We start from the raw sequence: 57671 nt of genomic DNA, 5'->3' as shown, positions 1-57671 counted from the left end.
TCACTTCTAATTCTTAATTTAATGGAACCATACTAATACATAAATGTCAACTTGCGAATTTAACTTTAGACACATGTAAAAAAATGAGTTATAAACAACTTCTAATATATAGTATTCTATAGATTTATAAACTTCAATATAACATTTAACAAAATAAGGTATTGTACTTAAAATCAATAATGAAATTAAAATACAATACCTTATATTTAGTTGTATAATCTTACATAAAAACTCATTATAGTTCAATTAATTCATTAAATACGAAGATTTCGAACTAACTATTGCTCTTGAAATTGGTAAATGTAATTCCAGTTAAGTGTATATCATATTATAAAAAGCAAATTCTAATCGTATTTAAGCACAACCATTCCTGAATAATCTTTAATATTTGCTTTGCTTAATTCAAGTTCTCCATACTCTTTTGCTTTTAGTCCTGAGGCTGAAATGAATTTATCAACCTTACTAAATATATAACCTGCTATCCCTAGTGCCTTTGTCCTGTAGTGCATAGGAATAACAATTGTTGGATTTAACTGCTTCATCACTTGAACTGCATCAAATGCATTAATTGTAGCTAAACCACCAATAGGGAGAAGTAATATGTGAACATTTCCTATCTCCTCTATCTGATTGGCATCTAGAACATGTCCAAGGTCACCACAATGACAAATATTTATATCATCAATATTGAAGTTATATACAGTATTTTGTCCTCTCTTAGACCCAGAGGTATTATCATGAAATGTTTGGATACCTTTTATTTCTATTCCATGTTCGTAAAAATCGCCTGGCTCATTTATATGTATAAAACTATTCTTGACTACATTTATATTATTATGGTCCTTATGATTGTGACTTGTAGATACTATATCAGCTTCCATTTCAGGCAATTCATAACCAAGCATTTTCTTATATGGATCTGTTAATACTTTTATTCCACTTTCAGATGTTATCATAAAACATGATTGACCAAACCATTTAATTTTCATCTTAATCCTCCAATCCTTTTTGATATTTAAGTTTTCATTTTATTTTAATGATGAAATTATTTCTTTTGTCGTTCTAATTTTGCCAATCCTAGGAAAGATGTATTTGCAGACATAATCATGTTCTTCCTTTGTTACTGCAGTCATAGCATCTTCCACAAAAATTTGATTATAACCATGTTGATATGCTTCCCTTGCTGTAGTATCTACACCAATGTTAGTAGAAATCCCACCTAATATAATAGTGTCAATTCCTCTACGTCTTAATTGTAAATCTAGATCAGTACCATAAAAAGCTCCCCATTGCCTCTTTGTAATAATATGGGCATTCTTAGTGTTAGCTATTTCAGGTACAAGGTTATCCCAGCCTTCTGGATATTTCATTCCAACAACTTTTGAATCAGTTTTCGGTTTAACCATATCTTTACCGTCTATAGTAGAAACTCTTACTAAAACTATAAAAGTTCCTTTTTCACTAAACGCATTAACTAACTTGCTTGCATTATGGATAACCTCCTCACTTGTATAAGGTGAAGGTTGAATTTCCCTAGCCGTAATTCCGCTTTGTAAATCTATAAGTACAAGAGCACTTTTTTCTGCATTAATAAATTTATTTTCATTTAATTCTAGATTTTCCACATTAATATCTCCTTTTTATTTTATTTTTTTATAGAATTAATTATCTATTAAATAGGAATTGTTTAATACTTCTTATAAAAATTAGTCATCCAACATTAATAATATTATTCTTTTAAATTGAGTTTTTTATAAACCTTAAAGTATACCCAAATTGCATTTGCAAGTAACAATGCACTTGTGATAAAAAATACATATTGCATTCCTAAAATTCCTGCAATCTGCCCTCCTAAGACTGAACCTCCAAATACCCCCAAATATCCTGCTGACATGTTAAAACCAAATACTCTGCCAGTAAGAGAAGACGGTGTTATTTTTTTCAATATAATATTAACAGATGGATTAAGCCCTGCAGATGCTAGTCCTAATAGAAATCGAAGTCCCATTAACTGCCAAGTATTTTGTACAAAAGCTTGTGGTATAAAAATAATCACTGCACCTATAAGGCATGCTAACATTACTTTATGAGCTCCTATCTTATCTGAAAGTTTTCCAAGTCTTGGAGCCGCAATTATATTGGCAAGGCCAGAAGCTGAAAATGTAATTCCAGCTAAAAGTGCAATATGTGAACTGTTATTAGATAACTGCTTAACATATATAGTCACGATTGGTTCTACAGAATACAATGCTACAGATAATATAAAGAAAGTTAAAAACATCGTAACAGTTAAGCTTTTTTGAGGAACAGTACTCCAAACTTCTTCAATAGTAAGTACCTTTTTCTCTTCTCTAACAAATGATTCTTTTACAAATATAAGCGTTGTAATAAATGAAATTAAAAGTAAAGCCCCTGTTATGAAAAATACACTTTGTAGTCCTAATATCTCATCTATAAAACCACCAACTGTTGGGCCAAGTAAAGAACCTGCAATACTTGCTGTTGATAGTGTACCTAACGCATACCCTGCATGTTCCTTATCAGTTTGAGTTGCGATCAATGCAGTACAAGCTGTACTATAGCCAGTAATTACACCTTGAAGTAGTCTTAAACCTATGAGTATATAAACGTTTGGTGCAAAACCCATACACCCTATAGTTATTGCCATACCAAGGCTTGCTCTAAGTATCATTGGTTTTCGTCCATATTTATCAGCTGCACTTCCCCAAATTGGTGAAAAAATAGCTGAAATTATAAAAGTGATCCCAAAGGCAATTCCTGAAATTTTTGTAATTGTTGCTGCATCTTGAACACCAAGATGTTGTATGTAAAGTGGTAATACTGGGGCAATCTGACTCATTCCTATAGCAGCCACAAATATCCCAAACCAACATACTATTAAATTTTTCTTCCACATTTCCATGAATATACACCTCTCTTTTGTATAAATTAATATGTAATACAATCTTTTCATACTAATTATTCAATTAGATTTCGCCACTCTAACAAAATATTGCGTAATAGTAATATTAGTAAACAAAACAATAGCAAGTTGCGCATTTTTTCTTAATTAAATTTTTCCCTATCCCAAGATTAATTATAAACTACATTTATTAGTTTGTAAACTACAAAATATAGTTTATTATCTATAACTATAATTTGATAAATATGTTTTGCAATGTTAAACTACTATTAAACCGTAAGATTATAGGAGTGAAAATCAAATGCAAAAAAGAAATTTAACCAAAGAAAAAATAATTCAAGTTTCTTTTTCTTTGGCAGATGAAATTGGTCTTAATCAACTTACCTTCCAAAAAATTGCTGAAAAATTAAATATAAAACATCCTTCTTTATATAATCATTTTACTAATATGGATAGTCTTAAAATTGAAATGACAGTATATCTTTTAAATGAATTGAATCAAAAATTAATGCAGAGGTTAATTGGTAAGAGTGGCGATGAGGCGGTAAAAGAATATGCTAAGGTTTATAAAGAGTTTGCTTTTGAAAATACGACCGCTTATAGACTTTTTGTGAGTATTCCAAGTACTGAAAACTCAGAGTTATTTAATTTGGCAAAAGGAACTACTCGTATCATTCGTCAGATTTTAGAGTTTTACATTAAGGATGAAATCCGTTTGGTTCATAAAAGCCGAACTTTAAGAAGTCTTTTGCATGGTTTTGTCTCATTATATTCATTTGGATATTTTCATAATAATGAAGTAACTTTAGATGAGAGTTTTGAATCTATGATAGATGACTTTATTTCATCCCTTTCAAAAAAATAAATTAATCACCTAAGGTATTACTTAAAAATTAGTTTAATAAAAAATAGAGTATAGTAACTTAAAATTATTAATGAAATTAAGTCACTATACTCTATTCTTTTATAGCATAATAATCATTATTTAATAGACTATTATATCAAGCTTTCAGATTAAAATTACATTATTTATTCAATTTATCTTGGTTGTTTTACTTGTGCTTGTGCTGCTGCAAGTCTAGCAAGAGGTACTCTAAATGGTGAACATGATACATAATCAAGACCTGTATTATGACAGAACTCAATTGATGATGGATCTCCACCATGTTCTCCACAAATTCCAAGATGGATGTCTGGGCGAGTAGCTTTTCCTTTTTCTGCTGCTATTTTAATTAATGAACCAACTCCAGTTTGATCTAACTTAGCAAACGGATCTTGTTCATAAATCTTCTTTTCATAATAAGCTGCTAAGAATTTAGCTGCATCATCTCTTGAGAATCCAAATGTCATTTGAGTCAAGTCATTTGTTCCAAATGAGAAGAATTCTGCTTCTTTAGCAATTTCATCGGCTGTTAAAGCAGCTCTAGGAATTTCTATCATAGTTCCAACTTTATATTGTAAAGTTACTCCCTTTTCTTTCATAACTTCTTCAACTGTAGCTACAATTACATCCTTAACATATTTTAATTCCTTAATTTCTCCAACTAATGGAATCATTATTTCTGGAACTATATTATGGCCTTTATTCTTATTAACTTCTATTGCAGCTTCTATAATTGCCCTTGCTTGCATTTCAGCTATTTCTGGATAAGATACTGCAAGACGACAGCCTCTATGACCCATCATTGGGTTGAATTCATGCAATTCTTGAACTGTACCTTTCAATTCGTCATAAGTAATACCCATTTCTTTTGCCAAATCTTTAATATCTTGATCAGCAGTTGGTAAGAATTCATGTAATGGTGGATCTAACAATCTTATAGTAACTGGTCTACCTTCCATAGCTTCATAAATTCCTATAAAATCTGACTTTTGCATTGGTAATATCTTTGCTAATGCAATTTTTCTTTGCTCTACATCTTTTGATGTAATCATTTGTCTCACAGCCATAATTCTATCTTCAGCAAAGAACATATGCTCTGTTCTACAAAGTCCTATACCTTCTGCTCCAAATTCAACTGCTTGTTTTGCATCTCTTGGACTATCTGCATTTGCTCTAACTTTTAATTTTCTTATTTCATCAGCCCATCCCATAAATATTGCGAAATGTCCTGAAATTTCTGGTGTAACTGTCTTTATTCTTTCTCCATATACATTACCAGAAGTACCATCTATTGAAATATAATCATCTGCTGTATAAACTTTTCCATTAACTTCAATAGTTCTCTTTTCTTCGTTGACTTTAATAGTTCCACAACCTGCTACACAGCAAGTTCCCATTCCTCTTGCTACAACAGCAGCATGAGAAGTCATTCCACCTCTAACAGTAAGAATTCCTTTAGCAGCAATCATACCTTCAATATCTTCTGGTGAAGTTTCAAGTCTTACAAGTACTACATCTTCTCCAAGTGCAGCCCTATCTTTAGCTTCATCAGCAGTAAATGCAATTTTACCACATGCTGCTCCAGGAGATGCTGGTAATCCTTTGGCTATTGGTGTAGCTTTCTTTAAATCTTCTGTATAAAATGCTGGATGCAATAATGTATCTAATTGTTTTGGTTCAACCTTTAAGATTGCTTGCTCTTTGGTAAGCATTCCTTCCTCAACCAAATCAACCGCAATTTTTAAAGCAGCTTGAGCTGTTCTCTTACCATTTCTAGTTTGTAAGAAATATAATTTACCTTCTTCTATAGTAAATTCCATATCTTGCATATCTTTATAGTGGTCTTCTAGAGTATTAACAATTCCTTCAAATTCTGCATATATCTCAGGATTTTGTTCCTTTAATTTTCCAATTTCAAGTGGTGTTCTTATACCCGCAACAACGTCTTCACCTTGTGCATTCATTAAATATTCACCATATATAGCTTTGTCTCCATTAGCTGGATTTCTTGAAAATGCAACTCCAGTTCCTGAAGTTTCACCTTTATTACCAAATACCATTTGTTGTACGTTTACTGCAGTACCCCATTCACCTGGAATATCATTTAATCTTCTATATACTATAGCTCTTGGATTATCCCATGATCTAAATACAGCTGTTATTGATTCAATTAATTGATTTTTAGGATCACTTGGGAAATCTTCACCTTTTTCCTTTTTATAAAGTTCTTTAAATTGAGCAACTAACTCTTTTAAGTCTTCAGCAGTTAAATCTGTATCAAATTCAACACCTTTCTTTTCCTTAAGCTCGTCAATTTTATTTTCAAATAACCTCTTTTCAATTCCCATAACAACATCGGAGAACATTTGTATAAATCTTCTATAAGAATCATATGCAAATCTAGGATTCTTAGTCATCTCTGCCATAGCTTCAACTGCTACATCATTTAGTCCTAAGTTTAAAATAGTATCCATCATACCCGGCATTGAAACTCTTGCACCAGATCTTACTGAAACTAATAAAGGATTGGTATTGTCTCCAAATTTTTTACCTGTAGTTTCTTCAAGTTTTGCTAATTGTTCAAAAATTTGACTTATTATTTCGTCAGAAATTTTTCTTCCGTCTTCATAATATTTATTGCAAGCTTCTGTTGTAACAATAAATCCTTGCGGAACAGGTATTCCTAAAGTTGTCATTTCTGCTAAATTAGCACCTTTACCTCCAAGTAAATTTTTCATTGAAGCATTTCCTTCACTAAATAGATACACATACTTGTTTGTCATCTCAATACTCCCTCTTTTCTTGTTATTTTGAAACTATATATACTATCGATGCCTAATTGAGATATACTCAAAAAAATAATAAGTCAACATGTAATATATCTTCCGTTATATTTTGCAAACATGTTCATCCAATAGTCCACTATAAGATAAACATACATCCTTTTCTAGTTAGAAATATACATTGCATCCTGGACTTATTATATTCTTTCATATGTCTAAAGACTTCGTAGTTACCCAAATAATTAATTCTCAATCTCTCCAAGCTTAACAAATAATTTTGTTATGTTAGTCTTAGAGACTTTACCTATTATTTTCATCTGATCTTTTCCATCAGATTTTTTTAATATTTCAACAACTGGAATACTATCAATTTCATGCTCAATAATTTTCTTTGCTAGATCATATGCATTATCATCCTCACTTGCGCAGATTATATTAGGCATTCTTGTCATGATTACTCCAACTGGAACCTTATGTATATCAGTTCCCCCTATTGAAATTTTAAGAAAATCTTTTCTTGAAACTGCCCCCGTCATTATTCCATTATTCTCAATAAATAATGTGCCTACATCATTTAGAAATAAGAATACGATTGCATCATATACCATTGTATCCTCACTTACTGTTACAGGCTTTGACATTATTTCAGATACTTTAATTTTGCTTATTTGTTGATAAACTAAACCATTTGATGTTTTGCCATTATACACATATCCAACCTTTGGTCTAGCATCTAAAGCTCCTATCATTGTAAGAACAGCCAAGTCTGCTCTAAGAGCAGCTCTTGTAACTCCAATTTTCTCCGCTAGTGCTTCACTTGTAATTGGTGCATTTTCTTTTACTATACATACTATTTCTTCTTGTCTAGGTGATAATTTCAACCTTATCCCTCTTTCTGTAATTTAAAGAAATACCCGGTGAAAATTGATTATTTTATGTTACATACTTATTATATCATGTAATTATTGTTTGACTAGACTTAATTTTCTGAAAAATCAAATAAATTCACCAAATATTTCTTATCTATTAATTTTATTTTGCTTTTATGTCTGTTTTTCTCTGCATTACTCCCAATATCATTTAATTTTCTGAATTTTCTTTCTCTTTATCAAAGTTTACTGTATAGCTATATACTGCTTCTGATTCATTTTCTGATTTTTGTTTTGAATTACCATCTTTTTTGTTGATATCATTTTTTATTTCATTAACTTTATTCATTATCTTATCAGAAAAATCACTTGCTTTATTTTTTACATTTACAGCTACTTCTGAAACATATTTATTTACTACTTCAACAGAACCATCTTCTCTAGTTATTTCAATAGTAATCTGAGTTGCAATTGCTGCTATAACCCCTGCTGCTAATATTGGTGGAATTACAATAGCAACAACCCCTGCTGCTATTCCCGCATTAACAGGAATATCTACAAGTACATTATCATCTTTTTTTATCTTTATTCTTGTTACATTTCCTTTATCTATAGTTTGCTTAAACCATGCTTTTAGTTCTTCAACGGAAACTGCTGATTTATTTACGTCATCAGAACTTTTTTCATTTCCTGAAAGGCCTTCTGTTTTCTCAATGTAAATTATTGCATCTAGAACTTCGCCTTCACTTTTTTCTAAAGCTTCCTTTGCCTTTTCATAACTTACACCTGTTCTTTCTCTAACCACATCAACTTTTTCTAAAGTTATTTTTTCCATAAATCATCACTCCTTAATAAATTTTAACATATCTAAACTTTTAGGTCTTTTTGCATAATTGTTTGAAATTAAAAAAGTAATCACTTTTTCTATTTCAGCTTTTATTTCCACATTTAAATTTAATCTATATAATTTATCTAAATTCATATTCATTAAAAACCTCAAAGCATTGTATGCACCTTTAGATATATATAAACCATGCTCCTTAGGACACTCCTCACATACTCCGCCATAATACGATAAGCTTATATAATTTGCTGATGCTATTTTTTTTCTACATATGCTGCAATTATCTAATATTAAGTTATACCCTGTATTCTTTAGTAATCTTAATTCAAATGCTCTTATTAATATTTCATAATCCAGTGCATCTGTATTTAATAAATATAAGGTTGTGACTAAATTTCTAAAAAGCTCATGATTAACCTCATTATCTTCACATGCAATATCTATTAGCTCGCACAAATATGATGAATAAGTAAGTTTAGATAAATCATTTAATAGGCCTTGAAAAGAATTAATTATTTTGCCTTCTTGAAGGGTATATAAATTTTTTCCTTTGTATAAAACATATTCACCATAACATAAAGGTAATGTTAATGCTAAAAACTTACTCTTACTTTTCTTTGCACCTCTAACAACAGCTGTAATTTTGCCTAATTTTTCGGTGTAAAACCAAACTAATTTGTCATTTTCTTTAAAATCTTGAGTTTTTATAATAACTGCTTTAGTCTCAAAAATTGACAGATTAACCACCCCAGTTCGATCAGTTATGAGTTATGAATTAGGGATTTTGGGTTGGTTTGAACCAGCTTTGGCAATTTACATATTTATTACTGTTTCTAAAATTTATCCCTATTCGTCAATCATTTATCAACTTTCACTTATAACCGACTTTATCTTTTCACTTATAACTATTTTTTTGCTTTATAGCCTAATTCTTTTAATAAGTTTTGGTTATCTCTCCATTCTTTTCTAACCTTGACCCATATCTTTACATTAACTTTGCTTCTTAAAAATCTTTCAAGTTCATACCTTGCAGTTTCTCCGATTCTTTTAAGTGTTTGGCCATTCTTACCTATTATTATACCTTTATGTGAATCTTTTTCACAGATTAGATCTACTTCAATATGATATGTACCCTTTTCATTTTGTTTCATTTGAATTATGTCTACAGCTATACCATGAGGAACTTCATCTCTAAGAGTCCTTAAAGCTTTCTCTCTAATTATTTCTGATACAACAAATTTTTCTTGAACATCTGTTATCATATCATCTGGATAATATTTAGGACCTTCTGGCATCGAATTTTTCATTAATTCTAATAATTTATCAACATTTTTCCCTTTAATTGCAGAAATAGGTATTATTTCTGCAAATTTAAATTCTTCTGCATACATTTGCAAACTTTTTGCCACTCTATCCTGTGTACTTTCATCAACTTTATTTAATACTAGGAATACTGGACATTTTTTATCTCTTAAAGTTTCTAGTATAAACTTATCACCTTTTCCTATTTCCTCGTCTGGATTAGTTAAAAACAATACTAAATCAACATCTTTTGTAGATTCCTTTGCTGAATTCACCATATATTCCCCTAATTTATGTTTAGGTTTATGAATTCCTGGGGTATCAACAAATACCATTTGATAGTCTTCTCCTGTTAATATTGTTTGAATATTATTTCTTGTTGTTTGTGGTTTATTTGAAACTATAGATAATTTTTCTCCCATTATATAATTTAATAAAGTTGATTTTCCTACATTAGGTCTTCCAACTATTGTAACGAATCCTGATTTAAACATCTTTTCCTCCTAAAAATAAGTTTCATACCTGAAACTTGACTATCGTTATGCTATTTTATAAATAGTATACTCTATTTATAAGTTAATTGACAATGTGCTAATCTTAACTGGTAAATTAAAGTCTAAATAATGTAAAAATGAATAAAGTTAATAATATTCCAAAAACTGCTCCAACTGCTACCTCAGCAATACTATGAACTTCTGAATCTACCCGGCTTTGAGCTGTGATAAATGCCAATATAAAGCTGAGTAGTATGCATATTGGTTCTTCTGTAATCAATGATATTGCTGTTGCAATAGAAAAACCTAAAGCACTATGTCCGCTAGGCATTCCTCCTTTAAGTGGTGTTCCTTCACCAAATATTGCTTTTGCAATTATTGTCACTATACATACAATTACCAAAGCAATAAATATTGTGTATGGCTGTGAGTTTTTCACTTTATTTATTAAAGAAAATGAAAATGTGGTTAACTTATCCCAAAATATAATATACCCAACTAATAATGCATTTATAGCTGTAATCAGAACTGCACCTGCTGCTGCATTCTTAGCTATTTTAGCTAATGGGTGATAATAATTTGTAGTCATGTCTATGGCTGCTTCTATTGCTGTATTTACTAACTCAGCTGCTATTACCATAGCTATTGTAACTGCTAAAATAAGAAATTCAACTTTTGTTATATCAAAGAAAAAGCTTGCAATTAGCACTACTAAAGCAACTATCAAATGTATTTTCATATTTCTTTCTGTTCTAACAGTTTCTATTATTCCATTTATTGCATTATTAAAACTCTCTAAGGTTTTTTTTACTTTCATTTTCCCCCACCCACTTTTTTCAGTTAACAGTTTATGCCCTTTAGGGTATCCTGTGGGCAATTTACAGTTATTTATTATCTTATTATATTAAGTTTGTTTAAGATTTCTTCTTCTCTGTTTCTCATTATTTTCTTATCTTCCTCTTCCATATGATCATATCCTAATAAGTGTAATACAGAATGTACTACTAAATAAGCCGCTTCTCTTTCATAAGAATGATTATATTCTTTACTTTGCTCCATTGCTTTTTCTAAGGAAAGTACTATATCCCCAAGTACAAGTTCCTCTCCATCAAAATCACTTGGTAAGAATTTATAGTCTAAGTACATCTCTTTAAAAACTTTTTTATTTTCATATTCTAACATTGGAAATGATAATACATCCGTTTCTTTATCTATTCCTCTTGTATCCTTATTAATTTCTTTTATCTCTGAATTATCCACAAAAACCAATGAAACTTCACACTGTATATTCACTTGTTCTTCTTTAAGTGCAAATTCAATTACATTTTTTAATTTATCTACAAATTCCTCCTTAACATCTAATATATCTTGTCTATTATCTACATAAATCATGATTTACTCCTTAATTTTATCTTTTTTATCTTTATTTTCAGTACTCAATTCCTTAATCTTATCCTTTGGATATTCTATTCTTTGATGATATATTCCATTAAGTGCTGTCGAAAAACATATTCTTATTTTTTCTATATCTTTTAATGTTAAATTACAATTATTTAATTGACCAGTTCTTAATTTATCATCGATAATACAATTAATCATCTCACTAATCTTTTCATTAGTAGGTTCCTTAATTGACCTTACAGCTGCTTCAACACTATCAGATAGCATTACTATACCAGCTTCCTTTGTGCTTGGTATAGGCCCCTCATACATATAATCCTCCATTTTAATTTCATCTGGATTCTCACAATTGTTTTTCATTGTATAATAAAAATACTTTACCAATGTTTTCCCATGATGTTCTGCAATTATATCTTGAATTATTTTTGGCAATTTGTATTTTTCAGCTAATTCCAATCCATCTTTTACATGAGATTTTATTATCATAGTACTTAAATTTGGAGGTATATTATCATGTGGATTTCCTAATCCCATTTGATTTTCTGAAAAAAAGTAAGGCCTCTCTATTTTTCCAACATCATGATAATATGACGCAATTCTAACAACTACTGAATTAATTCCCACTTCATCAGCTGCCATTTCTGCAAGGTTTGCAACTAACATGCTGTGATGATATGTTCCTGGCGCTTCCATTAGCATTCTTTTCATAAGTGGATTATTAGGATTTGATAATTCTAATAATTTTAAAGTTGTAACTTCATTAAATGCACCTTCCAAAAATGGTAATATTCCTAAAGCAAAAATACCTGATAATAGTCCACCACAAAAGGTAATTCCAGCTTTTATTAACACATCACCAAAATTGCTTGATACAATAACACCTGTAGACAATGTGAATATAGCGCTAATAATTGCAATATACAACGTTGAAAACAATAAATCATTTCTCTGCTGCATCTTCTTTAGTAAAGTTGCTCCTAATATAGAACTAACTACACCTAATATTATAATTTGGACATCGAATCCATTTACCGCACTTATAATAATTATATTTAATGCACTAATTACAAATGATATTTTATAATTTAGCAGTAATGTAAGCATCATAGGTGCACAAGCAAAAGGAATTAAAAAAGGAGAAATACTTCCTATGCTTCTAGCGAATATTAGTGAAATTAAATTGATAACACTAATTAGAAGCATTTTTTTTGTATTCTCAAATATATTTTCATAGTTAAGTTTAAGATAGTTATATTGAAGAAATAATATAGTAAAAAGGAATACAGCAAGAGCTAAATAAACGTATAAATATGCTGTTCCATTCTCATCGTTTAACATTCCTAAATCTGATAAAATAGCTAATTGATTTTCAGTTACCGGCTCCCCTTCTTTTACAATTGTTTGATTTTGCTTTATTATCACCTTTGAAACACTTTTCTGAGCCTCTTGTACCTTTTCATCTGTCTTTTCTTGGTCAAAAAAAACATTTGGTTTTATTTGATTTTGAACAATTTGCTTAAATGCAGCTATTACTCCAGCATCTAAATCTAAAGCATCTATTTTAGCAGCTGCAGTTTTTTTCACTTCCTTTAAATCAGTGTCATCATTTTCCTCTAAATTTTTTTGATATGCACCATCAATTATACTAATCATTTTTATCTCTAAATCTGGCAAACTATCTTTATTAATTCCTAATAATGACTTATATTGTTCGTCTGTCAACTGAAAGGCTGTTAGTTTTTTCAATTCATTTTCTTTATCCATAACTGCAGTATTTACCATGCTACTTAAGGCAATAAGCTTATCAAACATGCCAGTAACATTATCTTCAGCTTGTTTCTTAATTTCAGGTTTTAATGTGTATTGCTTTCCAACCTTTGCAATTGCCTGCTCCTCTTTATCTTTTGTTGCTTTTTGATCAACTATATCTCTTGGAGCCTTTATATCTACTCTGGCAATCTCACCTTCTTTAAAGTTATAATGTTTTGGTGCTATTGCACTAACAATTAATAAATAACTTATACTAAACACAGATAAAAATAACATAACTCTTTGCATATTACTATTCATTTTCCTGTCATTTTCTTTCATCTTCATGCTCTTCACCTTTTCATCTAAAATCAAAGCAATTAACCAATCAAAATATTGTAATCTTTTATTGTACGTTTTTTGCAATGTCTTGTTCTACGGTAAAAATAACTTTAATTAATATCTTTCCATCAGAAATATCTTCCACTGTAATTTTTCTATCAATAATTTTAGAATCATTACTAAGCGTTTTTCTTAATGAACCTTCTAATTTTTCAGCTGATTCCTTAACTGTAGCATCTTTATCCAAACTTATATTTCTACCTTTTTTCTGAAAATATATTATTTGGTTAAAAAATCCGTTCTTTTCTTCTATTTTATCATAATTATCAAATCTATTTATAGCTTTTTTCAAGTAAATTTTTTTGCCCCAAAAGCTTAAATAAATATCACTATTCTTTTTGCCTGTTCGTTGAAGTTTTTCCCCACTCACTTGAACTTCCATAAATTTTTCATAAAAAGTATTTGCTATAACTGTTCCACTTGGCTTGACTTCTCTCTCAAACCCTTCTCTCCCTTGAATTGGTAATATCAATTCATCACCTTTTTTAACTATATCTCCAGGAGCAACTATTGCATTTCCAGAACTTGAGTATACTCTTTTGACCTCACCATCCATTTTAGCTATAACTTGATTATATAATGTTTTTTCTGTTAATGGAGGATTTACTTTTTCTTTTATAATTATTTTCAGCGTAGATCCTTCTACCCTCGTTCTAATCCATAATATTTGATCATTTATATTTTCCATCTTTTTTTCTATATCATATACATTTATCTGTGATTTACTTAGTCCTGGTTTTATTCCAATTGAAAATAATTGCTGTCTAATTTCAAAAGGACTTAAATTTCTTTGAGTCTCTATGTCTATAGCCCATATATAATTTGACAATATATATATAACGCCGAAGAACATTACCGCCCCAATGACTAGTGAAAATTTCTTCTTCAACTTCATAAATATAATTATCATATCGCTAACTTTAACTATTCGTACTTTTCCATTATTCTTTTTAATTAAAGATTCTGCTTCTTTATACTCATTAAAATTAATGTTAAATCTAATTGTTAATAAATCTATTTTAACTATATTACTAGTATAAATACTATTATTCCAAAGTACATTTAATATTCTTTCTGGTTTTAAAGCACTAACTTCTATGGTTATTTGTTTGGATTTCAAATTATTCCTTCTCATATGAAATCCCCTTAAACAAGCCACTTATAGTAATACTTGTTTCTGCAATAAATAATATCTCAAAATTTTCACCGCTTATTATTATTGCTCCTACTCTTGAATTTATTTTAACCATGTTAGTTTCAAAAAAAATAATGCCTTTATGATTTTCAATTGTGATTTCTCTATTACCTATTACAATTATCTTCGGTAAGTCTAGTGAGATATCACTTGGTAAATCTAATTTATTAAGTATTTTTTCTTTTCCTCTTTGAAATTTTTCTTCCATACTTGCCTCCTACATAAACTTCTTCATTGTAATTTATGATAGGATTTATAATTTAATTCTTTAATTAAACAATAATGTTATCATGTTTAATTAATATTTGAAAATGAAATGGGACATAGGATATTTATATAAATCCTATGTCCCATAAATAATAGCTAAAACTATTAATTTCACGCTATTTATTATTTAAATATTCTTTAACTATTTTACTTACAAGGCTACCATCAGCTTTTCCTAATACTTTAGGTCTTACAGCCGACATAACTTTTCCCATATCTTTAATGCTATTTGCACCCACTTCTTCAGCTGACTCTTTTACTATTTGTTTTATCTCTTCTTCACCTAATTGCTGAGGAAGGTATTCTAACAAAATTTCTATCTCAGCTTTACACTGATCTACTAAATCTTGCCTTTTTCCTTTTTCGAACTCAACCATAGACTCTCGTCTTTGCTTGACTTCTTTAGCTAATATACTAATAACTTCATCATCTTCAAGCTTTCTATTATCAGTTTTTTCAACTAATAATACAGCAGATTTAGCAGTACTAATTACGTTAGCTTTGAATTTATCTTTTGCCTTTAAAGCAGCTTTCCAATCATCTTGTAATCTATCTTTAATTGTTGGCATTTCATTACCTTCTTTCAGAAGAAACCTTTACTACTTAAACTTTCTCTTTCTAGCAGCTTCTGATTTTTTCTTTTTCTTAACGCTTGGCTTTTCATAATGTTCTCTCTTCCTAACTTCAGAAAGAACCCCAGCTCTAGCACATTTTCTCTTAAATCTTCTTAACGCACTTTCAAGTGTTTCGTTTTCTCCAACTTTAATTTCTGACATTTAATATCCCTCCCTCCGCTAGCTTAAATTAACTCAGCTATGGGCTTAATAACACATGCTATATTATACAATATTTAAATAAACAATGTCAAGAAATTAAGAAAAAATCTCAATTCATTTATCGACAAAATATTAGCCTGGTGGCCACTGTAAACTTCTTCCTCCAAGAACATGGAAGTGAAGATGCTCAACAGTCTGACCTCCGTCTTGGCCACAGTTGTTTACTATTCTATAACCGCTTTCTGCTATCTTTGTTTCCTTAGCTAGTTTATTAATAACATTAAATATATGCGCAACGATGTTAACATTATTCTCATTTAATGCATTAGCACTTTCAATATGTTCCTTTGGTATTACTAAAAAATGAATAGGTGCCTCTGGATTTATGTCATAGAATGCATATACTTTATCATCTTCATATAACTTTTTACTTGGAATTTCCCCATTAATTATCTTACAAAAAATACAATCACCCATAAATTCACCTCCTTAAGTGAGAGTCCAAATTTTACATTTGGTAACTCGAACTTACTCAGCGAACAAAGTGAGTCGAGTTTCCTTATTCTCTTTTCCTTAATTTGTATTATATCAAATTTAAATTAATTTTCCAACAACATATTCGCCATTAGCTTCCTCTATTTTACAAGTAATTATTTTTCCTATCATATTTGCGTCAACATTAGGAATCTCTACTTTTACATAATTTCTTGTATATCCTTCGAATACATCTTTTTTATTAGTAACTTCTTGCTCCAATAAGACATCTAATTCTCTTCCAATCAATGATTTACTGAAATCTCCTTCATTTTTATCATTTAATTCAATTAATGTCTTACTTCTTTTATCTTTAACTGTTCCATCTATTTGATTAGTCATATCTGCTGCCTTTGTACCTTTTCTTGGACTAAATTTAAATATATGGGTTTTAGTTAATTTTAATCTTTTTAAAAATTCATATGTTTCATTAAATTCTTCATCTGTTTCTCCAGGGAATCCTACAATAACATCTGTAGTAATTGAAGCATCTTTTAAATTTTCTCTTATTTTATTGACAGCATCTTCATATTCTTTAGCAGTATATCTTCTATTCATTCTTTTCAAAGTGGCATCACATCCACTTTGAAGTGATAAATGAAATTGAGGACATAATTTTTTCATATCCTTTATTTTTCCTATAACTTCATCTGTAAAGAAACTTGGTTCTATAGAGCCTATCCTCACTCTTTCTATACCTTCTAATTTTTCAATTTCTTCCAACAAGGTTATTAGAGTTATGTTCCCATCTAAATCAACACCATAGGATGCTGTATGTATACCAGATAATATGATTTCTTTAAAGCCATGTTGACTCAAATTTTTAATTTCGTTCAATACCTTTTCTGGATCTTTTGAACATGTTGCTCCTCTTGTATATGGTATTACGCAATAAGCACAAAATCTATTACAGCCATCTTGTATTTTTAAAAATGCTCTAGTTTTGTCTTGGTATTCTTCTATATTTAATTCTTCAAATTGCTTATTTTTAAGCACTTCTCCAACCATTAATTGTGATTTTTGCTCATCCTTAGCCTTATTTATATAATAAACTATATCACCCTTATTTCTAGTTCCAAGGACAACATCTACACCTTCAATTTTTGCAACTTCTTCTGGTGCAACTTGTGAGTAGCATCCAACTGCTGCAATTATGGCTTCTTGATTTCTTCTTCTAGCTCTGCTTATGATTTGTCTCGACTTCTTATCACTCATATTTGTAACTGAACATGTATTTATAACATAAACATCAGCAAAATTTTCAAAATCAGTGACTTCATAACCTTCTTGAATAAACTTTTCAGCCATAGCTTCAGTTTCATAATGATTTACTCTGCAGCCTAAGGTTGCAAAAGCAACAAACCTTTTTCCATCTGATGTTTTCTTTATTTCTCTATTAGCCATTTTTTTTAATTCAGTCGTTCCATTGTTTATCTTTATTTTTTTTGTTTGGTTTTCTCCCATTACAGTAACTTTCCTCCTAAATCTCCTAATTCATATTGAATTAGAGCTGTCGCTGTAAATCCAGCTGTTTCTGTACGTAAAATTCTATTTCCAAGGGTTACAATATAAGCTCCTTGCTTTTTCAACGTATCTATTTCTTCTTCTTCAAATCCACCTTCAGGACCTATTAAAATACCAACATTTTTAATATTACTTAAGTCTGCATTTTCTTTTTCTAAATTTCTTATAAGACTTTTTATGCCAAAATCTTCTGCATTCTCATAAGGTACTAAAACCAAGTCCATTTCTTTAAGTCTATCCAATGCTTCCTTAAATTCAATAACTTCTTTAACTTGTGGTACTATACTTCTTTTAGATTGTTTTGATGCTTCAAGCGCAATTCTATTTAATCTATCAAGTTTTTTAAATTCTCCCTTAAGCTTCACATCAACTCTAGCTGTAAGTGTAGGAATAAATTCAACTATACCTAACTCTGTTCCCTTTTGAACTATCAAATCCATCTTTTGTCCTTTAGGTAATCCTTGAAATAAATGTACTTTTACTTTACTTTCATTATTTATATCTAATTTTTTAATTATATTAACTATAACTTCACTTTTTGTTATAGATGCAATCTTTCCTAAATACTCTATACCTTCACAATTATTTAATACTACTTCTTCACCTTCTGATAATCTTAAAACCTTATAAATATGTTTTACATCATCTCCAAGTATTCTACCTTCTGCTTCGGTAATATTATTTGGCTCTGTGAAAAACTTATGCATAAAAACACCACCTTATTCAGTTTACAGTGTACAGTTCACAGTTATTATTTTTAGTTTGCAGGTTACAATTTTCAGTTATTTTCTATAGTTGTTAGTTAACATTTATGTTTTATTTTCTTAGAGAAAATTTTGATAATAGAATGTAGATTTGGAATCAATATATTTCTCTTAGTAGTTTGTTTAATATTTACTCTTCACTAACTACGCTCACTCATGAAATTTCGTCAAGAAATTTCTAAAATAAATAATTGAAAGAAAAATCGCAGATTTTTCCTCCTCCAACTATAGACTGTAAATTGTTAACTGTTAACTGACTTTGCTACTATGCAGTTCCATTCTCCATCTTTGTTTATTTCGATAACTTCAAAACCACATTCTTCGAATTTCTTTGTAACCATTTCTACTCTATCATGTATTATACCTGATGTAATAAATAAGCCGCCTTCATTTAATGCCTTTTTAACATCTTCTGTCAATATACAAATTATTTCAGCTATTATGTTTGCAACTACAATATCAGCTTTCCCTTCAACAACGTCTAAAAGATTTCCCTCTAATACTTCTATGTTATTCAAATCATTGAAACCTATATTTTCTTTTGATGAATCAACAGCAACTGGATCTAAATCAACACCTACTACATGCTTAGCTCCAAGTTTAGCAGCAGCTATAGCAAGTATTCCTGATCCACAACCAACATCAAATACTGTTGTATTAGGTTTAACATACTTATCCAACGCTTGAATACACATTCTAGTTGTTTCATGAGTTCCAGTTCCAAAGGCCATCCCTGGATCTAATTCTATAATTAGATCTCCTTCTTTTTCTTCATATTCTTCCCATATAGGCTTAATAACAATTTTGTCTGTTATTTTAACAGGTTTATAATATTGCTTCCAATTATTTGCCCAATCTTCTTCATGCATTTCTTTAGCTTCTACTGTACCTTCACCAATATCTATACCAAGCTCATTAATTTCTGAAAGCTTTTCCTTAACGTATGCAACAAGTTCTTCAACCTTATCATCTTGTGAGAAATAAGCTTTTACTACAGCTGCATTTCCCTTATGTTCTAAAATATTTATATCAGCAAAATCCCAAGTTAATGGTCCTTGTTCCCTTGAAAGTAAATCTTCTGGATCTTCAATTGCCACATTTGGGCACCCTAATCCATAAAATATTCCCGATATAGGCTCTAACGCCTCACTTTTTGTTATTACACTAACTTCTATCCATATTCCGTCCATATATATCTTCCTTTCCTTATCTGATTCTAATTTTTTATATAATTTTCTGCAAATTCTTAAATTCTTGGTTGCAGAAAAGTTCCGTTGTTGCAGCATAGCTGCTCTTTTTATAGGTGTAAATTCTTGTCATTGCATTTCATATCAAAGTTTTAATCAATAGTTTTCTATTCTTTTATTGCTATCAAAAATTTAGTTTTTATACCTTGCTCTGTAAACATCTTTTCATGCTCAGTTTCAACATTACCTATAAAGTCACTATTATGAAGATCATAAGTTATATATCTAATTTTAAACTTAGCTTCTTCAAAATATTCAAGAGATTCTTCAAATAATTCGTCATCATCTGTTTTGAAATAAATTTCCCCATGAGGTTTTAAGAACATTCTGTATTGTTCTAATTGCCTTGTGTGAGTTAATCTTCTTTTCTTATGCTTTTTCTTGGGCCATGGATTGCAAAAATTTATGTATATTCTATCTATTATGTCATCTTCACTTAGCATTTCATTAATTAGTCCAATTTCTTGTGCCATTAATTTTATATTTTTAGGAGACTGCTCCTTGTCTTCATATGCTTTTTCAATATTTCGTTTGGCTAATCCTAAAACCTCATCTTTTATATCTACTGCAATATAATTAATACCTGGATTTTCAGACCCATGTACTGCAATGAAAGTCCCCTTTCCGCATCCAAGTTCTAAATATATGGGTTTATTATTACCAAATAAACTTCTCCACTTACCTTTATATTCTTTAGGATTTATAACAAAGAAATCACTTGCTTCAAGTTCAGGCCTTGCCCACGGTTTCTTTCTCATTCTCATGTTAATTCACTCCATCTTTTAGCATTCATAATAATTATACCTATAAAAAATTATATTGCAATTTTTTATTTCTTAACCTCTATCATTTTACATTTCTTACAAAAAAATTACTTGAGATTTCAATTATGATCACTCAAGTAATTTTCTTAAAATAATTCTATTTTATTTCTTTCCAAATAGTTTTTTCTTAGGAGCAACAGCTTCATCAAATTCTTCACCTGATGCTTTCATGAATTCATATAAAGCTTCCTTTTGTTCCTTACTTAATGTCTTAGGAATATCAACTATAACTTTCACGTATTGATCTCCTTTTCCACTTGAATTAACTTTTTGGATTCCTTTTCCTTTTAATCTGAACATTGTTCCAGATTGAGTTCCTGCTGGAACACTGTACTTAACATTACCATCTACTGTAGCTACAGTTATTTCTGTACCTAATGCAGCTTTAGACATTGAGACATGAGCATCTATATATACATCATTTCCCTTTCTTGTAAATACCTTTGATGGAGTAACATTTATTCTTACATATAAATCACCTGGATTTCCTCCACGCTGACCATGTTCGCCTTGTCCTCTTAAAGGCATTACATTTCCTGTGTCTACACCTGCTGGTATATTAACTTTTATCTTTCTTGTTTTTCTTACATTTCCATTTCCTCTACAACTTGAACATGGTTTTTCTATTATCTTACCTGTTCCTCTACATGTATCACAAGTAGAAGTAGAAACAAAGCTTCCAAGCGGAGTTTGTCTTTGAACTCTCACTTGACCTGAGCCACCGCATGTTGGACAAGTTTTTGCACTAGTTCCAGGTTCAGCACCACTACCATGACAATGTTCACAGTTTTCACTTCTTGTAACAGAAATTTCTTTTTCAACACCAAAAACAGCTTCCTCAAAAGTTAATGTTATTGTATATTCAAGGTCATTTCCTCTTACTGGACCATTTCTTCTTCTAGAACTTGATCCACCCCCACCAAAGAAGGATTCAAAAATATCACCAAAACCACCCATATCAAATCCATCGAAGCCTCCGAAGCCTCCGCCTCCAAAGCCTCCACTTCCATCAAAAGCAGCTGATCCAAATTGATCATATTTTGCTCTCTTCTCTGGATCTGAAAGAATTTGATACGCCTCATTTATCTCTTTAAATTTGGCTTCTGCTTCCTCATTTCCTTGATTTCTATCTGGATGATATTTTACAGCTAGTTTTCTAAAGGCTCTTTTTATTTCGTCATCACTTGCGCCCTTCTCAAGTCCAAGCAACTCGTAATAGTCTTTACTTGCCATTTGTTTCATTCACCACCTAGTTTTATCAGTTTACACTTTACAGTTTACAGTTTACAGTTAGTGTACAGTTCGTAGTTTACTGTTAGTTTACTGAATACAAGTTACACTGCATAGTTAAATTTTAATTATAAATGTATAAATAATACCTTCCCACTATTATAAATATACAAATATATTATAAAAATGTGAATTTTATTTATACTTTAGAAAAGGGAAGACGAGCTTGCCTTCCCTATCCTATTATATTGATAATTAACGTTTATTACAACCTAATTATCTTATTTATCTTCATCAACCTTAAAATCTGCATCTACTACATTATCATCATGTTGTGCACCTTGAGTTCCTGCTCCACCTGCTGCTGCATTTGGATCAAAACCTGCTCCACCTTCTGCACCACCTGCTTGTTGATACATCTTAGTAGCTATTGGATAGAATGATTGGTTTACTGCTTCAATTGCTGCTTTAATAGCTTCTATATCATCACCATCTTTAATTTTCTTAAGGTCTTCAATCTTAGCTTTAACAGCATTCTTTTCATCTTCAGTTGCTTTATCTCCAACTTCACCCAATGTCTTTTCTATTTGATAGATTGTTTGATCAGCATTATTTAAAACTTCAACTTTTTCTTTTCTCTTCTTGTCTTCTTCAGCAAATTTTTCTGCTTCTTTTACAGCCTTATCTACTTCATCATCACTTAAGTTAGTTGAAGCAGTGATTGTGATATTTGCTTCTTTACCAGTACCTTTATCTAGCGCTGATACTTTAACTATACCGTTAGCATCTATATCAAATGTTACTTCGATTTGAGGAATTCCTCTTGGTGCTGGAGCTATTCCTGAAAGTGTGAATCTTCCTAATGACTTGTTATCCATGGCCATTTGTCTTTCACCTTGAACTACATTGATTTCAACTGATGTTTGATTATCTGCAGCAGTTGAGAATACTTGGCTCTTCTTTGTTGGAATAGTTGTGTTTCTTTCGATTAATGGAGTAGCAATTCCACCTGCTGTTTCAATTCCTAATGTTAATGGAGTAACATCAAGTAATACTACATCTTTAACTTCTCCTGTTAATACACCTGCTTGAATAGCTGCACCAACTGCAACACATTCATCTGGGTTAACTCCCTTAGAAGGTTCTTTTCCTGTAAAGTTCTTAACAGCTTCTACTACTGCTGGAATTCTTGTTGATCCACCAACTAAGATTATCTTATCAATATCACTTAATGAAAGCTTAGCATCCGCTAATGCTTTTTTCATTGGTTCAATACTTCTATCAACTAAGTCATGAGTAATTTCATTAAATTTAGCTCTGCTTAAAGTTAAATCAATATGCTTTGGACCTGTTGCATCTGCTGTGATAAATGGTAAGTTAATATTTGTTTGCATTGATGATGATAATTCAATTTTAGCTTTTTCAGCTGCTTCTTTTAATCTTTGAACTGCCATCTTATCTTGCATTAAATCAATTCCATTTTCAGCTTTGAATGTATCTGCAATATAGTGCATGATCTTTTCATCAAAGTCATCTCCACCAAGTTTAGTATCTCCATTAGTTGATAGTACTTCAAATACTCCATCACCTAAATCTAAGATAGATACGTCGAAAGTACCACCACCTAAGTCATATACTAATATTTTGTGAGCTGAATCCATTTTATCTAAACCATAAGCTAATGATGCTGCTGTTGGTTCATTTATTATTCTTAATACTTCAAGACCTGCAATCTTTCCTGCATCTTTAGTTGCTTGTCTTTGGCTATCATTAAAATATGCTGGTACAGTAATAACTGCTTGAGTTACTGTTTCACCTAAATAAGCTTCTGCATCAGCTTTAATTTTTTGAAGAACCATAGCTGAAATTTCTTGTGGTGAATATTGTTTATCATCTATATCAACCTTGTAACTAGTTCCCATATGCCTCTTTATTGAGATAACTGTTTTATCTGGATTAGTAATTGCTTGTCTTTTAGCTACTTGACCAACTAATCTTTCCCCATTTGCTTGGAATGATACAACTGAAGGAGTAGTTCTAGCACCTTCTGAGTTAGCTATAACTGTTGGTTCTCCACCTTCCATAACTGCTACACATGAATTTGTTGTTCCTAAATCAATTCCTATAATCTTTCCCATGATATTTTCCTCCTAAAACTCTTTTTAGTTTATTTTAATTTGAAAGTTTCATTATTTATTTTAAATTTCAATTTAATTAGCTACTTTAACCATTGTATGTCTGATTATTTTATCATCTTTTTTATATCCTTTTTGGAAAACTTCTGCAATTACATTTTTACCTAAGTTTTCATCTTCTATATGCATAACTGCATTATGAAGATTTGGATCAAATTCTCCCGAAGTATCTATTTCTTCAACTCCAAGTTTTGCAAATGAATCTACACAACCTTTTATTGTCATTTCAATTCCTTTTTTCAAATCTTCTATGCTTCCATCAGCTGCAACAGCTCTTTCTAAATTATCAAGAATAGGAATGACTTCTTTTAATACATCTACATATGCATCACTATATATTCCTTCTTTTTCTTTAACAGTTCTTTTTCTATAATTATCATATTCTGCTGTTAATCTTAAAAGCCTATCCTTAGTTGAATCTAATTCTTCTTGCAATTTCTTATTTTCCTCTTCTAATTTATTTGCTTCACTATCTTCTGAATTTTCTTCAGCAGCTTCTGTGTTTTCACTTACATTTGCTTCTTCAGTGCCTTGCACTTCATTTTCTTCCTCTTTTAGTTCTTCATTTATAATTTCTTTATTTTCTTCCATATATCTTGAAATACACCTCTTCCTATTCTAACCTAAGTCTTATATTTTTTGATTATTTAATATAGCATTAAGTTCCTTTATTACTTCGGACATAATTGCTATAACCTTTGAATAGTTAATTCTTCTTGGACCAATTAATCCTATCTTTCCAATTGGCCTATTTCCAAAAGAATATTCAGCAGATATTATACTGCAATCCTTAGCTTGAGGCTCATAATTTTCATCCCCTATACTTACAGTAATATCATCCTGCGGCCTAAATAACTCCATTAGAGACTCCTTATCATTAAGAAGTGCCAGCATTTCTTTTGCCTTATCGATATCGTTATATTCAGGATAGTTAAATATATTTGTTGTTCCTTCCATAAATACTTCTGTTGTATCAGCAAAATTTAAGGTCTCGTACAAAACAGGTAATATAGCATTAAATATTTCTTCATATTCACCTAAATCTTTTTTTAAATTATTAATAACTTCTAAATTAATTTCTTGAATAGAAAGATTTACTAATCTGTTATTAATAACTTGATTTATTCTAAGTAATGTTTGCACGTCTGGAACTGCATGATTTAACTTCATAATATGATTTTTTATAAGTCCTGTATCTGTCAAAAATACTGAAACCAAATTGTGATCATCAACCTTAATAAGCTGAATTGATTTTATAAAACTCTTTTTTACTGATGGAGTTTCAATTACACAAGTTAATTTAGTCAATTCTGATAATAGGGCACTAGTTTGCTTTACTATTTTATCTACTTCAAGCATAGCAGAATCAATTATATATTGCTTAATTTTTAAATCCTCTTCAACTGTGAGTCTTTGATTATCCATAAGTTGATCAACATATAATCGATAGCCCTTACTAGAAGGGATTCTTCCTGCGGAAGCATGAGGTTGTTCTAAGTATCCCAACTCTTCAAGGTCAGCCATCTCATTTCTTATGGTTGCAGACCCAATACCCAAATTGTAATTTTTCGCAATAGTTCTTGACCCTACAGGATCTCCTGTACGAATATAGTCATTGATAATAGCTTGAAGTATTTTTATTTTTCTGTCATCAATACTCATAACCTCACCTCTTTTGTTAGCACTCATCAACATCGAGTGCTAATGACTATGTTTTTAATATATTATTTCTATGGTTTTTTGTCAATTCCATTTATTTTTATTCTAGCTACCTATAGTTAATAATTATGAAATTTTATCAATTTATCTTGACTATTCTCTTAATTACTACGATTTTCTACAGACTTTACTTTTTAACTTTTATGTCCATCCTTTTCATTACTCTAAAATAAAATCACTCATCACATAGTTAGACACTTCAATTCCGCGTGGACTTAAATATAATTTACCCGAATCACTTATTAATAATTCTTTCTCAATATTTTTTTCAATTACTTCTCCAAAAACTTTGTAAATGTCTTTCCCAAACAGTTCCTTAAATTCATTTATCTGTATCCCTTCAACCATTCTTAACCCCATAAAAACAAACTCTTCCATATCATCTTTTATATTATTGACATGAATTTCTTCTATTATATTTTCATATTTTTTTATTCTTTCTATATACTCTTCAATATTATCTATATTTTTACTTCGCTTTTCATTTATAAATGAACTAGCCGATACTCCTAATCCCAAATACTCATTGCATTTCCAATAAACTTTATTATGGAAACACTCCTTTCCGCTCTGAGCAAAATTTGATATTTCATATTGATGATAACCATATGTACTCAATATTTTTTTAGTAGTTAGATACATAGTTCTTTCTTCTTCTTCTTCAGGCAAACTTAATTTATCTTCTTCATATAAAGTGTAAAACGGTGTTCCTTCTTCTACTATTAAGCTATATGCAGATATATGTTCTGGCTTAAGTTTTGCTATTTTTATTAATGATTCCTCCCAATCTTCAACCGTTTGGTTTGGAAGTCCAAACATCAAGTCTACATTTATATTTTGAAATCCTATTTTTCTAGCCAATAAATAATTATTTTCAAAATCTTCATAACTATGAATTCTTCCAATGCGCTTCAAAAGTGAATTTTTGGTAGATTGCACCCCCAAACTTATTCTATTAACATTATATTTCTTCATAAGCTTCAACTTATTCTCATCTAATGTTCCCGGATTGCATTCCACTGTGTATTCCAATTCTTTTTTTAAGCTTAATCCATTTAAAGTAATCAATAAACTTTCCAAATTGGAATCTTTTAAATAGGATGGAGTTCCACCTCCTATAAATATGCTACTTATAATGTAATCTTTTCCTTTCTGCATTATTTCTTCATTTAATGCTTTAACATATTCGTCCATCAACTTTTCTTTTCCAGAATAAGATGAAAAATCACAATAAAGACATTTCTGCTTACAAAAAGGTATATGTATATATAAAGATATTTCTTTCATATCACTATCTAGATACCTCTTCATTTTTGGCGAATCTAGATCCTCTTTTTCTTGCATTTCTACTGATTTTACACAGTCCATAGCAATTCCTCCACTTCTAAACTTTGTTCAACTCATTTGTGTTTATAAAAATTACACTTAGTCACTTCATTTATAAAATTATATTATAAAAATAAAAACTTCACTTTATCAATATAGTGAAGTTTTTAAACAATTTAATTAGATATTTTAATATAAGGTACAGGGGATTTTATGCTAATAACTTTTCTGCTTGTTCCCTTAACAAATTAATTTTACTTTCTGCATCAACAACAGAAAAGCCATATACATCAACGAAGTTATAGAAATAATTAGCAAATGCTATTCTTTTGCTACGTGATATATCTAATTTCCCACCAATTTCTTCTAAAACTTCAACTTCACTTTCTTGATATTCTCCATCAATAAGTGCAAGCCCAATCAATTCAAAATAAACTATGTTCTTGTTTCTTTGAGTAGAATTGTTTAAAGTTGTATATACTTCATTTAAATCCAGCTCTTTTATTTCACCTTCAGATATTCCTAATTCTTTTAGGTAATCTTCATATAGGTTTTTCTCTTCTTTTGCAAAAGTATTATCTGAATTTGCAAGATACCTAACTAATTGCATAAATGCAATTCCTTCATTTTTATTTAACTCATTTAAAAACACACAAATCCCTCCTAGCTTTCTACCAAAAAAATTATTTGTATAATACTTATATATAATGCAATTATCCCAGTTCAATACTCAATGATCAGTGAAGGCTAATTTCCTTTGAAAATCATCAAGTTTTCAACAATTCTTTTTTACAATATATACAATTAATATTATACAAATAATTCTTAAAAAATAATATACTTATTTTAATATTTAATCTACTTTTAAGACTGCCATAAATGCTTCTTGTGGAACTTCTACAGATCCAACCTGTCTCATTCTCTTCTTTCCTTCTTTTTGCTTTTCAAGTAATTTCTTCTTTCTAGAAATATCCCCACCATAACATTTAGCTAATACGTCTTTTCTCATAGCCTTTACAGTTTCTCTTGCTATAATTTTAGCTCCTACTGCTGCTTGAATTGGAATTTCAAATAATTGTCTTGGAATAATTTCCTTTAACTTTTCTGCTATTCCTCTTCCCTTATGGTATGCTCTCTCATCTGGAACTATCATAGATAAGGCATCAACTATATCACCATTTAGTAAAATGTCTAACTTAACTAGCTTAGTTCTTGTATATCCCTTGAATTCATAATCTAAAGATGCATATCCTCTAGTTCTAGACTTCAATGTGTCAAAAAAATCATATATTATCTCATTTAATGGAATATCATAGTTTACAACTGCTCTAGTTTCTTCTATGTATTGCATATCAATATAAGTTCCTCTTCTATCTTGGCATAATTCCATAACTGCTCCAACATAATCCTTTGGAGTTATTATAGACGCCTTAACTACAGGTTCCTCCATATAATCTACCTCAGTTAAAGGTGGTAAATTGGTTGGGTTTGTTATTTCTAACATTTCGCCATCAGTTTTAATTACTTTATAAATAACAGATGGTGCTGTAGTAATAATATCTAGGTTAAATTCTCTTTCAACTCTTTCTTGAATTATTTCCATATGTAATAATCCTAAGAAACCACATCTAAATCCAAAGCCTAATGCAATAGATGTTTCTGGTTCAAAGCTTAATGCTGCATCATTGATTTGTAGTTTTTCTAAAGCTTCCCTAAGTTCATCATATTTTGCTCCATCAACTGGATATATTCCTGAATAAACCATTGGTATAGCAGGTTTATAACCTGGAAGAGCTTTGCTTGTTGGTCTGTCAGCTTCTGTAATAGTATCACCTACTCTAGCATCTCTAACATTTTTAATTGATGCTGTTATATATCCAACGTCACCTGCACTCAACTCACCAATTGGAAGTACACCAGGCGTAAATACACCAACTTCAGTAACTTCATATACTTTATTACTTGCCATTAATTTGATTTTAGTTCCAATCTTTACTCTTCCATCTTTAACTCTTACTATACATACAACACCTTTATAGCTGTCATAATAAGAATCAAAAATTAATGCTTTTAATGGAGCTTCTTCATCTCCATCTGGTGATGGTATATTCTTAACAACAGATTCCAATACATCACCTATGTTAAGTCCAGTTTTTGCAGATATAGTTGGAGCACTTTCTGCCTCAATCCCTATTATATCTTCAATTTCCTTTTTAACTTCATCTGGTCTTGCTGATGGCAAATCAACCTTATTTATTACTGGTGCAATTTCTAGATCATTATCTAAAGCTAAGTAACAATTAGCTAAAGTTTGAGCTTGAATTCCTTGTGTTGCATCAACAACAAGTATTGCTCCTTCACAAGCTGCTAAGCTTCTTGAAACTTCATAGTTAAAGTCTACGTGTCCTGGAGTATCAATTAAATTAAGGATATATTCTTCTCCGTCATCTCTTCTATATATAAGTCTCGCTGCTTGAGACTTGATTGTAATTCCTCTTTCTTTTTCTATCTCCATATTATCTAGAACTTGCTCTTCCATTTCCCTTTTAGTTAAGGTTCCTGTAGTTTCAAGTAATCTATCCGCAAGGGTTGACTTACCATGATCAATATGTGCTACTATTGAAAAATTTCGGATATGTTTTTGTCTTTCACTTTTCATATGCATAACTGCCTTACAAACTAAAACAGTTCTTTCACCCCCGTTATAATTAAATCAGCTAAATTATAACATACAACTATTTGAAAAGGCTATTAAAACTTTAAATGAGCTAATAATTAACGTAAAAATGTCAACTTAAAATCTTATCTTTTCAAATATTTCTTGCATTTTATTAATAAAAATTGACTGATCACTTATTCTGAAATCATTATTTCCTAATCTTATTAATATATCATTTTGCGATCCTTTATAAATCTTTAAAAATGAATTATCTTTAATGAAATTTGAGAAATCTTCACCAAATTCTTCACTTACAATTTTATAATTTTCATTTGTATTTCCAAGTGGAGATAAGGCTTTAGTATTAATTATATTTATTTTGATTATTCCAGTTAAAATAATTGCAAATACAAAAATACTAAATAGCAACTTTCTTAAGATGTATCCTTTAAAAGTTTTCTTCAATATTAAAACACCCTTTGATAATTAAATTTGTATTTTAATTCTTGCCTTATATAATATTATTATTCATAAATTGATTATTTACTTTACTATATACTTAAAACAGTCCAAAGAATTTATCGTTCTTCAGACTGTATTTATAATATATCTTTCAAATAATTATTCATCTACTAACCTATATCCAACTCCAACCTCTGTAAAAATATACTGAGGATCAGCAGGGTTCTTTTCTATTTTTCTTCTAAGGCTCGCCATAAATACCCTAAGAGATTGTGTTTCACTTCCTGTTGATGAAGCCCAAATTTCCTTAATTATAAAATTATGGGTTAATACTTTTCCAGAGTACTTGCAAAGAAGAGCCATTATTTTATATTCTATTGGAGTTAGATGTATTTCCTCGTTATTTATAGTTACTTTTCTTTTATCAAAATCAACTACTAAGCCCTTAACATTAAATATGCCTGTACTTTCATTTTCATTATTACTTATAGCACTATGTCTTAATGAAACTCTGATTCTAGCTAATAACTCACCTATACCAAATGGTTTAGTTAAGTAATCATCTGCACCTTTATCCAAGGCTTCTATTTTTTGTCTTTCATTTTCTCTTGCTGAAACAATTATTATTGGAACTTTAGACCACTCTCTTACTTGCTTAACCACCTCAATACCGTCAATGTCTGGAAGTCCTAAATCTAAAATTATCAAATCAGGTTTATGTGACATTGAAAGAGCAATAGCTTCTATTCCCTTCTCTGTTTCTATATAATTAAATCCTTGTGCCTTTAAAGACGTAGTTATAAAATTTCTTATTGGTTTATCATCTTCAACAACAAGAATATATTGTTTGCTCTCCATTAAAGCTTCTCCTCCTCCTTTGGAATATTGAATTTAAAAACAGCTCCATTTTCATTATAAGCACAAATCTCTCCTCCATGTGCTTCAACTATAGATTTACAAATTGCAAGTCCTAATCCAACCCCTCTTCTTGAATCACTTATCTTATATCCATCAGTAAAAAATATATCAAAGATATGTGGTAATATATCTTCTGCTACTCCAGGACCATTATCTATTACCTCAAACATAATGTTATTATTCTCCTCATAAACTTTTATTTCAATTAAAGAATCCTTAGGCGTAAATTTAATAGCATTATCAAGTAAATTAAGAAGTACTTGCTCAATCAAACTTCCATCCATTGGCACCATTATTACTTCATCTGGTACCATAACCTTTATTTTGTGTTCTTTAAAATGTTTTGAAGTCCTCTGAACTGCTTCATACACCACTTCTTCTACTATTTCCATTTCTTTCTTAATTTTCAAACCTCCACCATCAAGTCTTGTCATACTGAGAAGGTTTTCTACTAGTCTTATAAGCCATTCAGTATCTTCATAAACACTTTGAAGCAATTCTCCCTTAGTTTTCTCTGATAAAAATTCCCCTGTTTCTATTATAGTGCTTACAGAACCTTTAATTCCCGCAAGAGGACTTCTTAAATCATGTGAAATTGATCGTAGTAAGTTACTTCTAAGTCTTTCACTTTCAATTTCCAAACTTGATTTCTTTTGAGTCTCAGCTAATATTTCTCTATCTAATGCAATATAAATTTGGCTAGCAACTGTTTCAAATACATATTTTTGTTCAGGTTCTAGGCTTCCATTAACACAAGAGACACCTAATACTCCTAATATTTTTCCATGACTTTTCAATGGCATATAATATGCTTTTGCACCATGAAATGTATTAGTCCCAGCTCCAGACTCCTTATCATTTAAAAATGTCCAATGTGCTACCGCTTCTTCATCCTTATTTAATAAAGTTCTATCTTTTTCGCCTCTAGTAGCTGTATAAATAAATGGAGTTGAAAGTTTATTATCCTGCACCAAATAACAAATAACAGTTTTCTCCAATAAACGTGATAAATATTTTATTCCTATTCCAACAACATCCACAGTGCCAGTTGCACTTAATAATTTTTTACTTACTCTATATAAATTTCTTGTTCTATTTTCTCTTTGGGAAGAATTAATAGCTTCTCTTTGAATCTTATTTGTAAGCGTACCAATTATAAATGTTACAATTAACATTATAGGAAAGGTTGCTAAATTACTTTTGTCATATACCTCTAAGGAATATCTTGGTTCGGTAAAAAGATAATTGAATAAAAATATACTAATAATTGAACAAATAAATCCTAAAATATATCCTCTAGTTTTAATATTTACAATAATAACCCCTAATATAAAAAGCATTATAACATTCGCATCACTAAAACCAAAATAATCAATAAATAATGAAATTATTGTAGTAATTATCATAATAAAAATAGATATTAAAATTTCTCTGCTTGATATATTAAATTTTTGTCTATTTTTTTTTATATTAAACTTTTTTTGTTTATCAGAAGAAGAATTTGGTACAACATACACATCTATATACGAATTCGATTCCATAAGTTTATCAACTATGTCTTTTGCATAAAAATGAAATAAATTATTTGGTTTTTTATGATTTTTGCCTATAATTATTTTAGTTGCATTACGAAATTTTGCATATTGAATTATTTGTTCAACAGTATTATCACCATATGCTGTTACTACTTCTCCTCCTAATTGCTCTGCTAAATTAAAATGAGAATTAAGCCTTTCTCTATCTTCCTTACTTAAATTTTGAGATTTCGTTGTTTCGACATAAAGTGCTATCCACTTTGAATGATGAGCTTCAGCCATTCTTGTTGCTGTTCTTATAACTCTCAAAGACGAAGGTGATGAAGAAATACAGGCAAGTACAACATCAGAGGTTGGGATTACAGTTACCTGGCCTTTTGCTAATCTTACACTTTCAACTTCATAATTTACTCTATCAGCAGTTCTTCTTAATGCAATTTCTCTAAGAGCAAACAAATTATTTTTAGTAAAAAAATTATCAAAAGCTTTTCTTGTCTGTTCTTTGCTGTAAACTTTTCCTTCACTAAATCGATTAAGCAGTTCCGTTGGTTCAATATCAATTAATTCTACTTTATCAGCTTCATCAAACACTTTGTCTGGAATCGTTTCTCTTACAGCAATATGTGTTATACTTTCAACTATATCATTTAAACTCTCGATGTGCTGAACATTTAAAGTTGTATAAACATCTATTCCAGCCTCTAAAAGTTCTTCTATATCCTGCCATCTTTTTCTATGCCGTTCAGTACTAGCATTGGTATGAGCTAGTTCATCAACTAATATTATCTGCGGTTTTCTAGCAATAGCTTTATCTAAATCAAATTCTTTCAAAGTTATTCCTTTGTACTCAATAACTTTAACACCTATGTCTTCAATTCCATTTACTAAAGCCATAGTTTCTGGCCTGGCATGAGGTTCTATATAACCAATCACGATATCCTTACCCATTTTTTTCATATCATGAGCTTCCATAAGCATAGTATAACTTTTCCCTACCCCTGCTGCATAACCAAAAAATATTTTTAATTTCCCTTTTTTAGAAGATTCGCCTTCTTCTTTTTTTATTTGATTTAAAAGATAATCTGGATTTGGTCTTTCATATGTATCTATTTAAATCACTCCTAACATTCCTTTAATTTTATATTCATTCTATTAAATTATATATTAATCAGCATCAGTTTGCACTATCACAATTTAGAATAAGTACACTCTTTTCCTTTTCCCAAATAATCGTAAAATTCTATATTACATCCTTTAACTTTTCCTTTCAAAGATTCAACTCTTAAATAATTTTCTTTATCCTTGTCAAAAGTTATTTCTAATTCATTATTATTTATTGTATATTTACCATAAGTATAAAACGATTCCTTATAAAAATTATTAATCATCTTACACCTTCCATTTGAGCTTAGTTCTAAAATAGTATTATTGAAAGTTTTATATTTCCCTGCATATGGATCATTATCACAACCAACTATTGAAATACCCATTATAAAAAATGTGAACAAAAAAAAGATTCTTTTCATAGTAATCGCCTCCTTTTAAGAAAGTAAATTGAGCATAGAACTCAATTTACTTTTTATTTAAAAGAGAAGCTATTTCAACGTTAATTTTTAATACATTAACCCTTGGTTCTCCGAATACCCCTAAGCTTCTGCCTACTGTGTATTTATCCACTATTTTATGAAGCTCAGCTTCACTTATTCCAGACGCTTTTGAAACTGCTGGTACTTGAATTATTGCTGCTTCAGGACTTATCTCTGGGTCAAGCCCCGAACCTGAACTTGTAAGTAAATCTGTTGGAATATCTTCCTTTTTAACACTTGGATTAGCTTCTAAAAAATCATTAATATCTTTTTCAACCCTTTCCTTAAGGGCATCATTAGAGGGCGCTAAATTTTGAGATCCCGAAGCCACTCCAGCATATGCTGCCTTTCCACTTTCATCTGGTTTTGTATCTGCATCTGTATAAGTGTTGTAATTTATGCCAGAAACTCTTCCTCTAAAAAATCTTGGATCTGTAACATTTTGTCCTATAAGCTCTGAGCCAACTTCCTTTCCATCAGCTACAATCATACTCCCATTTGCCTGTTTATTAAATAACAATTGACTTATCCCAGTCATTAAAAGAGGATATACAAGTCCACAAAGTATCATAAATGTAATACTTATTAAAATAGATTTTTTAATTAATTTCATATAAAACTCTCCTTTTCCATCGACCTACACAAACTCATAACTCTTAAATCTTTTAAGTTTCGTATTGCAGCATAGCTGCTCTTTTTATATGTGCATAACTGATTATATTCCTATATTGAGAATCCTAACTAGAGGAGTGATAATAATATCAATTATTTTGATTCCTATAAATGGAACAAGCACTCCCCCACCTCCAAAAATAAGCATATTTCTGAGAAGCATAGTTTCTGCTTTCATAGGTTTGTACTTTACACCCTTCATAGCTATTGGAATAAGTAATGGTATTATTATTGCATTGAATATAAGTGCTGATAATATAGCACTATATGGTGTCGAAAGCCCCATTACATTCATAACCTGCATTTCAGGTATAGCCACTGTAAAAATAGCTGGAATAATTGCAAAATATTTAGCCACATCATTAGCTATACTAAAAGTTGTTAAAGCTCCTCTTGTAATTAAAAGCTGCTTACCTATTTCAACTACTTCAAGAATCTTTGTTGGATCAGAATCTAAATCCACCATGTTCGCTGCTTCTTTAGCCGCTGTAGTTCCGCTATTCATAGCAAGTCCTACATCTGCCTGCGCTAGAGCTGGTGCATCATTAGTTCCATCTCCAGTCATTGCTACAAGCTTACCTTGTTCTTGCTCTTTTTTAATTGCAGCAATTTTATCTTCTGGCTTACATTCAGCTATGAATTCATCTACTCCAGCTTCTTTAGCAATTGTTGCTGCTGTCAAAGGGTTGTCTCCTGTACACATAACTGTTTTTATTCCAATTTCTCTAAGTCTTTGAAATCTTTCTACTAGACCTGGCTTAACAGTATCCTTAAGATATATAACACCATATGCTTTTTCATTAACACAAACCACAAGAGGTGTTCCACCTAATTTTGAAACTCCATTTACGGCGTCGTCTAAGTCCTTTGGAATATCTCCGCCAAGTTCTTTTATTCTATTTTTTATGGCATCAGCAGCTCCTTTTCTCACCTTTAAACCATTTGGCAGATCCAATCCACTCATTCTTGTTTGAGCTGTAAATTCAATAAAATCTAGATTTTTATATTCTTCGTCATTAACTGTTGTTCCACTCTTTTTACCAAGATCAACTATTGATTTTCCTTCTGGCGTATCATCTTTTAAAGAACATATTACTGAATAATTTATAAGTTCTACTTTATCTGAATTACCAACTGGTATAAATTCAGCTGCAAGCCTATTACCAAAGGTTATTGTTCCTGTCTTATCAAGAAGCATTGTATCAACATCTCCACAAGCTTCTACTGCTTTACCTGACATAGCAATAACATTAAATTTTGTAACTCTATCCATTCCAGCAATTCCAATAGCCGATAATAACCCTCCGATGGTTGTAGGTATTAAACAAACCAAAAGTGCAATTAAAGTTGAAGTGTAAATTGAAACGCCAGAATATTGAGCCATTGGATATAACGCAACTATTACTATGAGAAATATAATTGTTAAACTCACAAGTACTGTATTAAGTGCAATTTCATTTGGAGTTTTTTGTCTTGATGCCCCTTCTACAAGTGAAATCATTTTATCTAAGAAGGATTCACCTGGAGTTGCTGTTATTTCAATTTTTAGCCAGTCACTTACGACCTTTGTTCCTCCCGTAACTGATGCAAAATCTCCTCCACGTTCCTTCATAACAGGTGCTGATTCACCTGTTATAGCTGATTCATCTACAGATGCTATTCCATCAATAACTTCACCGTCATTTGGAATTATCTCTCCATTTTCAACTAAAACTATATCTCCTTTTTTTAATTCATTAGCATTTATAGTTTTTGTGGTTCCATCGGGATTTAAAAGTTTAGCTACAGTATCTTTACGCATTTTCTTTAAATTTTCAGCTTGAGCTTTTCCACGTCCTTCTGCCACTGCTTCAGCAAAATTTGCAAAAAGTACTGTTATAAAGAGTATTACTGCCACAATAAAATTGTATACTTGTAGGTTGTTCCCTTTATCTCCGAATAAGCTTGGTAAAAATGTAAGCAATAAGGTTATAACAAATCCTACTTCAACTACAAACATTACTGGATTCTTTATCATATATTTTGGATTAAGTTTTTTAAAAGATTCTATAATTGCTTCATTTAATATTTCTTTTGTAATAAATTTAGATTCTCTCTTTTCATTACTCATATTATTATTCTCCTTGTCTTCAATATCATAATAATCAAGGTTTTGGTATCAATGCCACAATGTTAAATGTTCCGCTACTGGTCCAAGCGCTAATGCTGGTAAAAATGTTAATGCTCCAATTATTAAAACAATAGCAATCAATGTTACTGCAAACATTGTATTATCTGTCCTAAAAGTTCCTGTTGTTTGTGGTATAGTTCTTTTAGCTGCTAGTGATCCCGCTACTGAAAGAAGAATTATAATTGATAAATATCTTCCCAAAAACATAACTATTCCAGTTGTAGTATTCCAAAATAGTGTATTATCAGCCATTCCTTCAAATCCAGAACCATTATTGGCGGCTGATGATGTAAATTGATAAACTATTTGGCTTAAACCATGAAATCCTGGATTCGATATACCTGCTAATCCTTGAGGAGTAATTAAAGCCAAGGCTGAAAACATTAATATTAAAAACGGATGAATGATTATAGCTAGAGCTATTAATTTAATTTCTTTACCTTCAAGCTTCTTCGATAAAAATTCTGGCGTTCTTCCAACCATAAGTCCACATAGAAAAACTGTAAGAATTGCATACATTATCATGTTCATAAAACCTACGCCTTTTCCACCAAATATAACATTAAGCATCATGTTCATTAATGCTACTGCCCCACCAAGTGGTGTTAATGAATCATGCATATTATTAACAGTTCCTGTTGTAAAAGCTGTAGTAACCGTAGTAAATAATGATGACTGTGCTATTCCAAATCTTACTTCTTTACCTTCCATATTTCCCATAGCTTGGCTTAATCCGACATGGGCTAAAACTGGGTTACCTGCTTTTTCTGCAAAATAACATATTGGTAATGCAATAATAAATATTCCTGCCATTGCAGCAAATATTGTCCATCCTTGCTTCTTATTTTTAAGCATTAACCCAAAAGTATAAACTAATGCACCTGGAAGCATCATCATAGAAAGTAATTCAATTAAATTTGATAAAGGTGTAGGATTTTCAAAAGGATGCGCTGAATTAGCACCAAAGAAACCACCACCATTAGTTCCTATGTGCTTTATTGCTTCAAGTGCTGCTACAGGTCCCATTGCTATATCCTGCATTTTTCCTTCTATTGTAGTAACTGTTTTAGTTCCTGATAAGGTTTGTGGTACTCCTTGACTTACTAAAATAATTCCTATTATTATTGAAAATGGTAATAAAACTCTTGTTATAATTCTTGTTACATCTACAAAAAAGTTTCCCATTCCTTTTTTCCCAATTATTCCTCTCATAAAAGCAAGTGCTGCTGCAAAACCTGTTGCTGCTGATGTAAACATCATAAAAATAATAACTATCATTTGGCTTAAATGAGAAAGTCCAGATTCTCCACTGTAATCTTGAAGATTTGTGTTTGTCATAAAACTTATAATTGTGTTAAAGGATAAGCTTTGCTCCATTCCATCTATTTTATTTGGATTTAAAAATAGAAATCCCTGAGTTCTAAGGATTATATATCCTATAAATACCATAACAGCATTAACGGTTATAATAGAAAACACATACTCCTTCCAATTCATTTCTTCAGTTTTGTTTATTCTGCATATTTTATAAATAAAGTTATCTATTGGATCAAAAAACTTGTCCACAAATATTTTCTCACCAGTACTAACAAAATATAAATATTTTCCAAGTGGCACTACTATTAGTACAAAAAGTAATAAAGTTATTATTATTTGTATCCATTCCATAAATTATTCCTCCTGCTTTACTTTTAATAATTAAAATTTTTCTGGATTAAATAGTGCATAACTTAAATATCCAAAAAGTAAAACTATAATTCCAATTAACATCCACATATACATTCCCCCAATTATTTCTTTTATTTATTTACTTGTTTCTCACACCAATTAGCAAAAAATTTTACAGAGCAAAATCCTATAATTAATAATGCGAAAAATATGACATCCAACATTATCCTTCCTCCTTTAATATTCAATTTCCATATCTGAATAATACTCCTTATAACATAAAGATTGGATTAAACTTTGCTAATTTGTATAAAGATTGTATAAAGATTATTAATTCAAATTACCTATCTAAATAAAGTAAAAAATCAAACATTATACATGCATTTTATTTGGAAGGATAAGCTAAAAAACAGTAGATAGTTTTATTTTTACAAAAAAACTATCTACTGCTCCGAAAAATCATGAGTTTCTTTTGAAATTTCTTTCATTTAAACTCATGATTTTAATATATCTATTATTTTTTACTCACTTTTTGTTTATGATTTCTGCAATTACTCTTGCCATACACTGTGCTGTAACTTTTGATTCTTCTGGAGTATTCTTATTAGCGCCTATTTCAAAAAGTAAACATCCATCACTTTTGCTTTGATTAAATGCATTTTTCCCTCTATGATAGGTTAATATTTTTATCGGTAAATTCGGAAATAACTCTGAGGTCTTATTAAACACTTTTTCTGTAAGCTCTTTATTTTTTGCGTATCTTGTACTGTTCTCAGCATTTACAAACATTATTTTAGCTGCACTCATGCCATAAACTTCTGTTGTTGTCGCTGACTTATCATCTAATGAATCTCTATGCAAATCTATAATCATTTTAAAGTCTCCATATTTTTGCAAATATTTATCAACCGTTTCTCCTGATCTTGTATAACTGTCATTATAAGAAACACTATGATTAGTCTTATCATGTATTACAGAAATACCATAATTCTCTTGAAGTTCATTGGCAAGAACATCACCAACTCCAACAACATTTGTGTTCTCATCTAAACTATCCTGTTCTGTTGCACTGTAATTTTCAGTAGTATGACTATGATATATTAATACCTCAGGTTTTGATTGATCTAACTGCTTTTTTAAGCTAGGATCATAAATTTTTGTATTTTTACTATCGCCATTAGATGGCAATTTTGAAATACTATCTTCACTTATTTGAAATGGATTGAATATAAATGTTGGTTGAGATCCCTTATATTCAACACTATTTAAATAAGAAATTTCACTTTGAAGTATTCCCTTATAGGTAATATTATCTACGCCCAATACTTGAAGACAAACATTTTTTAGCGAAAGTTTATTTTCAGCATAAGTCCCCTCATCGTAAACTTGAGACTCAATTATCGGCATTCCTAGATTTAATAATTGAACATAAGCAAAGGCCCCTCTTTCTTTATTATTTGTAAGTACGGTTCCAAGCCTTATAAATAATATGCTTGCAATTAATACGATCACTATAAATCCCATATTAACATTTTCTTTTACTTTTAACAGCTTACTAGTTTCACCTTTATTTCCTCCTCTGCCCATATATATCATCCTCATCTCACCTCCACACTTTTATATGTATATTATGAAATTTACATAATTATTCTAACTTTAAGTGCAAAGATTAATTGGATTTTATTGATCAATTAAAATACTTATTAAAATATATAAGTTCTAATTAAGAGTGTACATCCCCATTCAGTAAATTCCGAAGGAATTTATCTTTCAACTGAAAATTGTGCACCGTAAACTGTAAACTGCCAAAATTTATCTTCTAACTGTAAGCTGTGAACTGCAAAATCATCCCATAAACTTATTTATTTCTTCCATCTCCATATTTGGTTGTACAGCCATATTAATTCCATTAGCAATTATTTTTGATAATGAGTTAATAACTAAATCTATATCTTTAGGTGTAACTATCATATCTCCACTCGTTTCTGAAGATATTACTTCCTTTATTAATCTTTCTTTCTCATTTTTATCAATAGATTTTAGCATCTTATAGAAATCAGTTCCGCTTGAAGAATTCTTTATTAGTGAATCTATTACCAAATCTATGGTATCATTAGCAATCGTGATTGCATCTACTACTGTAGGAACTCCAATAGCAATTACTTTTACGCCCAAATTTTCTTCATTAATTTGTTTTCTATTATTCCCCACTCCTGCACCTGGCGAAATTCCTGTATTAGAAATTTGAATTGTAGCATTGACTCTCTGAACTTTTCTTGCTGCCAAAGCATCTACACAAATTACTAACTCCGGCTTAGTTTTTTCCACAACCCCTTTAATTATTTCAACAGTTTCAATTCCTGTTATCCCCAATACTCCAGGTGCTATTGAAGAAACAGGTCTTACAGAATCATCTATTGCTTCTGGCATTACTGTTTGTAAATGTCTTGTTACCATGATTTTTTCTGCAACTTTTGGACCTAAAGCATCTGGCGTAACCTGCCAATTTCCAAGTCCTACAATTAATGCATTCTTTTTAACATCTACTTTAATCAATCGTTCTAAAACTTCTGCCAGCACTTTAGATACTCTATCCATAGTATCTCCATCATATGCAGTAAAGCTAGGAATATCAATAGTTATATAATCCCCTTTTGGTTTTCCTATCTTTTGAGCTCCATCTTCATTTTTAACTTTAACTGTAGTTACGCTAATATCATCTTCGCTCTCTTCTATTACTTCAATTCCATCTAAGTCTTTTTCACCTTTATGACTTTCTTTATATAATTCTCTTGCTTCAAGGACCAAATCTGTTCTAACATTTATCATAATAACACCTCGTTATAAATTTATTCAGTCTTATTTTTCCTTTTTCTTTGAATTTAATACTTGAATTACATAAGTTCTGATGTTATAATAAGGTTTGTTGAATATGAACTCGTACGCAGATTTCCCCAAAAACTGCAAGAGACCCTATAAAAATTTAAGGGGGTGAATTAAGAATGGCAAATATTAAATCAGCAAAAAAGAGAATTAAGGTTACTGAAACTAAGACTTTAAAGAACAGAATGATCAAATCTGCTTTAAAGACTGCTATAAAGAAATTTGAAGCTGCATTAGAAGCTAAGAATAACGAAGATGCTAAAGTTCTTTACACTGCAGTTGTTAAGTCATTAGACATGGCTGCTACTAAAGGTGTAGTACATAAGAACATGGCTGCTAGAAAGAAATCAAGATTAGCTGCTAAGTTACACGCTATGGCATAATCTTAAAGCCCATCTAATATAGATGGGTTATTTTTATCTTCATAATAAATAAAAATACCCAGTTATATTCATAACTGAGCATTTTTATTTATTATTTTTTTACCATCAAAGTATTAATAAGAAGAAATTCCATCTCCATAGTTTTGTCTATTCCTGTGGATTTCAATTTCGTTTCCGTGCTAACACATAATCTAACCAATTCAGCCAATTGTCTTTCGCTAAACCTACTAGTTTGACTAATTAATTTTTCACATACAAACTGCGGAAGCCTATATTCTGCCACAAAATCATCAACTCTTTTGCCTTTAGCTAATTTCAGCTTAATTTCATATAATCTTAGAAAATGTTTTTGAATTGAGCTAATTATGAGCATATGTTGATCAGATTTATACAAAATTTCCTTCATAATATCTATAGCTTTATCAATTTTTTTAATAGCTATTAATTCTACTAGATCAAAAACATCATCTTCACTAGAAGAAGCCATAAGCAAATCAATATCTGCCTTTTTTATTTCTCTATCATTACAATAATTTATAAGTTTATCAGCTTCTCTTTTTATAATATCAAAGTTATTCTGCACCTTTTCACAAAAATATGCCAATTCCACTCTTCCAATTTGCTTTCCTTTTTCTTTAAATACCCCTTCTACTTTTTTTATATACTTATCTTTCTTAAGTTTATCAAAGTGAACAACATGTAAAAACTTTCCTAAAGTAGCTAGTTTTTTGTTCTTATTGGGTCTATCTCTTTTATCATTTAATAAATAATACATTATCAAAATTGTATATGGAGGCAAATCAGATACATAATTTTTAATTTCATTATATATTTTAGTACCTGAAGAATCACTTTTATCTTGCAAAAAATTCGCTCTATAAATAATAACTACTTTCTTATCCCCCATAAAAGGCATTGTTTCACAGGCATTCATAATTTCATCATAATTTGTATTCATACCATCTATTCGAATTAAATTAAGTTCCTTAAATTCTTCTGGCACTTCTTTTTTTACTATTAAATCTATTCCATCTTTAATAAACTCTTCATCTAATCCACAAAATACATATCCATTTTTAATATTTCCTTTTAAAATTTCTTGTTCATAAACATCATAGTTAATCAAATTTATTTTCCTCTCCTGCAACAATTCCTAATTTATATATATATTGTAATTAACAATATTCAACGCTCAATTATAACTAGAATTGCTATATAATTTTTGAGATTGGCAATGAATAATTATTTTTACAACATATATATTAAAGTATATTTAATAATAACTCAATGTGCTTTAAATTACACTTCCATTGATTATAAATATTTCATTTATAACTCCATCTTTAAAATTAATTATATCATATTCTTTTAATTCCTTTTCACCATTTGACATTTTTAATAGATACTTTTTATTAAATGTTTCCAATACATAATTATTTCCTTGTGTTTTTATATTACCTATTCCACTTATAACTATTTTTCCTTCTTTTCTATAAGCTTTTGTTGCAAAGGTAATTTTCAAGAGTCTTTTCATATCAACCTGACTCTTATTAACCATAAGTAATCTTTCCCACTTATAAGAAACCAAAAGAGCTCCTTCTTTATAGTATTTAATATTAGGAATAGGGCTATAAATTTGAATTAATGCTGTAAAAATACATAGAAAAGGAAGATAAATAAATTTTCTATAGCCTTTTTTAACAAAATAGAAACTCATTAATGAAGCTAAGTACACAAAAACTATATTTTCATTTCCATAAACTGTTGGTAATGAAATTATACTTATAATATCTACTAACCAATCAAATATCTCTATGATAATAAGATTTAAATAGCTGCAGAAATCAAATAACTTTGGAAATATATATACCAGAGGCAATATGTTTCCTGTAATAACCATAAGGTCAACTACAGGAACTAATATCAAATTACCAACAATAAAATTTGCTGAGAAATCTTTAAATATTAAAATTAAATATGGCAATGAAAAAACTTGAGCACTTAAAGTTAAACTCAAAGATGTTCTCAATTTGTTATGCAATTTATATAATAAATCATTAATTTTCTTATTAAACATAACTATGCCCAAAGTAGCTAGATAAGATAAATGAAGAGAAATATTAAAAATACTGAAAGGTTGATATAAAATTAAAATTGTAGCTGAAAAACATAATGCAGAAATGGAACTGTTATTTCTTTTTAAAATCTTCCCCCCCTCAACACATGCAAGCATTACAAAGGCTCTTAAGCAAGAATAATTACTCCCTGTAAATATAACGTAAAGCATAGTTCCTAATAGTCCAAACTTACATCCCATAAAAATTCTTAAAAATCCATATACTATAACTACATGCAATCCCGAAACACTTATACTATGAATAATTCCTAAAGTCTTCATATCATCTTTATCTTCAAAATCCAAATTATCAGAATAACCAAAAGCAATTGATGATATTAACCCTGCTTTTCTTTTCCCTAAATTATCTTCTAGTCTTACATATATTTTTCTCTTAAAATCATAAAGTTTAGTGATGAAATCTCCATTAGTTTTATCCATTCTTTCAGGCTTAACTATTCCAACAATCCCATTAATTTTATCTTGTACCTTCTCAAGTTTACCCGTAATATTGTATATTTCTCCAATGTTACAATCTTTATTATTAGTTTCTATTGTAATATTTTTTCCTCCATAATTCCCCACAATATTATATTGACTCTTTTGAATTATTCTTACTTCCCCTGTTACATTAATTTGAACTTTGTAATAGGAATAATTCAAAAAAAATCCCAAAATAAAAAAAGCAATCATAAAACCTGTAAATTCAATACCACAATAATATAATATGGATATAAAAAAGAAGGCTACAATAAAAATTGTAAGCCCTCTAAATTCTTCAAATATTCCATAAGAAATACAACTAATCGCTAAAGATAAAAAAATATATATTATTGGATTTCCTACTTCAGCTATTTTTTTAGAAAGCATCAACTCACCTCATTAATGAGTTTTGCCACTTTCTAGCTAAAATTTCAAAAATAATCAAAAATATTATTGATACTGATAATTCAATTACAATTATATATCTAGGTATAATGTTATTAATCAAAATAACACCAGCTATACCAATAATAATTATTAGCAATGCAATCATTGCCATAGTTAATTCCTTTGAAAATCTTCTAATAGAAACACTACTATTAAATAATGTATACAATAAAATTTCCATTGATATTATTGTTAATGGTACAATTGTTGCCTCTTTACCATCAACTTTATAAATTGATACCATGTTAATTATGCTAAATATTAAAGCTCTAATTATCACTTCATTTTTCCCAATTTCACGTCCATTTTTCAATAATATTATTAATGACAATGGTATAAGCAATAATCCATTTATAATTATTACGTTCCAAAAATCTAGACATTCTGTTTGTCCAATAATGAGAGTACCTAGTAAAACTAAAAGTTCTGTTAATATTGTCATTGAATATATTTTAAAGCCTCTATCTATATTTCTATCAAAAACTCTTGAGAAATATCTTATCTTAAAAAATCCATCAATATAATTTTTTTGAATAAAAACATCTGAAACTTTTTTAACTATTGTAGAAGCTTTTCCTTTTCCTATTCCAACATTTGATAAATTAAGTGCTGGTAAATCCCCTAATGTCTCACCTGTTGTTGCAACTTTATGTCCATCTTTTATAAACAAAGAAACTATTTTAGATTTAATTTCTGGATTTACTCTACAAAATACTCTTACCCTGCAAAGTAAATCTTTAAGTTCTTGGTGATTAAGAGAATCTAATTCTATTCCTGCTACTACCTGATTAGTATTTCTTATAATATTAGCCTTTTTTGCATTAGTTATAGCACTTAATTTGCTTTCTTCAGTAAATAGAATTGGTACTATAGCCTTATCTTTAATACGATTTATACTATGTTCAATATCATCTTCAAGGGGATTTTCTAAACCTATGATACCCACAAAAACCATGTTACTTTCTATATTCTCAGATTTGGATGGTTCATAAGTAAAATTCCTATATGCAAAACCTTGTGTTATTAATCCTTCTATGGATAAATTCATATCCATTTCTTTTACACTATTCTTATATTCTTCAGTAAGTTCCTTTTCAACGCCTTCTATCATAATATGAGTACATTGATCTAAAACGGCATCAACATTGCCTCTTGTATTGGCTCTATATCTCCTTTGAAACTTACTTACAACAGTCAAAAATCTCTTATCTGAATCCATTGGAATTTCTAGAATTTTTGAATTTGCACTTTCTACAGATCCCTTAAAAATATTCCTCTTTGCTGCAAATTCTATAAAAGCTAATTCATCTAAATCTCCCTTTGCAGCCTCTTCACTAATATTATAAACTGCATTATTACATAAAAGAGAAATTTCGATTATTCTATCAAAAGTTATTTCCTTAATATAAGGGGCATTACTTGCGATTATATCATTATTAATATACATTTTTTTTACAATCATTTCCCTTTTGGTTATAGCTCCAACTTTATCCAAAAATAAAATATTTACATCCTTCACTAAATTGAATACTGAAAAATTGATTATTTCAATATCATCATCTAAAAAGTTTTTAATCACTCTATTGAACACTAATTTTGCAATTATTGTAATTGGAAAGCATGCAAGTAAAAACAATGCTGTTGCAAAATAATTCTTTTGCGTCTCTTGACCAGTAAAAACTAAATATGATCCAATAATTATGATTCCTACAAAATAAGCTATTAAATATTTTTCTAAAGTACTATATATCATTGCTCCAAAATTATGTTTTCTATTGCTTGCATAGGTAAGCATTGCTAGCATTCTTCCTAGTTGAGTAGAATTTCCAATAGATATTACTATACCTGTCCCACTACCTGATTTTATTGCAGATCCTTTAAATAATATATTCTTCATATCTGTTAGTGAATATATGCTTCCTATTATTTTATTTTCAAACTTTTCCTTATAAAAGGCTTCTCCAGTTATATTTTTTTCATCAACCTTTAATTCAGTTGCACTTATTATTCTTATATCTGCTGGAATAACAGAATCTTTGCTAAACTTAACTATGTCTCCCATTACCAATTCTTCTGATCTAATAGTTTTTTGAACACCATCCCTTATAACAGTTGTCTGTGCAAAATTTAATCTTTCTAGTGTCCCAATTTCTCTGTCTCTTTTAATAGTATGCCTAATTGTTAATGTTAAATTGACAATTAATATTAAGGCTGATATTCCACCATACAAAAAACTTTTAAGCACAAATAAAAGTATTACAATTATTATAAATATAATTGCTGATTTTTCTTTTAATGCATTAAATATATGTCTATAGATTTTATTTCCACTTGGTAAATCAATTTTATTTGTTCCATATTTTGCTCTTAATGCTCCACAATCATTTTCACTAATTCCTTGTTTTGCATCACTATTTAGCAATTCAACAATTTGATTCCAAGAATTTATGCAGTATTTTTCCAAGATAACCCCACCATTCTTAATCACTTCATTATTTACAACTTAATAATATACCATATTTTACACATTACATAAACTTCTAATATAATTATACGAGGTAATGTCGTAAAAGGCAAAATTTTAATATTAATTAAATTTTCGTCATCTTTAAGTTTTAATTTATACTACTACATAAAAATTATTTTTTAGTTTTTGGATTAAAAATAAGTGCCATTAAATATCCAAAGAATATAGATGCTGTAATTCCTGCTGCTGCGCCTTTAATTCCTCCAGTAAAAGCTCCTATTAATCCATTTTCTTTTACTTCTTTTATCGCAGACTTAGCCAATGCATTTCCAAAACTAGGTAATGGAACTGTAGCGCCTGCTCCGCCAATCTCAATTAACTTATCATACCATCCAAATGAGCCTACTATTGCTCCTAGTACAACAAAAACTACTAAAATTCTTCCTGGTGTCAATTTAGTAACGTCTATTAATATCTGACCTATGACACAAATAAATCCTCCAACAATAAATGCACTTATGTAATTCATTTGTATTTTCCATCCTTTCCATAAACCTATTTCTATTTCATCTCAATAGCAACTGCATGAGCTATTCCTGGAATTGTTTCTCCTTGAAGAGAAGATGTTGTACTCATAAGCGCACCAGTTGAAACTAATAATATTTTTTTTATTTCTTTCTTCATAAGCCTCTTATATAAGTATCCTGAAAATACAACTGCCGAACATCCACATCCACTTCCACCTGATAAGGTATTTTGTTTTTCATTATCAAATATTATTTCTCCACAGTCAATGTGCTGCTTCCTAATATCATATCCTAATTCTTCTATTAATTTATTAGCTAATTCCTTTCCAATAACCCCCAAATCACCTGTTGCTATAATATCATAATAACTTGGAGTTCTTCCTGTATCCTTAAAATGACTTACAATTGTATCAACAGCTGCTGGTGCCATGGCAGCTCCCATGTTATTAGCATCTTTTTGTCCAAAATCCTTAACTTTACCAGTAGTAACATGAGTTATTTCTGGAAACTCCCCTTCATGTCCAAGAATTACAGCTCCTGAACCTGTTACTGTCCACTGTGATGATTGCTGTCTTTGAGATCCATACTCAAGTGGAAATCTAAATTGTCTTTCTGCAGAACTAAAATGAGAAGATGTGGTAGCTACCACATAATTAGCAAACCCTCCATCCATAATAATTGATGCTAAGCTCAAAGATTCAGACATAGTCGAGCATGCTCCATATAATCCAAAGAATGGAATACTAAACTCTCTAGCTGCAAAACTTGATGAAATTATTTGATTTAATAAATCTCCAGAAAATAAATAATCTATATCAGTTTCCTTAAGTTTTGCTATCTTTAAAGTCTCGCTTATAGCAGTAAACATCATTTGACTTTCAGCTTTTTCAAAGCTTTCCTTGCCTAAAGTATCATCATTTAAGATTTCGTCAAAATACTCTCTTAGCGGCCCTTGACCTTCTTTAGGTCCCACTATTGAATATGTTGCAATTATTTTGGGCGGATTAGCCAATTTTACAGTTTGACTACCTACTTTTTTATTAAGCATCTGCATATTTTTCACTCCCGTTAAACCAAATATTTATAACTTACTCTTTACATCAACATACCTATATAATAAATTATTCCTATTATTACTGAAGCACTAATTCCATATACTAAAACAGGGCCAGCAATTGTAAACATCTTTGCTGCAACACCAAATATAAATCCTTCTTTTTTAAATTCTATAGCAGGCGAAACCACTGCATTTGAAAATCCAGTTATAGGAACAACAGTCCCAGCTCCACCAAACTGCGCTAGCTTAGTATATATTCCAGTTCCAGTTAAAAGTGCACCTAAAAAAATCATTATAATTGGAACAATATTCATAACTTCTTCTTGTGAAAATCCTAGCTTGATTGAAACATTCAAAATAAATTGGCCAATATCACAAATTAAACCTCCAACCAAAAATGCTTTTAGGCAATCTTGAAATATTTTAGATTTTGGAATAGCTTCATTAGCCATCTTATTATATATTTTCTTCAAATGTTCTTCTTGTCTGTTTGAAGTAATGTTCAAGATAATCACACTCCTTTTAACTTGTATATCTATCATTTGCAAAACACTAAAATTTAATCGTGTTATTTTTTGGCATAAAAAAAATATATATTTGTACAACTTATTAATAAAATTGAACAAAATATATATTTCTCTGTCTATAGCCACCCTTTAGTAATCTTATTCCTCTAATTTTCTTCTCATTTCCAATAAAACTTTTTTTTCAATTCTAGATACTTGGACTTGACTTATTCCTAACATTTTAGCTACTTGAACCTGCGTTTTATCCTTAAAATATCTTAACATTATTATTTGTCTTGCTTTAGTGTCTAATCCACTCAGGGCTTCTTTAAGAGCAATCTTTTCAATAAGACTATCATCATCAACACCTGTTTCACTTAATTTATCAATTAGAAGCACAGGCGCTCCATCATCTTGATGTATTGTATCATATAAATATTGCAAGTTGTTAGAAGATTCTATTGCAAATAAAACCTCTTCCTTATCAACATTTGTATATTCAGCTAACTCTTCTATTGTTGGTGATCTTTTAAGCTTTTTAGTCAAAATTTCTTTATGGAAATGTATTTTTCTTGCTAAACTTTTAACATTGCGGCTTACTTTTATTATTCCATCATCTCTTAAAAATCTTTTAATTTCTCCCATAATCATTGGGACTGCATAAGTTGAAAATTTAACATTATAAGATAAATCAAAATTATTAATAGCTTTAACTAAGCCAATAGATCCTATCTGAAATATATCTTCATAGTCGTATCCCCTATTCAAGAACTTTTTGCTTATAGACGCTACTAAGGGTAAATTCATTTCTATTAATTTATTCATAGCATCAGCATCACCATTTTTTGCTAAAGCTAATAATTTTGGATTCCTATCATAGTTATAACCTTCTTGTTTTAAATCCTCTTTTTCCATATTATTTCACCTAACTTACCACGTTGAATTTCTTCTTAATTACCACCTTTGTCCCATTGCCCTTCTCACTTTCTACTTCCAGATAATCCATAAATGTTTCCATCACAGTAAAGCCCATACCTGATCTTTCTAAATCTGGTCTTGATGTATACAATGGTTCCATTGCCTGATTTATATCGTCAATACCTATTCCTTTGTCACTAATTACTATAGTAATTTCATTTTCATTAATTTCTGCTTCAATTCTTACAATTCCATCTTCTCTACTTTCATATCCATGTATTATAGAATTAGTAACCGCTTCTGATACTGCAGTTTTTACATCATTTATTTCATCAATTGTTGGATCTAATTGTGCAACAAAAGCTGCAACAGCAACTCTTGCGAAACCTTCATTTTGAGATTTACTTACAAATTCTATACTCATTTTATTGTCAGACATGATAACCCCTCCATCTAAATGCACCTTACTGCTTCATCTACAGTATCATAATTTTTAATTATTTTATATAAACCTGCTAATTCAAAAATTCTGCTTACATTTTTATTAGGCATTGCTATACAAAGCATTCCTCCCTTATTTGATAACTTCTTATATCTACCAAGAACAGCACCAATACCTGAACTATCCATAAAGGTAACTCTAGAAAAATCCAAAACTGCCTTTTTGATATTATCTCTATCTATTCTATCATCAACTCTAACCCTAACTTCCTCTGCGCTATTATGATCAAGCTCTCCACAAAGGGTAATTATCAAAATATTTCCTTTTTTACAAAATTCCAAATTCATAGTAATTAAGAATATCCTAAAACATTAACTTATACTTAAAACTTTTAAGATATCCCGATTTCACCTCCTTCTCTATTTTCACGCCATCCTTTTACCATATTTTAACATAACATTTCATCCACCGTCAAATCTTTTATTCTATTTTTTTCCATTAATACATAATTATAATAATAATATTTTCTTTTTTATAGATATCAAATTTAAGAATCAAACTTATAAATGGAATATACATGCATCATTGAGAAATTATAATCATAACACTACACTAGAATTAGATACATTTTTCTGGAAGCAGGCTTGGAATAAGTTATGAGTTATGAGTTACATATGAAATTTCTTTAAAGATTTCGAAAATGTATAATTTAAGAAAAGCTATTAGCGTTTCTTCCTCAATTGATAACTGTTAGTTGTTAACTGTAAACTGATTTAAGTCCGCTGGAATAAATATGTGTTTAATTTAGGTAAGTTCTGCATATGTCTAATTCTTGCTTTGGATATCTATATAAAACAAAGAAGATATTTTTTTGAAATTAAATAAATAATTATCTTCAAAAACATCTTCTTTTTACTTTGAAATTTATATATAATTTAATTTTTATAAATTTTATTTTTTCTTTTTGACAGGTTTATATTTTAAAATTTCATTTTCTATTTCTTTATAAAATCCCTTTATAGATTCTCCTTCATCAAGTATCAAGGTTTCAATAGCATCTTCTAAAGTTTCCATAGTGTAAATATGAAATTTTTTCTTTTTAACATCTTCTTCAACTTCACTTCTTAATATCAATTCATCTACATTTGTGCTTGGAATTAAAACTCCTTTGTCATCAATCATATCTATAGTGCCACAAACTCTATGAAACCCCTCAATTTTTTCATTTACGCCACCAATAGCTTGTATCTCTCCTAATTGATTTATAGATCCTGTTACTGCAATATTCTGTCTTACTCCTCTTCTACTCAATGCTGATAAGATACAAATTATTTCTGCTACAGAAGCACTATCCCCTTCAATCAAGCCATAGGTTTGTTCAAAACTTAATTGAAGGTCTACTGGTAATTTTTCATATGGACTTATTAAATTACTTAACAAACCACCAAGTATACTAATTGATTTTTCATGAATATTTCCACTCATCTTGCATTCCTTATGAATGTCTATTATCCTACCATCTCCAACATGTGTTAAGCATGTTATTCTCATTGGTTTTCCAAAACTATAAAATCCATTCCCAACTACAGCAAGTCCATTAACAATTCCTATTTCTTTTCCCCTTGTAGTAATTAGTATCTTTTTATTTTTATAATTTTCCATAATATCTTCTAAAATTTTTTCATCTTCATAGGCAACACTTATTACATCTTGCTTTTCAATTCTATTTCTCTCTTCAGCTTTTGAATTATTATTAGCTAAATACAATAATTTATTTATATAATAATCATCTATAGATATTTTGTTTCTCTGACCTGAAACTCTCGATAAAAATTTAATTATTTCCTCAAGTGCTTCTTCAGATACATCTAATAAATTGTCTTTTTTTACTTTTTCTTTTACCATATTGCAGATAAAATTTCTATTCATACTGTTATATTTTAATTCTATTTCTGATTCTATTCTTATTGGGAAAATTTGCTTAAAATCTTCATCATTATCATATAATATTTGAAAACTTTCATAATCACCTATTAATATTACTTTTAAATTTATCGGAATTGGCTCTGGCTTTAATCCTGCAATAGAAATGACTTCAAGGTAGCTCCTTGTATAATTATAACTTACTTTTCCATGAATTAATGCTTTTTTTAAATAATAATAACTTAATCCACTGCTAATTAAAGAACTCATTCTTAGCATTAAGCAGCCTTCATTTGCCTTTAATAAACTTCCTGCACTTATTAACGAAATATCTGTACTATATCCTCCATTGCTATTTCTATATTCGATATTCCCAATTAAATTTCCAATGGTAGGATCCTCCTCATATATTACATTTGGATGAAAACTATTAGAATTATCTACTAGTACATTAATATTATATTTTGAAAATATCTCCTTGAGCTCTTCTTCATCCTCTTCTAAATTAATTGTATAACTTTCAACTATTCTTTCCTCAATATCATCATACATTTGAAGCAAATATTTGTAGACATCATCTTGGGAAATAAACTGAAGTAATAAATCATCTTTATATTTCTGCATATTCTTCTTAATGTAATCTCTATAGATATTTTTAAGTTTTTCAATTGATTTTATTTCTATATCCTTCAAGGCTTCTAATATAATCTCTGCTTCTTTTTTTAACTTTGATGCTTCTCTCTCAATATTTTCTTGAGTAACATTTTCTAATTGTTCATACTCATTTTCAGTTATTTCCTTTCCCTCATCTTTTAAAGGAATAAAGACAAAGCCACCGCTAGTTGCCTTAACTTCAAAATTTTTCTTCTTGGCTGAATCCATAAGTTTAGTTATATAATTACTTCTCTTTTCACTTATATCCTCAATTATACCTTCCTTCTCATCATCTGAAGAACTGCTATAAAATTCTAATATACACTCAAAATATTTTTCTTTTATTTCTCCAATCATATCTTTTAACAAGCTGCCCTTACCATTTGGTAAAAATAGAGGAATAGGATTGATATTCTCTTGAGATGTTGCATAGCAAATATCTTTAGGTGGAGGAAGTTTTTCATACACACTTTTAACATACTCAACTAATTCATTTAATCTTTCCTTAGAAAATGAATCAACATAATATATATTGTATCCTTCTTTTTGAATGCTTAAACTCTTTTCTATCTTATTTAAAGTTGCAGTAAATTCAGGTATTTTACTAATATTACTTTTTCTAGCCTTTTCCGCATTAGACGTGCAAAAAATAATTTCATTTGGAGTTAATTCTCTTTTCATTTCTTATCCTACTTTAAAAATCATTACTTATCTAAGTTATTTTTTTCAAAGTAGACTCCTCCCTAAATTGATAGTATATAATATTAATATTCTTTAAATACTAAAATAGATATATATTTTTTACATTTCATTTAACATCCAAATGAAAAAATTAAGTACTCCAGCATATACAAGCCAAATTAAATATGGTATCAGTAATATTGCAGATTTTCCCACCTTATCATAGAATCTTTTTATTGTTAATATTACAAATAGAATTAGTATCACTAATTCTAAAAATGCTAATCCATAAAGCTTAAAACCAAAGAAAATTATCGTCCATAAAAAATTAAGTAACAATTGAATTGCATAAACAAAGATTGCCGAACTAACGTCAATATTTTCATATTTCAATATCCATACCTTATATGCTGCTATGCCCATTAATATATATAGTACTGTCCAAACAACTGGGAATATTATTGCTGGTGGCGCAAAAGGCGGTTTTGTCAAATTTTCATAGATTAAACTCATATTAGGAACTAGTTTTGTAACTCCAAACCCCATCAATAACGGTATTGCTATAGATATAATCAATGGAATAAATTTAATCTTTCTTTGCTTCTTAGTATTTTCTCCCATAACACACCTCAAATTTCAAATAATTTATAGATTCATATAATTAACTTATTATATGTTAATTTCTTAAAATCTATGTATTTATTTGTAATTAATGGAATAAAGCAGCTCCTAAGAATTTTTCCACTATCTTGAATCTAAAGAAGTAGGTCTGTTATCTCCTAAAAGACAATTAAACAAAAACAGCTCCTCTGCATTCTAGAAAACTCTAAAATACAGAAAAGCTTATAATCCTAAATAACGCAATTTTAATGACGCATTATTCCACTCATATTTAATTTTGCCATTGTTTTATTGGTTAATTTGTTAATCGTTCCTTTAGACACCATTCCAAGTATTAATGCCACAACTGCATAAATACACAACATAGCTATATCCTTAAATAATATTGGATATATAATACCTGCCATTATCTGCCTCATTCCACTTATAGCATAAGTAAATGGTAAATATGGGTATATTTTTTGAAATATAACTGGTGTAACCTCAATAGGAAAATTACCACTGGCACCTGCCATCTGCAATACCAATAAAACTACCATGATAGCTTTTCCAACTGCTTCTAATAAAGTAGCTGCAGTATAAATAATAATAATAAATATTATACTTACAAAAATACAGTAAAAAACCGTCATTATCGGATGCACTGAATGACTCTTTAATATTAGCAATGCTCCTAAACTTGCAATAACAGCCTGACATATACCAACTGTTAAAAACATTAATAATTTTCCTAAATACATTTCATAAGGTTTAATTATTGTACCATCTTCAAAATCTGGTGAGTTTAATGCTAATAGTGCTGATCCTAGCAATCCACCAACCCATAAACAAAGAATTGTATAAAATGGGGTTGCTGCTGTACCATAATTGGTCCATGGAAATAATCTATTATCTTGTATTTCAACTGGACTAGCTACAAAATCACTTTGATTTTCCCAATTGCTTGTCATCATATCTAACAGCTCATCAATACTATCATCTTCATCTTTTTCTCTAACTTTATCAGCTAACTCGTGAATTTTATCCCTAGCTTCTGGAAATTTATTTTTCAAAGTATTTAACTCTTCCTTAGATAATTGGGCTGCATCTTGTGAAACATTAATTAAATTTTCAACTTCTGGTAGTGTCTTTATTCCTTCTTCAACAATGTCAGAACTATTATTTAAAATATCTCTTGTAGAGTTAAATGCTTTTTCTACTCCTGGTTCTATTTCCGAACTATATCTATCAGTAATATCTGCAACTAAGGTATGTACCTCATCTACAACCTTTATAGTATCCTTAAGGGTTTGAGTATCTAAACCTTTATCATCAATTTTATTAAGTTGTTCATCTGATTTATCAATTACAATCTGTAGCTTATCTTCAATAATTTCTAATTTTTCAACAGCATCAGAAATCACTCCACTCATATCCCTCAAATTATCCTGCATATTTCTTAATGCATCTGCCTGCTTATCCAATTGCTGTTTTAATGCATTAACCTTATCAGAATTTACTGTCGTATCACCAAAGGATGGTATTTGTATTTGTAATTTGCTTAGTTCATTAATAAATTTTTTTATACTTCTGAGCTTTGATACAGTATCATTAAGGGTTTCTTTCGTTGCTTTCGCTGAATCACGAACGTTTAACAATGTTTTTTTCGCCATTTCTGGTAATATATTTTGATCTAAATTTTTAAGTTCAACACTTGAATTATCAAGAACTTTTTCAGATTTAACTAAATCTTGTTTTATTATTGGTGAAATATCTGATAATTCTCCTTGTGTATCATCTAATGTTGTTTTACTATTATTTAAAAAATCTTGTGATAAATCAAGAGTATTTGATATTGTTGGAATCATATCATTTGTCTTATTCAAAACATCTGATAACTGGCCTGTCCCATCTGTAGCAGTATCTAAAATTGATTCAAGCTTATCCATATTATCGTCTAATTCATATATGTTATCTACAATTTTTCTAAGCTTTGATCTATTGTCTTGAATGTCTACTCCTCTTTCATTACATACTCTAAAAAGTATTCCAGAAACAGTTTTTATTACATTTTCATCTACTTGATTTTTTACACTTTTTATTCCCGAATCAGTCATCTTAGGTGCAACTGCGTTTTTCTTTTCATTAACAGTATATATTAGTTTTGGTTTTTGAATATTTTTTTCAACTAATGTAGTTGTATCTTTAGAAAAATCTTCTGGAATTTCAATTGTTGCATAATATTTCTCCAACAATAAACCCTGCTCTGCACTTTCTTTATCAGTAAAAACCCATCCTAATTTATCATTGTCTTTAAGTTTATCAACCAATTCTTGTCCTAAGTTTACATTTTGCTCCTTAAAAACTGTTCCTTTATCCTCATTAATAACAGCAATCTTAATACCGCCTGTATTTGCATATGGATCCCAAGAAGCTTTAATATTTATTAATGAGTACATAGATGGAATAATTATAATTACTATTATCATAAGTCGTGCAACCCAATTAGTACGTATTTTATTAATATCCCTTTTATAAATCTTAAATATATTCTTCATAATTAATTCCTCTAACATTTACAATATAAATTAATTTAACCATTCATCAAATAACTTTCCTTAAGCATTTTAACAATATTTATTCTTTTAGCATTAATTTTTTCT

At 29.7% G+C, this 57671-nt stretch carries 51 protein-coding genes (1 of these 51 running past the window's edge); 2 read left to right on the top strand and 49 right to left on the bottom strand.

The genetic code is table 11. From position 1 onward, the window contains the following. Positions 1 to 344 precede the first annotated feature (344 nt). The 3 genes from L3B98_RS01015 to L3B98_RS01005 all read right to left on the bottom strand — a co-directional run bounded on the left by L3B98_RS01015 (position 345) and on the right by L3B98_RS01005 (position 2923). Positions 345 to 989 (bottom strand): MBL fold metallo-hydrolase, encoded by a 645-nt coding sequence (locus L3B98_RS01015; RefSeq protein ID WP_238915199.1) that lies wholly within the window; start codon positions 987 to 989, stop codon positions 345 to 347. A 39-nt stretch (positions 990 to 1028) separates the two neighbouring features. After that, positions 1029 to 1625 (bottom strand): isochorismatase family protein, encoded by a 597-nt coding sequence (locus L3B98_RS01010; protein WP_238915198.1) that lies wholly within the window; start codon positions 1623 to 1625, stop codon positions 1029 to 1031. 104 nt (positions 1626 to 1729) lie between these two features. After that, positions 1730 to 2923, bottom strand: a complete 1194-nt coding sequence (locus tag L3B98_RS01005) for a multidrug efflux MFS transporter (RefSeq protein ID WP_238915197.1) — start codon at positions 2921 to 2923, stop codon at positions 1730 to 1732. 301 nt (positions 2924 to 3224) lie between these two features. On the opposite strand from L3B98_RS01005, the gene L3B98_RS01000 reads away from it, so the two are divergent. Further along, positions 3225 to 3788, top strand: coding sequence for a TetR/AcrR family transcriptional regulator (locus tag L3B98_RS01000; RefSeq protein ID WP_077360790.1), 564 nt, complete (start codon positions 3225 to 3227; stop codon positions 3786 to 3788). A gap of 173 nt (positions 3789 to 3961) precedes the next feature. Here the strand turns inward: L3B98_RS01000 and ppdK are convergent, their stop codons facing one another. The 33 genes from ppdK to gpr all read right to left on the bottom strand — a co-directional run bounded on the left by ppdK (position 3962) and on the right by gpr (position 41750). Next, entirely contained in the window at positions 3962 to 6589 is a 2628-nt protein-coding gene (ppdK, locus tag L3B98_RS00995; protein ID WP_238915196.1) for a pyruvate, phosphate dikinase, read from the bottom strand. A 242-nt stretch (positions 6590 to 6831) separates the two neighbouring features. Continuing rightward, positions 6832 to 7470 (bottom strand): helix-turn-helix transcriptional regulator, encoded by a 639-nt coding sequence (locus tag L3B98_RS00990; protein WP_238915195.1) that lies wholly within the window; start codon positions 7468 to 7470, stop codon positions 6832 to 6834. A gap of 199 nt (positions 7471 to 7669) precedes the next feature. After that, the gene (locus tag L3B98_RS00985; RefSeq protein WP_238915194.1) at positions 7670 to 8293 is read right to left on the bottom strand and encodes a DUF4342 domain-containing protein; all 624 of its coding nucleotides are present in this window, start codon (positions 8291 to 8293) and stop codon (positions 7670 to 7672) included. A 6-nt stretch (positions 8294 to 8299) separates the two neighbouring features. Then, positions 8300 to 9049: a DNA repair protein RecO gene (gene recO / locus L3B98_RS00980; RefSeq protein ID WP_238915193.1), complete on the bottom strand. Its 750-nt coding sequence runs from the start codon at positions 9047 to 9049 to the stop codon at positions 8300 to 8302. Positions 9050 to 9207: 158 nt separating this feature from the next. Continuing rightward, a complete protein-coding gene (era, locus tag L3B98_RS00975) occupies positions 9208 to 10098 on the bottom strand; it encodes a GTPase Era (RefSeq protein WP_015391034.1) in 891 nt (296 codons plus the stop codon). A 115-nt stretch (positions 10099 to 10213) separates the two neighbouring features. After that, positions 10214 to 10915, bottom strand: a complete 702-nt coding sequence (locus L3B98_RS00970; RefSeq protein WP_015391033.1) for a diacylglycerol kinase — start codon at positions 10913 to 10915, stop codon at positions 10214 to 10216. Positions 10916 to 10989: 74 nt separating this feature from the next. After that, entirely contained in the window at positions 10990 to 11490 is a 501-nt protein-coding gene (gene ybeY / locus L3B98_RS00965; RefSeq protein ID WP_238915192.1) for an rRNA maturation RNase YbeY, read from the bottom strand. Positions 11491 to 11493: 3 nt separating this feature from the next. Beyond that, positions 11494 to 13596: an HDIG domain-containing metalloprotein gene (locus L3B98_RS00960; RefSeq protein ID WP_238915637.1), complete on the bottom strand. Its 2103-nt coding sequence runs from the start codon at positions 13594 to 13596 to the stop codon at positions 11494 to 11496. 58 nt (positions 13597 to 13654) lie between these two features. Further along, the gene (gene yqfD / locus L3B98_RS00955; RefSeq protein WP_017810810.1) at positions 13655 to 14785 is read right to left on the bottom strand and encodes a sporulation protein YqfD; all 1131 of its coding nucleotides are present in this window, start codon (positions 14783 to 14785) and stop codon (positions 13655 to 13657) included. Next, positions 14772 to 15053: a sporulation protein YqfC gene (yqfC, locus tag L3B98_RS00950; protein WP_015391029.1), complete on the bottom strand. Its 282-nt coding sequence runs from the start codon at positions 15051 to 15053 to the stop codon at positions 14772 to 14774. Before yqfC ends, yqfD begins: the two co-directional genes overlap by 14 nt. A gap of 175 nt (positions 15054 to 15228) precedes the next feature. Further along, complete coding sequence (locus tag L3B98_RS00945; protein ID WP_077360762.1) at positions 15229 to 15681, bottom strand: GatB/YqeY domain-containing protein; 453 nt, start codon at positions 15679 to 15681, stop codon at positions 15229 to 15231. 30 nt (positions 15682 to 15711) lie between these two features. After that, on the bottom strand, positions 15712 to 15888 hold the full coding sequence (gene rpsU / locus L3B98_RS00940; protein ID WP_008429643.1) for a 30S ribosomal protein S21: 177 nt from the start codon (positions 15886 to 15888) through the stop codon (positions 15712 to 15714). A 132-nt stretch (positions 15889 to 16020) separates the two neighbouring features. Further along, entirely contained in the window at positions 16021 to 16365 is a 345-nt protein-coding gene (locus tag L3B98_RS00935) for a histidine triad nucleotide-binding protein (protein ID WP_015391027.1), read from the bottom strand. Positions 16366 to 16482: 117 nt separating this feature from the next. Next, positions 16483 to 17886, bottom strand: coding sequence for a tRNA (N(6)-L-threonylcarbamoyladenosine(37)-C(2))-methylthiotransferase MtaB (gene mtaB / locus L3B98_RS00930; protein WP_238915191.1), 1404 nt, complete (start codon positions 17884 to 17886; stop codon positions 16483 to 16485). Then, positions 17886 to 18653, bottom strand: a complete 768-nt coding sequence (locus tag L3B98_RS00925; protein ID WP_238915190.1) for an RsmE family RNA methyltransferase — start codon at positions 18651 to 18653, stop codon at positions 17886 to 17888. The genes mtaB and L3B98_RS00925 overlap by 1 nt, the downstream gene beginning before the upstream one ends. Positions 18654 to 18952: 299 nt before the next feature. Next, positions 18953 to 19900 carry a 50S ribosomal protein L11 methyltransferase gene (gene prmA / locus L3B98_RS00920; protein WP_238915189.1) on the bottom strand — a complete coding sequence of 316 codons (948 nt, stop codon included), beginning with the start codon at positions 19898 to 19900 and terminating at the stop codon, positions 18953 to 18955. A gap of 164 nt (positions 19901 to 20064) precedes the next feature. Then, a complete protein-coding gene (gene trmB, locus L3B98_RS00915; RefSeq protein WP_077360755.1) occupies positions 20065 to 20721 on the bottom strand; it encodes a tRNA (guanosine(46)-N7)-methyltransferase TrmB in 657 nt (218 codons plus the stop codon). Positions 20722 to 20883: 162 nt separating this feature from the next. Further along, positions 20884 to 22014 carry a molecular chaperone DnaJ gene (dnaJ, locus tag L3B98_RS00910; RefSeq protein ID WP_015391022.1) on the bottom strand — a complete coding sequence of 377 codons (1131 nt, stop codon included), beginning with the start codon at positions 22012 to 22014 and terminating at the stop codon, positions 20884 to 20886. A gap of 278 nt (positions 22015 to 22292) precedes the next feature. Beyond that, on the bottom strand, positions 22293 to 24149 hold the full coding sequence (dnaK, locus tag L3B98_RS00905) for a molecular chaperone DnaK (RefSeq protein WP_015391021.1): 1857 nt from the start codon (positions 24147 to 24149) through the stop codon (positions 22293 to 22295). 72 nt (positions 24150 to 24221) lie between these two features. Then, entirely contained in the window at positions 24222 to 24797 is a 576-nt protein-coding gene (grpE, locus tag L3B98_RS00900; protein WP_015391020.1) for a nucleotide exchange factor GrpE, read from the bottom strand. A 39-nt stretch (positions 24798 to 24836) separates the two neighbouring features. Then, entirely contained in the window at positions 24837 to 25868 is a 1032-nt protein-coding gene (hrcA, locus tag L3B98_RS00895) for a heat-inducible transcriptional repressor HrcA (RefSeq protein WP_015391019.1), read from the bottom strand. A gap of 216 nt (positions 25869 to 26084) precedes the next feature. Next, on the bottom strand, positions 26085 to 27212 hold the full coding sequence (gene hemW, locus L3B98_RS00890) for a radical SAM family heme chaperone HemW (RefSeq protein ID WP_238915636.1): 1128 nt from the start codon (positions 27210 to 27212) through the stop codon (positions 26085 to 26087). A gap of 250 nt (positions 27213 to 27462) precedes the next feature. Further along, positions 27463 to 27903, bottom strand: a complete 441-nt coding sequence (locus tag L3B98_RS00885) for a hypothetical protein (protein WP_238915188.1) — start codon at positions 27901 to 27903, stop codon at positions 27463 to 27465. Positions 27904 to 28104: 201 nt separating this feature from the next. After that, positions 28105 to 29910: a translation elongation factor 4 gene (gene lepA / locus L3B98_RS00880; protein ID WP_077366749.1), complete on the bottom strand. Its 1806-nt coding sequence runs from the start codon at positions 29908 to 29910 to the stop codon at positions 28105 to 28107. Positions 29911 to 30045: 135 nt separating this feature from the next. Further along, entirely contained in the window at positions 30046 to 30375 is a 330-nt protein-coding gene (locus L3B98_RS00875; protein WP_015391015.1) for a hypothetical protein, read from the bottom strand. 156 nt (positions 30376 to 30531) lie between these two features. Further along, complete coding sequence (locus L3B98_RS00870; protein ID WP_238915187.1) at positions 30532 to 31230, bottom strand: response regulator; 699 nt, start codon at positions 31228 to 31230, stop codon at positions 30532 to 30534. Next, a complete protein-coding gene (locus L3B98_RS00865) occupies positions 31230 to 33935 on the bottom strand; it encodes a sensor histidine kinase KdpD (protein WP_238915635.1) in 2706 nt (901 codons plus the stop codon). The genes L3B98_RS00870 and L3B98_RS00865 overlap by 1 nt, the downstream gene beginning before the upstream one ends. 77 nt (positions 33936 to 34012) lie before the next feature. Beyond that, positions 34013 to 34351 (bottom strand): hypothetical protein, encoded by a 339-nt coding sequence (locus tag L3B98_RS00860; protein WP_077360751.1) that lies wholly within the window; start codon positions 34349 to 34351, stop codon positions 34013 to 34015. Positions 34352 to 34397: 46 nt separating this feature from the next. After that, positions 34398 to 35024 (bottom strand): K(+)-transporting ATPase subunit C, encoded by a 627-nt coding sequence (locus L3B98_RS00855; RefSeq protein WP_238915186.1) that lies wholly within the window; start codon positions 35022 to 35024, stop codon positions 34398 to 34400. Between the two features lie 102 nt (positions 35025 to 35126). Then, positions 35127 to 37193, bottom strand: a complete 2067-nt coding sequence (gene kdpB / locus L3B98_RS00850; RefSeq protein ID WP_238915185.1) for a potassium-transporting ATPase subunit KdpB — start codon at positions 37191 to 37193, stop codon at positions 35127 to 35129. Positions 37194 to 37241: 48 nt separating this feature from the next. Beyond that, on the bottom strand, positions 37242 to 38921 hold the full coding sequence (kdpA, locus tag L3B98_RS00845; protein WP_238915184.1) for a potassium-transporting ATPase subunit KdpA: 1680 nt from the start codon (positions 38919 to 38921) through the stop codon (positions 37242 to 37244). A gap of 525 nt (positions 38922 to 39446) precedes the next feature. Next, positions 39447 to 40517: a stage II sporulation protein P gene (locus tag L3B98_RS00840; protein WP_015391008.1), complete on the bottom strand. Its 1071-nt coding sequence runs from the start codon at positions 40515 to 40517 to the stop codon at positions 39447 to 39449. Positions 40518 to 40766: 249 nt separating this feature from the next. After that, a complete protein-coding gene (gene gpr / locus L3B98_RS00835; RefSeq protein ID WP_238915183.1) occupies positions 40767 to 41750 on the bottom strand; it encodes a GPR endopeptidase in 984 nt (327 codons plus the stop codon). Positions 41751 to 41923: 173 nt separating this feature from the next. Here gpr and rpsT point away from each other — a divergent pair, with 173 nt between their 5' ends. After that, on the top strand, positions 41924 to 42187 hold the full coding sequence (rpsT, locus tag L3B98_RS00830) for a 30S ribosomal protein S20 (protein ID WP_238915182.1): 264 nt from the start codon (positions 41924 to 41926) through the stop codon (positions 42185 to 42187). A gap of 91 nt (positions 42188 to 42278) precedes the next feature. Here rpsT and holA read toward each other — a convergent pair whose 3' ends face one another. From holA to L3B98_RS00765, 13 genes are all read right to left on the bottom strand, one after another. Continuing rightward, positions 42279 to 43313 carry a DNA polymerase III subunit delta gene (gene holA / locus L3B98_RS00825; protein WP_238915181.1) on the bottom strand — a complete coding sequence of 345 codons (1035 nt, stop codon included), beginning with the start codon at positions 43311 to 43313 and terminating at the stop codon, positions 42279 to 42281. A gap of 168 nt (positions 43314 to 43481) precedes the next feature. Continuing rightward, positions 43482 to 45173, bottom strand: a complete 1692-nt coding sequence (locus L3B98_RS00820) for a ComEC/Rec2 family competence protein (RefSeq protein WP_238915180.1) — start codon at positions 45171 to 45173, stop codon at positions 43482 to 43484. A gap of 4 nt (positions 45174 to 45177) precedes the next feature. Next, positions 45178 to 47697: a cation-transporting P-type ATPase gene (locus tag L3B98_RS00815; protein WP_238915179.1), complete on the bottom strand. Its 2520-nt coding sequence runs from the start codon at positions 47695 to 47697 to the stop codon at positions 45178 to 45180. Positions 47698 to 47872: 175 nt separating this feature from the next. Continuing rightward, positions 47873 to 48229 carry a stage V sporulation protein AE gene (gene spoVAE / locus L3B98_RS00810; RefSeq protein ID WP_077360737.1) on the bottom strand — a complete coding sequence of 119 codons (357 nt, stop codon included), beginning with the start codon at positions 48227 to 48229 and terminating at the stop codon, positions 47873 to 47875. Between the two features lie 32 nt (positions 48230 to 48261). Beyond that, positions 48262 to 49281 (bottom strand): stage V sporulation protein AD, encoded by a 1020-nt coding sequence (spoVAD, locus tag L3B98_RS00805; RefSeq protein WP_015391001.1) that lies wholly within the window; start codon positions 49279 to 49281, stop codon positions 48262 to 48264. 41 nt (positions 49282 to 49322) lie between these two features. After that, a complete protein-coding gene (gene spoVAC, locus L3B98_RS00800; RefSeq protein WP_156875891.1) occupies positions 49323 to 49826 on the bottom strand; it encodes a stage V sporulation protein AC in 504 nt (167 codons plus the stop codon). Positions 49827 to 49949: 123 nt separating this feature from the next. After that, positions 49950 to 50705 carry an RNA polymerase sporulation sigma factor SigF gene (gene sigF, locus L3B98_RS00795; RefSeq protein WP_015390999.1) on the bottom strand — a complete coding sequence of 252 codons (756 nt, stop codon included), beginning with the start codon at positions 50703 to 50705 and terminating at the stop codon, positions 49950 to 49952. 10 nt (positions 50706 to 50715) lie between these two features. Continuing rightward, complete coding sequence (gene spoIIAB, locus L3B98_RS00790; RefSeq protein ID WP_015390998.1) at positions 50716 to 51147, bottom strand: anti-sigma F factor; 432 nt, start codon at positions 51145 to 51147, stop codon at positions 50716 to 50718. A 14-nt stretch (positions 51148 to 51161) separates the two neighbouring features. After that, positions 51162 to 51497, bottom strand: coding sequence for an anti-sigma F factor antagonist (gene spoIIAA, locus L3B98_RS00785; protein ID WP_015390997.1), 336 nt, complete (start codon positions 51495 to 51497; stop codon positions 51162 to 51164). A 604-nt stretch (positions 51498 to 52101) separates the two neighbouring features. Continuing rightward, the gene (locus L3B98_RS00780; protein WP_077360733.1) at positions 52102 to 54408 is read right to left on the bottom strand and encodes an AAA family ATPase; all 2307 of its coding nucleotides are present in this window, start codon (positions 54406 to 54408) and stop codon (positions 52102 to 52104) included. Between the two features lie 120 nt (positions 54409 to 54528). Then, entirely contained in the window at positions 54529 to 55029 is a 501-nt protein-coding gene (locus L3B98_RS00775) for a TspO/MBR family protein (protein ID WP_077360731.1), read from the bottom strand. A 245-nt stretch (positions 55030 to 55274) separates the two neighbouring features. Beyond that, positions 55275 to 57566, bottom strand: a complete 2292-nt coding sequence (locus tag L3B98_RS00770; protein ID WP_077360729.1) for a YhgE/Pip domain-containing protein — start codon at positions 57564 to 57566, stop codon at positions 55275 to 55277. 35 nt (positions 57567 to 57601) lie between these two features. Beyond that, on the bottom strand, positions 57602 to 57671 hold the end of the coding sequence (locus tag L3B98_RS00765; RefSeq protein WP_238915178.1) for a YhgE/Pip domain-containing protein. 2231 nt of this gene lie beyond the right edge of the window; only the last 70 of its 2301 coding nucleotides appear in the window; its start codon lies beyond the right edge, outside the window; the stop codon is at positions 57602 to 57604.

The sequence above is a fragment of the Clostridium sp. YIM B02555 genome (assembly GCF_022320955.1).
In the GTDB taxonomy this organism is placed as follows: domain Bacteria; phylum Bacillota; class Clostridia; order Clostridiales; family Clostridiaceae; genus Clostridium; species Clostridium saccharoperbutylacetonicum.
The sequence above is the reverse complement of the archived record's forward strand: the minus strand, read 5'-3'. Positions and strand labels throughout refer to the sequence as shown.

Excerpts from the sequence above, each read along its gene's own strand:
- dnaJ (WP_015391022.1), bottom strand. The coding sequence starts at position 22,014 with ATGGCAAGTAAAGACTATTACGAGTTGCTTGGACTTGAGAAGGGCGCA.
- prmA (WP_238915189.1), bottom strand. The coding sequence starts at position 19,900 with ATGGACGGAATATGGATAGAAGTTAGTGTAATAACAAAAAGTGAGGCG.
- L3B98_RS00840 (WP_015391008.1), bottom strand. The coding sequence starts at position 40,517 with ATGATATATATGGGCAGAGGAGGAAATAAAGGTGAAACTAGTAAGCTG.
- ybeY (WP_238915192.1), bottom strand. The coding sequence starts at position 11,490 with ATGATTTATGTAGATAATAGACAAGATATATTAGATGTTAAGGAGGAA.
- mtaB (WP_238915191.1), bottom strand. The coding sequence starts at position 17,886 with ATGGGAGAAAACCAAACAAAAAAAATAAAGATAAACAATGGAACGACT.
- spoIIAB (WP_015390998.1), bottom strand. The coding sequence starts at position 51,147 with ATGTCTGACAATAAAATGAGTATAGAATTTGTAAGTAAATCTCAAAAT.
- kdpA (WP_238915184.1), bottom strand. The coding sequence starts at position 38,921 with ATGGAATGGATACAAATAATAATAACTTTATTACTTTTTGTACTAATA.
- sigF (WP_015390999.1), bottom strand. The coding sequence starts at position 50,705 with ATGGAAAAAGAGGATTTAAAACAAGAAGGTTATAACTATGATAGGAAT.
- L3B98_RS00775 (WP_077360731.1), bottom strand. The coding sequence starts at position 55,029 with ATGGGAGAAAATACTAAGAAGCAAAGAAAGATTAAATTTATTCCATTG.
- era (WP_015391034.1), bottom strand. The coding sequence starts at position 10,098 with ATGTTTAAATCAGGATTCGTTACAATAGTTGGAAGACCTAATGTAGGA.
- gpr (WP_238915183.1), bottom strand. The coding sequence starts at position 41,750 with ATGATAAATGTTAGAACAGATTTGGTCCTTGAAGCAAGAGAATTATAT.
- L3B98_RS01000 (WP_077360790.1), top strand. The coding sequence starts at position 3,225 with ATGCAAAAAAGAAATTTAACCAAAGAAAAAATAATTCAAGTTTCTTTT.
- spoIIAA (WP_015390997.1), bottom strand. The coding sequence starts at position 51,497 with ATGAATTTGGAATTTTGTAAAAAAGGAAATATTTTGATAATTACCCTT.
- spoVAE (WP_077360737.1), bottom strand. The coding sequence starts at position 48,229 with ATGAATTACATAAGTGCATTTATTGTTGGAGGATTTATTTGTGTCATA.
- L3B98_RS00960 (WP_238915637.1), bottom strand. The coding sequence starts at position 13,596 with ATGAAGATGAAAGAAAATGACAGGAAAATGAATAGTAATATGCAAAGA.
- L3B98_RS00945 (WP_077360762.1), bottom strand. The coding sequence starts at position 15,681 with ATGCCAACAATTAAAGATAGATTACAAGATGATTGGAAAGCTGCTTTA.
- L3B98_RS00925 (WP_238915190.1), bottom strand. The coding sequence starts at position 18,653 with ATGCATAAGTTTTTCACAGAGCCAAATAATATTACCGAAGCAGAAGGT.
- L3B98_RS00770 (WP_077360729.1), bottom strand. The coding sequence starts at position 57,566 with ATGAAGAATATATTTAAGATTTATAAAAGGGATATTAATAAAATACGT.
- rpsU (WP_008429643.1), bottom strand. The coding sequence starts at position 15,888 with ATGTCAGAAATTAAAGTTGGAGAAAACGAAACACTTGAAAGTGCGTTA.
- rpsT (WP_238915182.1), top strand. The coding sequence starts at position 41,924 with ATGGCAAATATTAAATCAGCAAAAAAGAGAATTAAGGTTACTGAAACT.
- yqfD (WP_017810810.1), bottom strand. The coding sequence starts at position 14,785 with ATGAGAAGGAATAATTTGAAATCCAAACAAATAACCATAGAAGTTAGT.
- spoVAD (WP_015391001.1), bottom strand. The coding sequence starts at position 49,281 with ATGCAGATGCTTAATAAAAAAGTAGGTAGTCAAACTGTAAAATTGGCT.
- L3B98_RS00855 (WP_238915186.1), bottom strand. The coding sequence starts at position 35,024 with ATGAAATTAATTAAAAAATCTATTTTAATAAGTATTACATTTATGATA.
- hemW (WP_238915636.1), bottom strand. The coding sequence starts at position 27,212 with ATGAAAGAAATATCTTTATATATACATATACCTTTTTGTAAGCAGAAA.
- lepA (WP_077366749.1), bottom strand. The coding sequence starts at position 29,910 with ATGAAAAGTGAAAGACAAAAACATATCCGAAATTTTTCAATAGTAGCA.
- hrcA (WP_015391019.1), bottom strand. The coding sequence starts at position 25,868 with ATGAGTATTGATGACAGAAAAATAAAAATACTTCAAGCTATTATCAAT.
- ppdK (WP_238915196.1), bottom strand. The coding sequence starts at position 6,589 with ATGACAAACAAGTATGTGTATCTATTTAGTGAAGGAAATGCTTCAATG.
- L3B98_RS00780 (WP_077360733.1), bottom strand. The coding sequence starts at position 54,408 with ATGAAAAGAGAATTAACTCCAAATGAAATTATTTTTTGCACGTCTAAT.
- spoVAC (WP_156875891.1), bottom strand. The coding sequence starts at position 49,826 with ATGATAGATATACAAGTTAAAAGGAGTGTGATTATCTTGAACATTACT.
- grpE (WP_015391020.1), bottom strand. The coding sequence starts at position 24,797 with ATGGAAGAAAATAAAGAAATTATAAATGAAGAACTAAAAGAGGAAGAA.
- dnaK (WP_015391021.1), bottom strand. The coding sequence starts at position 24,149 with ATGGGAAAGATTATAGGAATTGATTTAGGAACAACAAATTCATGTGTA.
- L3B98_RS01015 (WP_238915199.1), bottom strand. The coding sequence starts at position 989 with ATGAAAATTAAATGGTTTGGTCAATCATGTTTTATGATAACATCTGAA.
- L3B98_RS00860 (WP_077360751.1), bottom strand. The coding sequence starts at position 34,351 with ATGAAAAGAATCTTTTTTTTGTTCACATTTTTTATAATGGGTATTTCA.
- trmB (WP_077360755.1), bottom strand. The coding sequence starts at position 20,721 with ATGAGAATGAGAAAGAAACCGTGGGCAAGGCCTGAACTTGAAGCAAGT.
- L3B98_RS01005 (WP_238915197.1), bottom strand. The coding sequence starts at position 2,923 with ATGGAAATGTGGAAGAAAAATTTAATAGTATGTTGGTTTGGGATATTT.
- L3B98_RS00870 (WP_238915187.1), bottom strand. The coding sequence starts at position 31,230 with ATGGAGAGCAAACAATATATTCTTGTTGTTGAAGATGATAAACCAATA.
- yqfC (WP_015391029.1), bottom strand. The coding sequence starts at position 15,053 with ATGGAAGAAAAATTTCAAAGAGGAAAAGAAAAAATACTTAATAAATTA.
- L3B98_RS00985 (WP_238915194.1), bottom strand. The coding sequence starts at position 8,293 with ATGGAAAAAATAACTTTAGAAAAAGTTGATGTGGTTAGAGAAAGAACA.
- L3B98_RS00820 (WP_238915180.1), bottom strand. The coding sequence starts at position 45,173 with ATGCTTTCTAAAAAAATAGCTGAAGTAGGAAATCCAATAATATATATT.
- L3B98_RS00935 (WP_015391027.1), bottom strand. The coding sequence starts at position 16,365 with ATGGGTGATTGTATTTTTTGTAAGATAATTAATGGGGAAATTCCAAGT.
- L3B98_RS00970 (WP_015391033.1), bottom strand. The coding sequence starts at position 10,915 with ATGAAAGTAAAAAAAACCTTAGAGAGTTTTAATAATGCAATAAATGGA.
- kdpB (WP_238915185.1), bottom strand. The coding sequence starts at position 37,193 with ATGAGTAATGAAAAGAGAGAATCTAAATTTATTACAAAAGAAATATTA.